We start from the raw sequence: 56,079 nt of genomic DNA, 5'->3' as shown, positions 1-56,079 counted from the left end.
TCCACCACCAGCACCGTCTCGCTGGCCCTGATGCACCTCGTCGTCGCCGCCGCCGTCGTTTTCGGACTGGCCGCCGTCGCGAAGTCCTCGAACTCGGTCACCACGCTGAATCACCGCAACTGACGCTCCGCACCGTGACCCCGCCGCGGAATCCACTGCGGCGGGGTCCAGCGGTTGACCCGGGAGGATCGGAAGCGGCACCAGACACCATGCGGACTCGATGTGTCGGGTCATCGGTCATTGCATTGGTGCGCCGGGCATCGCGCCGCTCCATGAAGCGCGTGGCGGTCCGCTCCGGCTTGGCGAGGATTGGCGAGAGTTCCTCGCGTGCGCGCTCGCCCTCCCCGATTCCGAGCACGTCGAGCGTTCGACCACTGGGTGAGGAGACGCCGAAGGCGATCAGCGAGTTTGAGGGTGCTGCACGACCTTGGGCTGGTCGACCAAGGTGCCGGCGTTGTGGTAGAACAGCCGATTCTCGACGATCTTGCCGTCCTTGACGGTGAACTGTTCGATGAATTGGGTCAGCTCTCCGGTCGCGACGTCCGTGATGCCGACGCACGCCGCGACGCGGTCGCCGTCGGCGATGGTGTAATGCACCGTGATCGAGGAGACGTCGAGGTAGTTCGGCAGGACCTGGGCGAGGCCGAGGAATTCGTCCTTGCCGTGGTAGGCCTTCCCGAAGGGCAGGAACACCGGCTCGATGACCGTGACGTCGTCGGACAGGTAGGAGAAGACTCCCTCGATGTCGCCGTTGTTCGCCGCTGCGAACATGGCTTCGACGATCGCGCGGTTCTGCTCGGTCAGTGATGTAGCTGCGGACATGGCGTTTCTCCTCTGAGGCGAAGGCCCTCGTGCGTCGAGAGTCCCGGTAGGGTCCGGTGTTCGGGCTGGTTGCGGCACACTCGTCGATGCTGGTTTCAGCGGTCGATCGTGGACTCGTTGAAGTCGTCGTGCCGGGCGCCGGTGGCCGGCGTGATGTTGTCGAGCCGCTGCAACTGGTCGGCGGTCAGGATGACGCCGTCGGCGGCGGTGTTCTCCTCGACGCGAGCGACTCGCCGGCTGCCGGGGATGGGGGCGATGTCCTCGCCCTGGGCCAGCAGCCAGGCCAGCGCGATCTGTGCCGGGGCGGCACCGGCCTCGGCCGCGATGTTGCGTACGTCCTCCACAAGCTGCAGGTTCTGATAGAAGGCCTCGCCGAGGAAGCGCGGATTGGTCTTGCGCCAGTCGCCGTCGGGGATCTCCTCCGGCGTGCGGATCTGGCCGGTCAGGAACCCGTGCCCAAGTGGCGCGTAGGGGACGAGGCCGATGCCCAGTTCGCGTAGCAGGGGCAACAGCTCGGTCTCGGGATCGCGGGTCCACAGGGAGTATTCGGTCTGCAACGCGGCAATCGGGTGCACGGCGTGGGCGCGGCGAATCGTGTCCGGCGAGGCCTCGGACAGGCCGATGTGCAGGACCTTGCCCTCGGCGACCAGCTCGGCCACGGTGCCGACGGTGTCCTCGATGGGGGTGTTCGGGTCGACCCGGTGCTGGTAGTAGAGATCGATCCGGTCGGTGCGCAGGCGCCGCAGGGAGCCCTCGACAGCGGTGCGGATGTTGGCCGGACTGCTGTCGAACAGGCCGGTTCCATCCTTGGCATGGGACAGAATGCCAAACTTCGTGGCGAGGACGACCTGGTCGCGCCGACCCTGCAGCGCCTGACCGACGATCTCCTCGCTGTGGTACGGGCCGTAGCTTTCAGCGGTGTCGATGTGGGTGACGCCGAGGTCGAGCGCGCTATGGATGGCGCGGATGGATTCGGCGTCGTCCAGGCCGCCGCCGGAGAGGAGGGTGCCGGCCATGGACATGGCACCCAGGCCGATCCGGGAAACCCGCAGGCTCCCCAGCATGGCGTGCTGCATCGGAGAACTCGTTTCTCGTCGAGAGTGTCGAAGGACGGTGCATCAGAGGTAAGTGGCGAAGGCCGGCGTCCACGGCATCCGGGCGTCGATCTCGATCTCGCCGACGTCCAGCCAACATCGGTTCACCACATCCCGACAGACCCTGCCAAAAGGGGTACTCACAGAGACCCCTTCCAGAATGTGGGCCGGGCGTACCCTCGATCCCATGGACGAGAAGGAGGCAGCGCGGGCGGCGGTCCGCGAGTTCCTCACCACCCGCCGCGCCCGGGTCACCCCAACCGACGCAGGCCTTCCTCCTCAGGGCACCCGCCGTCGGGTGAAAGGCCTGCGCAGGGAGGAGGTCGCGTTGCTCGCCGGGGTCAGCCCGGAGTACTACGTGCGGCTCGAACGCGGCCAGGCGACCGGGCCCTCCGCCGGAGTCGTCGACGCCGTCGCCGACGTCCTGCGTCTAGACGATGACGAACGCGCTCACCTCGACCGGCTGCTCGCCGCCCTGACCCCCGCAGCCCGCAAACGGAACCGCGGCGCGACGAAGGACCTGGTCACCCCCGGAGTCCGGGTGCTGCTCGACTCGATGGACCACCTACCCGCGATGGTCTTCAACGGCCGGTTCGACATCCTCGCGGTCAACGCACTGGGGCGCGCGCTCCTCGCACCGATGTACGACCTGCCCGGACCGCCGAACAGCGCCCGCTTCCTGTTTCTCGACGAGCCCAGGGCCCGAGACCTGTTCCCCGAGTGGGACCGGATCACAGCCGACGTCGTGGCGATGCTGCGCATCGAGGCCGGCCGCCACCCCGACGACCCCGACCTGACCGAACTGATCGGGCAACTCGCGACCCGCAGCACAGAATTCCGGACGCGCTGGGCGACCAACGACGTACGGATCCACCGAGCCGGCACGAAGACCTTCCGGCACCCAATCATCGGCGAGGTCGCACTTCCCTACGAGACCCTCCGCATCGACGCCGTCTCCAACCAGATACTCACCGTCTACGCCCCTCAACCCGGCACCCCCGAAGCCGACGCGATCCGCCTCCTGGCCAGCTGGAACGCCGGCAACCAACGGATCGACAATCCGACAGCAGGAACACGCGGCCAGAACCCCGGAGACTAACTTGATCTTTAACCTGCGGCCGGTCGGTATCGATCCCGGCTGACCATAGGGAATGTGCCCGGTTGACGGCCTTCTGCAGGACCGGCAGATTCGGCCGGTAGCGGTGGCGTTTGAACGGTGTCCGGCGTTGTCGTAGCCGTAGGTGTCGCTTCCGCCGGTGCGGGTGATGGCGGTGACCGCGTTGGGTCGCACCGCCGATGCCCCGCAAATCTTGTTGCACGGTCGGTCCCGGTCATTGGCGAGAGGCGGTTACGGGGGCGATCGCGGCCAGGGTGAGCTTCACCACGCCGTCGGCGTAGGCGTCGGTGAGTGGCCCGGTACGCAGCAGCCAGCGGTGGTAGATCGGCCCGAAGAGGAGCTCGATCACCTGGTCGAGGTCGACGTCGTCACGGACCTGACCGGCGCGCCGGCCTGCGCGCAGGCGGAGCCGTACCGCATCCAGCTGGGGCCGCAGTAGCCGGTCGCGTACCTGCTCGGCGAGCTCGTCGTCGGCCAAAGTCTCGATGGTGAGCGCCCGGGTGGTGGCGGACAACCGGGGGTCGGCGAATTCGGCGACCGTGCCCCGGATCACGGTACGCAGGTCGGCGCCGAGGTCACCGGTGTCGGGCAACACGACGTCGCCGGCGACCGCGGCGGCGTCCACGAGCGCGTCCAGAATCACCGCTCCTTTGCCGCGCCACCAGCGGTAGATCGTCTGTTTGCCGACGCCGGCGCGTGCGGCGATCGCCTCGATGGTCAGGTCGGAGTAGCCGGTTTCGGCCAGCAGGTCCAACGCGGCGGTGAGGACCGCCCGGCGGGAGCGTTCGTTGCGGCGGGAGGGGTCGGGGCCTGGCATGGGATCACCCTATCTCAACGAGACGATACGCCTCGTCTTGACAGGGAAGCCCATTGTGGGCAAGCTGGCGTGACGAGACGTTTCGTCTCGCCATTTTCCGTGAGGAGAACCGTGTCCCACATCGCCATGGTCAGCATCCCCGCCCACGGGCACGTCAACCCGAGCCTGGACATCGTGCGCGCCCTCGTCGCCCGGGGCCACCGGGTCACATACGCGAATGCCCTTTCGTTCGCAGACGTCATCGAACGCACCGGGGCCGAACTCAAGCCGTACGAATCGACCCTGCCGACCACCGACGAGACATGGACCGAGGACCCGATCGAGCAGCTGACACTCTTCCTCGACGATGCGATCGCCATGCTCCCGCAGCTGCGTGCCCTGTACGCCGACGATCGGCCCGACCTGTTCCTCTATGACATCGCCGGCGCACCGGCCCGGCTCCTCGGCGAGCAGTGGGAAATCCCCGCGATCCAGCTCTCACCCACCTTCGTGGCCTGGGACGGCTACGAAAAGGAGATGGCACAGGTCATCGAGGCCATGCGCGCCGAACCTCGAGGAGCGAATTACTACCGGCGGTTCGCGACGTGGCTCGCCGACAACGGGTCGTCCGTCACGGACAGCGCCGCCTTCCAGGGCAGACCGGAGCGCTGCCTGGCGCTCATCCCGCGCGCTCTGCAACCAAACGCCGACCGCGTGGACCCGGCCGTCTACAGCTTCGTCGGCCCCATCCTCGGCGACCGATCCGAGCAGGACTCCTGGACCCGCCCGGCGACCGCCGACAAGGTGTTGCTCGTATCCCTCGGATCGGCCTTCACCCGGCATCCCGAGTTCTACCGGAGCTGCGTCACCGCCTTCGGTACGCTGCCCGGCTGGCACACCGTCCTGCAGATCGGCCGACACGTCGATCCGGCAGAACTCGGCGTCCTCCCGGACAGCGTCGAAGTGCACTCCTGGGTCGCGCAGCCCGCGATCCTGGAGCAGGCGGACGCGTTCCTCACCCACGCAGGCATGGGCGGCAGCAGCGAGGGACTGTACTGCGGCACCCCGATGATCGCCGTACCGCAGGCGGCCGACCAGTTCGCCAACGCCGACCGGCTCGCTGCCCTCGGCGTGGCCCGCGTCGTCGATCTGGCCACCGTTACGCCCGAGGAACTGCGAGAAGCACTGCTGCACCTCACGTCCGACGCCGGCGTGTCAGCCCGTTGCGCCGACATCCGACGCCAGGTGCGTGAGGAAGGCGGCACAGCCCGGGCGGCCGACCTCATCGAAGCCGAGTTGCCCACTGCCGTCCCGCGTCGACGCGGCGGCGGGCTCATGACCGAATGACACTGCCTGAATTAGGCGCAAAACGGTGTTTTTCGATCGACGATGCTCGTATGCGGCCTGTCCGATCCCCGCATGAAATTCGAGATCGAGGTGTACGCACGACGGCCCGCAGAGCCAAGGCCCGTGCCCGCTGCCGACTGACCAACAGCAGGAGGGCGTCTCCTGCCGGCGATGAGTGGTCCCCGGCTCAGGCGCTGGTCTGTTTCCCTGGCCAGGATCGATACCCGCACCTGCGAGCCGGGGCAGGTGATGGCGTCGGAAGAAGCGTTTTCCGGCGCCGGGTTTCGCGGGGTGACGCCTCAGTGGTTGTTGTTCACCAGGTCGTAGGCGGCCTGGTCGAAGGCGCGGACACGGGCGGTGGCTCCGTCGGCGCGCCAGAGGAGGCCCCATTCCAGGGGCGGGGCGTCGCTGAAGGGGACGTAGGCGACATCGGGGCGGACGTAGTAGCGCCTGACCTGGGCGCCTACGGGGAAGACGCCTTGTCCGGTGCCGATGAGCGTGAGCATCTCCTGGAAGGTCTCGGCCGACGGGCCGGGCTCGATCGGCCGGCCGGCGGGTGTCCGCCGGGGAGTGCGGTCGTGGTGCAGGGATTCCGGCAGCGTGTCGGGTAGCTGCAGCATCGTGGTGCGGGCCAGGTCTTCGACGGAGACGGACGTCCGGCGCGCGAAGGGATGCCCGGACGGCACGGCGAGCATACGTGCCTCCCGCACCAGCACCGGCCCGGTGACGATGTCCGGTTCGTGCATGGGGAAGTTGGCCAGGACGAGTTCCACCTTGCCGTCGCGGAGCCACGGCAGGATCTCCCCGATCTGCGCCTCCCGGATCTGGACGTCGCAGCCGGGCTGCCGGTCTCGGAACAGCTCGGTCGCGCCGACCAGCAGCTGGCCCGCCGCCGCGCCGATGAAGGCGACCCGCAGCGTACCGGTGATGCCCCGGCCGGAGTCGATCGCCCGCTTGAGCGCGGTGCCGATCTGGGTCCACGCGGGCCGGATCTCCTCGTAGAGCTGCCGCCCCACCGGGGACAGCTCCACCCGGCGGCTGGTCCGGTTGAACAGGGGGACGCCGACGCGTCGCTCCAGTTTCCTGATCGTCTGGCTGATCCGGGCCGTGGACACGTGCAGGCGCTCGGCGGTGCGACCGAAGTGCAGCTCTTCGGCGAGGGTCACAAACGCCTCCAGCTCGTGCCGTTCCAGCATGCCTGCCTCTCCATCGTTAAGCGAGGGTTCACGATCCTTGCACAGACCCGCGTTGATCGCGAACTCGGTCATGACGAAGGTGGAGGAGCTCGCAAACACCACTTGACCTGAACGGGAGCACACCATGTACGTCACCCGTCACCACGCCGTGTCCGTCCCTGCCGCGGACGCCGGAACGATCGCCGGGGAACTGCGGGACCGCGCGGAAATCACCGACGCGCTGTACCGCTTCGGCCTCGGCCAAGACCTGAAGGACAAGGACCTGTTCGCCTCGTCCTTCGCCGAAGACGCCGAGCTGGACTTCCGCCCGGCGGCCGCCAAGTGGGGCTCGAAGCCGCCGCTGATGTCCGGCCGGGACACGATCGTCACCACCATCCTGGGCATGTTCGCCGGCCGGGTGGACACCACTCACCAGGTCACCAACCCGCGCATCGCCGTCGAAGGCGACACTGCCCGCCTCACCGCGCTGGTCGAGGCCCAGCACCTGCTCACCGCCGACCGAGGCAGGCACGCCCTGCTGAAGAACCTCTACGACGTCGACCTCGTCCGCGACGGCGACCGCTGGGTCATGCGCCGGATCCGCATCGACAACGTCTGGTTCACCGGCGACCCCACCACCATCTTCGGCGGCTGACTCGGCTTCACCCCCGCCCGCAGGGCGATCCCCTCCCCCGAAGTCTCTCAGGCCGTGGCCTGACATCTGGAAGAAGAGAGAATATGAACAACCTCAACGATCTGCGATCCGTCCTCCGCGGCCGCGTACTGGTGCCCGGAGATGACGGCTTCGACCAGGCCCGCCGACCGTGGAACCTGGCCGTCGAGCAGCCGGTGAGCGCGGTGGTCGACGCCGCCGACGCCGCCGACGTGGCGGCCCTGGTGCGGTATGCCCGCAACGCGGGGCTGACGGTGTCGGCCCAGCCCAGTGGCCACGGCGCCACGGGTGATGTGGCCGGAGTGATCCTCCTGCGCACCGCCGGGCTCAACGAACTGCGGGTGGACTCCCTCACCCGCGCTGCCCGCGTCGGCGCCGGAGTGCGCTGGGGGCAGGTACAGGCCGTGGCAGGGGCGCACGGCCTGACGGGGCTGCCTGGCAGCTCGCCGGTGGTCAGCGTGGTCGGCTACACCCTCGGCGGCGGGCTCAGCTGGTTCGGACGCAAGTACGGGTGGGCCGCCGACAGCGTCCGCGCCTTCGAGGTCGTCGACGCCGACGGCGCGCGGGCGCGGGTGACCGCCGACTCCGACGCGGAGCTCTTCTGGGCGCTCCGCGGAGGCGGCGGCGACTTCGCACTGGTCACCGCCATCGAGTTCGACCTGCACCCGGCGCCCGCCCTGTACGGCGGGCGCATGCTCTGGCCGGCGGACCGCGCGGCAGAGGTGCTGGAGGCATACCGGGCGATCACCACCACGGCCCCCGACGAGCTGACCGTCTGGTTCGATCTGCTGAAGTTCCCCGGAGCCGAGCCACTGGTCGCCGTGGACATCACCTACCTGGGCGACGCGGCCGAGGGCCGGTCGCTGCTGCGCCCCCTGCAACACATCGACCGACTGATCTCCGATAGCCGCGACACCATGCCGATCGCCGAACTCGGCTCCATCACCGCCGAACCGACCACTCCCGGCCCCGGACTGTCCCACGGTGAACTGCTGACCGGCCTGGACGACATCGTGGCCAAGACCCTACTCGCGGCACCCATCGAGCCCCTGCTCAGCGTGCAGGTCCGGCACCTGGCCGGAGCCCTGGCCCGGCCTTCCGACAGCCCGCACGGCCCGCTGACCGAGCCCTACGCCCTCTACCTGTTCGGAGTCCCGTCCGCTCCCCACACCGCAAGCGCCCTCCGAACCAGACAGCAGGAATTCGTCAGTGCCCTCGCCCCCAACCTCAACGGACGCAAGCCGTACACCTACCTGAGCCCAGGCGAAACCGTGGCGACCGCCTTCACCCCCGCGACCCTGACCCGCCTGCAAGACATCAAGCGCCGTCGCGATCCCCGGAACGTCCTGCGCAGCAACTTCCCCGTCCTTGCCTGATCCGGGGTCGAAGACCATGGATGGCAGCGCCCGCTCCATGCCAGGCGGGCGGCGGTCGATCCGTCCGGCGTGGACGACCCGAGGCGGGTGAACGGCCGCCCGCGTCGGAGCCGCCGCTCACCCGCCCGCACCACTGTGCCCAACCCCGCGTCAGCCCTTGACGAACTCGATCAGATCGCCGTTGAACTGGTCGATGTGGGTGGAGGAAGCAGGTCCAGATCGATCAGTGGTGAGCCGCCGCGTACGGCCGACCGGTGCGACCCGCGGAGAGCCCCGCGGGCCGCACCGGAGATCAGACCTGAGCGGGGACCTTGTCGAGGAAGCCGTGCACCCTGCTGATGCGGCCGTCTTCGGTGAGCACCGCGACGTCGAACCCGACCACGAGGCTCTCGCCGCCGGCCGGGCCGAGCTCCCAGGTGAAGCGGGCGATGTCGTGGTGGGCGTCCACCGGTCCGGCCAGCGCGAAGACGAAGCCGGGGAACTGGCCCTGCACGGCGGCGATCGTGGCGTCGATCGCCTCCAGGCCTTCGGCGACCGCGATCGGGTCGGTGTAGGAGCCGTCCTCGGCCCAGATCCGCTCGATCTCCGTACGGCGGGCGACCGGGTCGGTCTCGTTCCAGGTGGCGATGTACCGGGCGACGAGCTGGTCGATGTGATTCATGGAGAACTCCTTGGTGTCGTGTTCCTGCTGGTCACAAACGTACGGAGATCTTCCGGGCGGGGAATCTGTCACGGTTAGGCAATTCGGCCGGCCATGATCGAATGTGGATAGGTAGTCGAGCGGGTCCGGTGCTCTCGCGCCTGGCGGTCAGGATGACTGAACTTCGTCGAAGAGGGCGATGGCTTCGGTGGGATCCGGGCTCACGAGGCGTTCCAGCCCGGCCGTCGTGATCTCCGCCCACCTGCCGGCCCGTGCCCACATCTGTTCCTCGAAGGCGCGGACGGCCTCGTCCAGATCGCCGGGATCGGGAGCGGCGGCGACGGACTCGGCGAGTTCGGCGCCTTCCAGCATCGCGAGGTTCGCGCCCGCCCCCAACGGGGGCATCAGGTGGGCGGCGTCGCCCAGTAGCGTCACCCCGGGGACGTGGGCCCAGGTGTGGGACACGGGCAGGACGTAGAGGGGGCGGTGGACAAAAGCGGTGCCGTGGTGGAGGAGGTCGAGGACGGGAGCGGCCCAGCCGTCGAACAGAGCCAGCAGGCTTGATCGCACGGCCTCGCCGTCGGCCAGGTCCAGGCCCGCGCGACGGTTCAGGCCCATATGCCGGTCCAGGTTCGTGTGCCAGTCCAGCGGCGCGCGGAACTGGGCGTACACCTTGACGTGGCCGCCGCTGTTGCGCTGGGCGACGAGGGCACGGTTCACGCCGTACACCGCCATGGAACCGTCGCCGATCAGCCGGGCGAGGTCGGGGTGGCGGGTGTCGACGTCGTCCAGGAAGGTCTCGACCAAGGTGACGCCGGTGTAGTGCGGCGTCACGGACGAGATTGCCGGGCGGACCCGGGACCAGGCGCCGTCCGCGCCGATCACGAGGTCGAACGTCTCCTGTCGCCCGTCCGCGAAACGGACCAGCACGCCGTCCCGGGTCCCCGGCACCACCTCCGTCACGTCCCGCCCCCATTGAACGTCGAGGGGGCCGAGCAGCAGGTCACGGAGTTGCCCCCGGTCGATCTCGGGGTTGGCCCGGTCATCCGGACGGGGTTGCCAGTCGCGCAGGACGGTCCCGTCCGCGTCCAGGATGCGCATGGCCTGCCCCTCGGGACGCGACAGCGCCTGGAACTCCGCCAGCAGCCCCGCCTTGTCCAGCGCGAGCTGGCCCAGCTTTTCGTGCAGGTCCAGCGTGCCGCCCGGGGGGCGGGCGTCGCGGGCGGGATCGCGTTCGAGGACGGTGACGGGGTGACCGTGACGGTGCAGGACGCGGGCGAAGGTCAGGCCGGCGGGGCCGCCTCCGATTACGGCGATACGGTGTCTCATGCCGAGACACTGTATTTTGCCATTACCGGCCGGCGAGCCACATACCTGACGCAACGAAGCTTGTCGGGGCAATCGCATCAACAAACAGAGCTGAAGCCAGACCGCCCTCCCCCAGATAATTCATGATCTGCCCTCATTCTGTCCAAGCTCGCGGTCGGTTCGCGAGGTGAGGCGGCGGCGTTCTTCCACGCGGCGGTCTGAGTCCCAGACCGAACGCCTACGCCGATCACCATCGACATCTGCGTGCGCTGATCGCGCAAGCTCCCGGCGACACCGCGGCCGGGCTGCGAGACCGGTCATGGACGGAAGTGCGCCTGGTAGAGGTCGGTGAAGGTGGCCAGGAAATCGTTCCAGTCACCGTTCAGGTTGCTCACCAGGGTGTCGTTGCCCTCACGGTCGCCCATCGCGTACGTCACCGAGCCCTGGATGTAGCCGCCACCGCCCCACAGCGTGACCCCGCTCGGCAGCCGCTGGGAGTAGACGCCGAGCCCGTACGCGGTGTCCGGCACCCAGTCCGCGCCCTCCGTCGGCACGGTGGTGAACATCTCCCGCTGCTCGGCGGGCGCCAGGAGCAGGCCACGTAGCAGGGCACGCAGGAAACGGTGCAGGTCGGAGGTCGTGGAGACCATGCCACCCGCGGCTCCGGCCCAGCTCAGATCCGCGCCGGTCACGTCGTGGACCTCCACGGGCCCGCCGGCCTCGTCGGACTTCGAGTAGTGCCGGGCGTGCGGCTCGCGGATCGTGTTGTCGGTGCCCGGCAGATACGTCCCCGTCAGACCCAGCGGGCGGGCGATGCGGCGCTCGATCTCCTCGGCGAGGGTGGCGCCCGTCGCCCCCTCGACGATCATCCCCGCGAGGGTGTAGTTGACCTTGGAGTAGATGAAGCGCTTGCCGGGCTCCTCGGGAGACGGGGGCTCCTGACCGGGGAAGGCGTCGGGCAGCCCGCTGGTGTGGTTGAGCAACTGCTTGATCGTGATCCTGGTACCGTCGCCGCCGAGGTGCTCCTCCACAACGCCGGGCAGCCACTGCGCCACCGTGTCGGCCAGGGCGAGCCGGCCCTCGGCCGCCACGTGCAGGACGACCGTGCCGACGAACGCCTTGGTGAAGCTGCCGATGCGGAAGTGCTCACCCGGCAGGCGCGGCCGGCCGGTCGTCAGGTCGGCCACACCTGCCGTGCCGTACCACGCCTGGGTGCTCTCGGTCTGCAGTTCGGCGACGATGCCCGGGCCGCCGCCGTCGGCGACGGCCTGCTCCAGCACGTGCTGGAGCAGAGCCCGGTGGGGGTGGGACGCGGACATTCTTCCTCCTGAGGCGGGAAACAATAAGCAACCCTAGTTGACTAATTTGAGATTAGTCAACGTAGGTTGCTCAACTAGTGACCGTCCCGTTGTTCCTCGACCGCGCATTCCGCCGCGTGGGCGAGGACAAAACGACGGAAGTTCTCCACTGCCGGTGGGCGGGTGCGATCCGCGACCCATACCAGGCCGATCCTTCGTCGTGCGCCCGCGATCTCGCGTTCGACGACCCCCGCCACCGCGTCGCCCGGTGGGACCACCGCCACGCCCAGCCCGGCCGCGACCAGACCGCGCAATGTCCTTGTCTCTTCTCCCTCGAAGGCGATCTTCGGACGGATGCCTGCCTCGCGGAACAGGTTCTCGATGATCGAGCGCAGGCCGTACCTGTGCCTCAGGACGATGAACGGCTCGTCCGCCACCTCCGTCAGGCTCACTTCCCCCTGCTCCCCCGCGCCTCTGACCGCCAGGTGGTGACCGGCCGGAACGGCCAGTCTCAGCCGTTCCGTCGTCAGCAGATGCCACGCCAGGCCCTCCGGGCGGGGGCTGGTGATCGCCATGTCCGCGTGCCCCTGGACGACTTGCTCCTCGATGCGCTCGGCGCTGCCCTGCGTCAGCCGGAAGCCCACCCGGGGGTGCGTGGCCCGGTATGCGCGGAGCAGTTCCGGCACCAGCACGCTGCCCTGCGTGTGCAGGAAGGCCAGGCCAACCTCGCCGTGCTCGGGGTCGGCGGCCTGGGCGAGCGCTCGCCGGGCCGCGTCTTCGGTGGCGACCAGGTGCTCGGCGTGCTCACGGAAGATCGCGCCGTACGCGTTGAGCCGGAGCGTACGGCCCTCGCGGTCGAACAGGGGCGCGCGCAGGTCATGTTGGAGCCGGGCGATGGCGCGGGAAAGCCCCGGCTGGGAGATCCGCAGTTCCTCGGCCGCCCGCGTGACGTTGCCGGTCTCCGCGACGCGGAGGAACCAGCGCACTGTAACCAGATCCATGCGTAGCAAGCATAGTTCTTACAAATAACTCTCATTGGACGTATCAGTGCACCGTGTCGCACTGTGGGGAGGACATGGTTTCCTCACTGGTATCCACGCTCTCACCGGAAGAACGGCACCGTCGTGACTCCCCCGGGCTACGCCGGGTCAACCTGGCCCTGTTCATCGCCGGGCTGACCACCTTCATCTCCCTCTACAGCGCCCAGGCGTTGCTGCCCGCACTCTCCCGGGCCTTCCACGTCTCGCCGGCCGGCTCCAGCCTGCTCGTTTCCCTGGCCACCGGGACGCTCGCTCTCGCGGTGATCCCGGTCAGCGCGCTGTCGGAGCGTTTCGGCCGTACACGGGTCATGCTGGTCTCCTCGGCGATCGCGGTGCCACTCGGCCTGCTGGTCCCGCTCTGCCCGTCGTTCCCGGCGCTGGCGGCGGTGCGCGCCCTGCAGGGGATCGCCCTCGCCGGCGTTCCCGCGGTCGCGATGGCCTACCTCGCCGAGGAGGTCCACCCGGAGGCGTTCGGCGGCGCCATGGGCCGATACATCGCCGGCAACACGATCGGCGGGCTGGCCGGGCGGCTGCTGCCCGGCTTCGTCACCGACCTGGCAGGCTGGCGCTGGGGACTCGCCGTGACGGCGCTCGCCTCGGCGCTGCTCACCGTGGCGTTCTGGGCCCTGCTGCCGCGCTCGCGGTTCTTCACGCCCTCGCGGCCGGGCCTCGGCGGGCTGCTGCGCCATCTGCGCGACCCGGGCATGCGCCGCCTGTACGTGGTCGGCCTCGTCCTGATGGCCACCTTTGTCACCGTCTACAACTACCTCGGGTACCGCCTGATCGCGGCACCGTTCGGCCTGCCGCAGACAGTCGTGGCGCTGCTGTTCATCATGTACCTCGCCGGCACGTTCAGCTCTCCCATGGCAGGCTCCCTCGCCGACCGGATCGGCCGCCGGCCGGTGCTGCTGGGCGCCTGCCTGGTCACCGCGGGCGGTCTGCTGCTGACGCTGCCCGATTCGCTGCCGGCCGTGGCCGCCGGACTCCTGGTCATGACCACCGGCTTCTTCGCCGCGCACTCGGTCGCCAGCGGCTGGGTGGGGCGGCGCGCGGCCACCGCGAGGGCCCACGCGTCCGGGCTCTACCTGTTCTTCTACTACCTCGGCAGCAGCGTCGGCGGATCGGCGGGCGGCCTGGCCTACGAGCACGGACGCTGGCCGTCGACGGTCGCGTACGGTCTGGTCCTGCTCGCGGTCGCCTTCGCGGCGGCGCTCGGGGTGCGCGTCTCCGCGGGAGAGAAGCGCACCGCCCCCTCCCCGAGCCCCGGCAGTGAGTGACGGTGCAGAACCGCTCGCTTTGTCGCACGAGAACAACGGGGCCGGAATCCCCCCGCCCCCGGCCCACGAAGGGCCGGGGGCGAGGGTCGGCACTCGGGTCAGGGGTTCGACGGGCGCCACATGGGGAACATCGGCGGGCCGCCGGGCATGAAAATCGGGTCGCCGAGGTCCTGATAGCCGTGGCGCAGGTAGAGCCTGCGGCTTCGGGTGCTGCTGGCCTCCAGGTACGCGGGTATGCCCGCCTCGTCGAGCCCGCGGTGGTACGCCTCGAGCAGCCGGGTCCCCGTCTTCCGTCCCTGGTGCCCGGGGAGCACCGCGAGGAACGCCAGGTAGTGGTGCGGGTCGTGGGGGTGGCGCTTGTCCATCTCCTCCCCCATCTGCCCGATGCGCTCCGCGTGGGGACCGGCGAACGCCTCCACCCGGGCGTCCCGGTCGGGGATCTCGGGAAGCGGCTCGGCGCCCTTGCGGAACCACACGGCCACGGCGGACATGTCGGCCGTCGCGTGGACCTCGCCGTGGATGAGGGCGCTCTCGGTGACCATGGAGAAGAAGGGGGGCATCACCCGGCGGCGGTCGTCGTCCGGCGGGATCATCCAGGCCGAGATCTCCTGCTCGTGGAAGGAGGTGGCGATGATCGCGCCGATGGTCTCGGCGGCCCCGGGAGCGTTCTGAACGCGAATGATCTCTGTCATTCGGTCCCTCCCACGGCCGCCTGGGCGCCCCGCCCGATGTTCGCGTACACCTTCGGCCGGTTGGCCCGCAGGACGAGCCCCCACATGACGCCGAACCCCACGGCGACGAAGTAGACGGCGGGCATGATCCAGCGCAACGGGGAGTCGGGGGCCACGCCGAGAACAGTGTCGAAGTTGGCCATGACCAGCACGATGACCACGATCAGCAGGACCGAGGAGATGCCCGGGGCGATCCTGGTCCGCCAGGCGTTCTCCTCGCTGGGGTTCTTGGCGAAGAAGACCAGCACGGAGATCGAGGTGGCCGCCAGCATCATGAGCAGTCCCAGGCCACCGAACGATCCGACGGTGAAGAACAGCTGGACGACCGGATCCAGGCCGAAGACCGCGTATATGACGATCGTGACCAGCCCGATGACGCTCTGCGCCACCGAGCCGTTGACCGGGGCACCGGTCCGGGGGGAGGTACGACCGAAGGTCTCGGGCAGCACCCTCTCCCTGCCGAGGGCGAAGACGTAGCGGGAGATCGTGTTGTGGAAGGCGATCAGCGCGGCGAAGAGGCTCGTCACGAAGAGGAGAGAGCCGATGGTGGCGATGGTCGCCCCCAGGTGCTGCCCGGCCAGGTTGAACAGGAGGGCCGAACTCTGCTCGCGCGAGGTCTCGACGATCTTGTCCGAGCCGATCGGCACGGTCATCGCCCAGGACGACACGGCGTAGAGCCCGGAGATGACGGCGAGTGCGACGTAGGTCGCGATCGGCACCGTGCGCCGCGGGTCCTTGGTCTCCTCGGAGAACACCACCGACGACTCGAAGCCCGCGAACGACGCGATGCAGATCGCGACCACCGCACCGATCCCGGGGACGAAGAGGTTCGACGGGTCGAAGACGTCGAGGCTGTAGCCCGAGGCCGCCGGGTTGATCAGGTCCGCGATGTCGAACACGACGACGACGGCTATCTCCGTCAGCAGCAGGACCGAAAGGACCTTCCCGTTCACGTCGACCCGCATGAGGCCGAGCACCCCGGTCAGCGCCCAGGCGACCAGCCCGATGACCCACCAGGGCGGAGAGCTTCCGAACCAGTCGGCGATCAGCGGCTGGGCGGCCGCACCGATCATGCCGTAGAGACCCACCTGGAGTGCGTTGTAGGCCAGTAACGCGACCCACGCGGTCGCCACGCCCGCCGGTCTGCCGAGCCCCTTCGCGGTGTACGCGTAGAACGCCCCGGCATTGACGACGTAACGGGCCATCGTCACGTAGCCGACGGCGAACAGGCCCAGGATGGCTCCCAGCAGGATGAAGGCGAGCGGCACGCCGGTCACGCCGGTCGCGGCGTAGGCGGCGGTCACCGAGCCACCGATGACGGTCAGCGGCGCCGCCGCCGAGATGACGAAGAACACCACCGACGGCACACCGAGGCGGTCCTGGGCGAGCGCGGCGGAAACGGCGCTGGCCCTTCGTTCTGTCACGGACATTGGGATCCTTGAAATGAGGGGGGTGGGTTCACCGGCGGCTGATGACGGAGTCACCTACGGCCGCCTCGGTCTGGGCGATCAGTTCCTGGAGCGGCGGCGGGAGGGCGGTGATCGAATCGGAGAGGTATCTCGAGTTCTGCTCCCACAGGACGAGCTGGTTGCCGCCGGTCGCAACGAGCAGCCCCAGCAGGACGCCGTCCTGGACGCTGAGTGGCTTACGGCGTTGGATCGCCAGGTTGACGCGTCCGCCGGGCCACGCCGCGATGTTCACGTCGACCGGAACCTGCCTCCGCGAAGGGCGTCTGCCGGGCGGGCGCAGCAGCCCGTCGGCGGTCATCCGGGCCGCCACGTCGGCGAGTGCCGTACGGGCGAGGAACTGCAACCAGGTACCGAAGCGATGCGAGGGTTCGGCGACGATGTGGTCCAGGGCGGTCCTGGTGAGCGCGTCTCCGGGCGGCGTCGCGTCGAGAACGACGAGCCGTATCTGCCCCACCGTCAATTCCACGGTTATCCGCTCGGCGAGCATCAGTTCTCCCAGGATGGCGGCGGCCAGCCCGAGACCGGTCAGGCGGGCATGAAGCCTCATCCGGCCGGTCGCGTTGTCATGCATGACAAAGAACAGGTCGTTGGCCAGTCGGGTTCCTGAAAGATCAACTCCAACCACGAACGGCGATCGTATAGCTAAATCATTAAATTTGTCATTACGCGAACGAAATGTCCGAAACTGGACATAGATCAGCTAGACGAGAACTGAAAAACGGACAGATAGCCAACAATCTGGAGCTATGTCGAGAGATGTCTCGAAGACTTCGGCGAATCCAAGAATTTATATATTTTTGGCCAGCTGCGGGCGGGTGCCGGGAAACGGTCCGCCAAGGATCGCCGGAGCCGGAACCACCCCGGTCAGGCGGCTCCCGAAAGCACGGCCCCGAGAATCCCGATGAATCTCCATGGGATTTTAATACGGGGATTTTCGGCAGTTTGGGACTGGCGTAATACCGCGCAGACTTCCTCGTCCCCCGCCGCAGTGGTAGCGGGCGTCGTACGCGTCCGCGTGGAGTGCGGAACCGCGCTCGGGCACCTCGCCGTTTCAGATGTTGCGGTCCGTCCGTACCGTTTCAGACGGTACGGACGGACCGCACGCCTTCAAGAATCAGGTGGCGGGCTTGCCGAACCAGCGGGAGAGGTGGTCGTCCAGGTCCCGCTGATCGTCGCCGATCCAGGCGACGTGGCCGTCGGGGCGGAGCAGGACGCACGGAACATCCAGTACCGCGGTGGGATCCGCGAGGTAATCGACCCGGTCTGACCAGCCGCCGACGGTCAGGCGTTCGGTGCGGTCCAGCAACAGGCCGCGGCCGCGATGCAGCAGACCGTAGAGGTGGCCCTGTTTCACGTCGATGTCACGCAGGCGGCGGCCGAGCAGGTCGGGGCCTTCGCCGAAGTCGTAGCGGATGCCGATCGCGGTGATCTTCTCGATCAGGTGGCGGTTCACCTCGTCGAAGTCCATCAGTTCGGTGAGCAGCCTGCGTACGGCCTGCGGGCCAGGTTCGGTGGACGTTAGTTCCATCTGGGCGCGGGTGTTGTCCAGCACGTCCTCGGCGACCGGATGACGTTCGGCCTGGTAGGTGTCCAGCAGTGTTTCCGGGGCCCAGCCGCGGATCTGTGCGGCCAGTTTCCAGCCGAGGTTGAATGCGTCCTGAACGCCCAGGTTGAGGCCCTGCCCGCCGATGGGCGGATGGATGTGCGCCGCATCGCCGGCCAGCAGCACCCGCCCGACCCGATAACGTTCGGCCAGCCGGGTGGCATCCCCGAAGCGGGACAACCAGCGCGGGGAGTGCACGCCGAAATCGGTTCCGGCGATGGCGCGCAACCGTTGTTTGAAATCGTTGAGGGTGGGCGGTTCCGCGCGGTCGCTGACTCCCGCGGCGGGGACTACGACGCTGTAGACCCTTTCGCCGAAGGGCCTGAGCCAGAATCGCTGATGGGTCTTGCTGACTTCGGTCACCGTGGCGGCGATCTCCTCCTGTGGTACACCCGCTTTCATCTCGCCCATGAGCGTGTCGGTCCGTGAGGGCTCGCCGGGGAAGCCGACGCCGAGCAGTTTGCGCACCGTACTGCGCGCGCCGTCGCAGCCGACGAGGTAGCGCGAACGCAGCTGTTCCCCGTCGGACAGCTCGACGGTCACGCCCTCGTCGTCCTGCTCGAAACCGGCCACCGAACAACCGCGCCGGACCTGCGCGCCCAGTTCGATCGCATGTTCTTCCAGCAGGTGTTCGATGACCGGCTGCGGGATGCCCAGCAGATAGGCGTGCGCGGAATCCAGGCCCTTGGGCGCGGGTTTGGGGATGGCGGCGAAGAAACCGCCGGCCGGACGCCGTCTTCCATGCGGGAGAATGCGATCGAGCAGTCCGCGCATCGCCATCAGCTCGAGACTGCGAATGTGCAGACCGACTATGCGGACGAACGACTTGGGCTCGGTTTCCTTCTCCAGAACGAGTACCCGCACATCGTGCAGCCGCAGTTCGGCGGCCAGCATCGCGCCGGTCGGCCCGCACCCGGCGATGATCACGTCGAAGACGAGGGGCGCGTGATCCGCGCCGGAGGCCGGCGACCGGAGAACTCCGGGGACGTCGCCCACCGTGGAGTCACGCTCGACCCTGTCGTTCGACGGCGGCTCGGCGGTGACCTGCTGAGAGTGCATAGACGTTGCCTTTCGGGAGTGCCTGGTTGTCGAGGCGCTCCCGGCGACACCTACGTCAATCGCCCGGCCATGACGGAAAGGGGGAGCACCCACATCGATACAGCGTTCATGGGTCTCACCTCCTCGGGCGGTGTCACGGTCGACTGCAAGCTACAAGCCCGAGCATCATCCCGTCCAATCCTTTACCGGCCGCATGATCACGACTCCGAACGGGCCCGTGCGGCTGCAGGGCGAAGTCCGCTGCCACATCAACCCCGCTACCGCATGCTCATCGTCTCGGCCGCGCTCTTCGTCATGGTGAAGGACATCTGGTGGGGGCCGGCCATCCGGGTCGCCACGGACGAGATCGCGACGATGCGGCCACTGTCATGGAGCAGCGGCAGCGGCCGGCTGGATGTTCGGGGCGGATCGGGTGCGGTGGTCAGGGACGGCGGGCCGTGATGATCCAGGCACGCGAGTCGAAGTACACGCCGCTGCCGGTGTTGTGGGCGGCGAGGGTGGCGCGTAGCCGCGTGCGTGCCTGCTCGGCTGTCGCGGCGTCGAGGTTGGCGAGCAGGTCTCCGTATTCCCGTAGGCGGAGCACGTTATCGAAGGCGGCGGCGGGGTCCGGGCCGTAGAAGACGGGCTCGTGCACCTCGGTGAAGCTGACCTGGGTGAAGCCTGCCGCCGCCAGGATGCCTTGCGCGATGGTCGGATCGGCGAGTGAGAACGGGCCCGGACCGCCGGTGGGAGGGGCGGGTGCGGCGGTGAGGCTCCGGCGGATCGCGGAGGCCCATTCATTGCGGTCGCGATCTTGCCAGACCAGCAGCACGAGGCGCGCTGCGGGGCGCAGAGCGCGCCCGATATTGGTGAACGCGGCGACCGGGTCGGCGAAGAACATCGATCCGAACCTGCTGATGCAAAGGTCGAAATGCGCCGATGGGAAGCGGTGAACCTGAGCGTCCGCCCGCTGGTAGGTGATGTTGGGCAGTCCCTGGTCGTCACTGAGCCGGCGGGCCCGTTCGAGCATCGGTGCGGAGAGGTCGACGCCTACCACGCTTCCGGTGACGGCGGCGCGGGCGGCCTCGCGCGTGGATTGCCCCATACCACAGCCGATGTCGAGCACACGGTCGCGCGAGCCGACGCGGGCAGCGGCGCGGAAGAGTTCGTTGTGCAGACGCAACTCGGCGTCGTAGTCGAACAGGTCGGTCTGCCCGGTCGCGTGCTCACCCGCGGTCGGCTCGGAGTCGGGCCGCATCTGGGCCCCCTGCTGGTTGGACATCACCGTCACCGGATCCTCTCGACACCGATTCGACATGTTGGCCGGTCGTGTGGATGTCGATGCCTCAAGGCTCTACCGGGCCCTTCGCGGAGTACGCCTCGCATCTGGTCCGGCGACACTGTTTCCGGCGGGAGGTCCGCCGGCCACCAGGTGGCGCCCGCCTTGGCGGAGAGCGTCGGATCGGCGCTGGGCGAGAGGACGACGGCGATGTCATAGACGCCCGGCGGGCCGGCCGCCGCCGAGGAACGGTTCACTGCTCGATCCTCGTGGCAGACGCGGTAGCCGCGTAGCCCGCCAACATGTCCGCCACCTCTTTGGGGCGGCTGAGTGCGACGCAGTGGCCGCCCGCGATCTCGTCGGGGACGATACCCAGGCGCTCGGGCACCAGCCGGCGAAAGAAGCCGGGCGGGAAGAAGCGGTCCTCGCTGCAGAGCACGAACCTCGTCGGCACGTTCGGCCACGCGTCCAACGGCCACGGAGCGGCCGACGCGGCCCTGGACGGATGGTCGCGCTCCTTGCCCATCGCCTCCTCGGCCAGTTCCCGGGGTACGTCGTGGTAGAAGCTCACGAATGGATCCGCGCTGCCGGTCAGACCGCCATCGCGCTTGGCCTGCTCCTCCACCGCGCTCCGGTAGCCGGTGCCGGCCCACCACTCGTCCGGCGACTCACCCGGCGACGGGATCATGCCGGCCAGGAGGACCAGCACATCGACGGGCAGCCGATCGGCGACCAACGGGGCGGTGAACGCACCGAACGAGTGGCCCACGACGACCAGGTCCCGCTTGTCACCGACGGCCTCGACCACGGCGTCGGCGTAGTCCGCCAGGGTCTTCGACTCGTCGTCACCCGGAAGGTCGGGAGCCAGCACGTCGTGCCCACGCGCTCGTAGCTCGGCCTCCACCAGGTGCCAGGACCATTCGGCGTCTCCTCCGCCGTGGATCAACACGAATGTGCTCATGGACTCTCCCTTGGTTGGTGGAACCCAGATTTATCGATGGAACTCGGAGCGCACGACGACGGCGACCGCGAGCACCACGATCACGCCGCCGAAGCCCGTCGCCACGCACCGGCAGCGCCCTGCCCACCGGCAGGCCGGCCGTCGGGAATTTGGCGGTGCAGCGGTGGTTACTGCCATGCCAGCCACGCTAGAAGCCAGACGTCATCGTGAAAAGCGATTGTTTCCGATCAACTCGATCGCTAGGAGCGATGGCTGGGAGTACGCTTGGGACCCGTGACCGATCTCGAACTGAGGCACCTGGCCGCGATGGCCGCCGTCGCCGAGGAGGGTTCGTTCGGCCGGGCGGCGACCCGCCTCGGCTACACCCAGTCGACCGTGAGCCAGCAGATCGCCGCGTTGGAGAGGTCTGTCGGCGGCCCGGTGTTCGATCGGCCGGGTGGTCCCAGACCGGTACGGATCACACCGCTCGGCGCCGTCGTCCTCGAGCACGGACGCGAGCTGCTGGCGAAGGCGGCGGCCCTGGCCGAGGCCGTGGACCGCTTCCAGGCCGGCGACGGCCGGATCGACATCGGCACCCTCCAGAGCGTATCCACGATGATCTTGCCGATCGTCGTACGTCGGCTGCGCGACGAGCACCCAGGCTGCGACATCCGGCTGTCCGAGGAAGAGCCGGAGGCGCCTCAGATCGGCGATCTCGACCTGCTGTTCTACGACGGCCCCCTCAACGGCGACGTCGAGCATGCCAAGCTGCTCGACGATCCGTACCTGCTGGTGGCCAGGCGCGGCGCCTTCTCCGAGCATTCCGTCCCGCTGGACCAGCTCGACGGCGCACCGCTGGTGGCCTGGCCGTCGACCTGCGACCAGCCCAGGGTGGAGGAGGCGTTCACCCGCGCCGGCGCGAACCCGAAGATCGTCTTCCGTACGGCGGGCAACGAGACGCTGCTGTCGATGGTGCGAGCCGGGATGGGATCGGCAGTGCTGCCGTGGCTCGCCATCCACGCTGCCGGCGCCGAGTCCGACGACCGGCTCCGCGTCCACGAGCTGCGACCGGCCATTCCCCCACGCGAGGTCTGCCTGCACTGGCGGGCCGGCCGTACCCACTCTCCCCTGGCGGCCCGAGCGATCGAGATCGCCATCGAAGTCGCGTCCGACCTGGCCGACGAGCTGGCCCGGGAGCGCTCCGCTCCGACCACGTAAGCGGCCGGCCCCACATCGATCACGCGATCAGGGAAGCGTTCGGAGAACCGCTCCTCTCCTGCGGAGTAGTACCTCTGAGCCGCACCACAGGCCGAACCCGATGATCGACAAGATGACTCCGAAAGTGGTGACACCGATCCACCTATCGTGGTCGTACAGCAATCCCGATGCCGCCGATCCGATCGCGCCACCGAAAAAGATGCTGCCGATGAAGACCGTGTTGATCCGGGACCGGGCATCCGGTCTGAGCTGGTAGATCTCCTGCTGGCTGAGGACCAGGTGGCCCTGGACCGCAAGGTCGAGCAGGATGCCGACGACCGCAAGGACGACGAGGTTGTGCGAACCGAATCCGGCGACCGCCATCGCGACCGCGGCCAGCACAAAGACCACACCCGTCGACGGCCGGCCGAGACCGCGATCGCCGAGGCGCCCGGCGATCGGCGCGGCCGCGGCACCGGCGGCGCCGACCAGGGCGAAGATCGCGATTTGGGTTTGAGACAGGTGGTACTGCCTGATCAGTTCAAACGTGTTGCCGCAGATTCCCCCGCAACGTATGGTCTTGCGCTCGTGATCACAATGGTGGAGAGGGTCCTGCCCGCTCGGCTGGGGACAGGATTCCGATGGTTGCTGGCCTCGAGCTGGCTGACGAATCTCGGTGACGGGGTCGCGGCCGCCGCGGGCCCGCTGCTGATCGCGACGTTGACCCGCGATCCATTGATGATCTCGCTGTCGGCCCTGGTGGGCTGGGCGCCGCCGCTGCTGTTCAGCCTGTATGCGGGCGTGCTGTCGGATCGGTACAACCGGCGCAGGATCGTGCTCGTCGCGAACGCGATGCGGGCTTTGGTGCTGGCGGCGCTCGTCGTGCTCATGGTGACCGGTACGGTGAGCGTGGTGACGGCGCTGGTGGCGCTCACGCTCCGGTCCGTCGCCGAGGTGTTCGCCGACAGCGCGACGGCCACGCTGACGCCCCTGATGGTCAGCAAGGACGATCTCGTCATCGCCAACGCCCGCCTGGGCACGGGGTTCATCACGCTCAATCAGCTTGCCGGGCCACCGATCGGAGCGGCCCTGTTCGGCCTGGGCTTCACCTGGCCGTTCGCGGGCCAGTTGCTCCTGGTGGTGGCGGGGATGCTCCTGGTCTCCCGGCTCACGTTGCCACCGCACGGCCGACAAGGCGCCGATCCCAAGCCCAACACCGTACGGGAACTCATCGCCGGGTTCAGCTGGACCCTCCATCACGCGGCGGTCCGCACGCTGGCGCTCACAATCCTGATCTTCAACTTCACGTTCGGCGCGGCCTGGTCGGTTCTCGTCCTCTACACCCAGGAGCAGCTCGGCCTCGGCGCCATCGGCTTCGGCCTGATGACCACCCTCGGCGGGATCGGTGGCCTGATCGGCACCGGCCTGTACGGGGCCATCACCCGCAAGGTGAGCCTCGGCGCCCTGATGCGGATCGGGCTCATCATCGAAACGTTCACCCACCTGGGTCTGGCCCTGACCCATTCGCCGTGGGTTGCCGGGGGCATCTTCCTGGTCTTCGGCGCACACGCGTTCATCTGGGGCACGACCTCGGTCACCGTCCGCCAGCGCGCGGTCCCCCACGAGCTGCAGGGCCGGGTGGGCAGCGTCAACGCCATCTGCGTCTACGCCGGCCTGGTGGTCGGTTCGCTGATCGGCGGTGTTCTGGCCACCCACTTCGGTGTCGCGGCGCCCTTCTGGTTCGCCTTCGCCGGCTCCGCGGTGTTCGTGGTGCTGCTGTGGCGGCAGCTCATGCACATCGCCCACGACGACTGAGCGGCCACCTTTCCGGTGGCATCACCGGTCGTCGTCCCCCGTTCCGCCGCAGGTCTACGCGGGAACCTTGAGCACGTGGTTGGCGATGTCCGCCGACCAGACCCTTCACTCGGGTCGGCGCCACCAGGGTCAAAATACCTGTGAGTGATCGGATCCTGCTGTCGGGCAGGGGTTTCCATGCGGCATCGGGCCTGTTCATCATCTGATGCACGGGAGGCCTGCGAAGGTAGCCGTGTTTGGGGCAGGCAGAGGCCGGCGATCGGCGCGAAGATGGGCTGGTGACCACCACCGGAGCGAACGATCTCGGCGGGTTCCTGCGCAGCCGGCGCGAACGCTTGACGCCGGCCGCAGCGGGCATCGAGCCCGGCGCCACTCATCGGCGAGTCCCGGGACTGCGCAGGGAGGAATTGGCCGAACTCGCCGGGGTCAGCGTCGGCTACTACACGCGACTCGAGCAGGGCATCAGCGGTAGCGCTTCCGCCGCGGTCATCGACGCGCTGGCCGCGGCGTTGCAGCTCGATCCCGCCGAGCACGAACACCTGCGGATCCTCGCCGCCCCGAGACGACCGACTCGGCCTCGTACCTGGCGAACCACGCTGAGGCCGTCGGTGCGTGAGCTGCTCGCCGCGATGCCCGGCACACCGGCGATCGTTATCGATCATCGCGCTGACGTCCTCGCGTGGAACCCCCTCGGTCACGCTCTGCTGGCCGGCCACGTCGACTTCAACGCCCCGGACACGCGAGTTCGGCCGAACATCGCGCGATTGCTGTTCCTCGATCCGCACCACCGTGCGTTGTACCGCGACTGGAACGCCAAGGCGCAGGTCACCGTCGCAGCCCTGCATCAGGCGGTCGCACGGCACCCGGCGGACCGGGAGCTCGAACAACTCGTCGGCCGACTCGCAGTCGACAGCCCAGAGTTCGCGCGAATGTGGGCGCGACGCCCCGTCCGCACCTGCTCGTACTACCTGCGTGAGCTGGACCATCCTGTCGTCGGGCGAGTGACCCTGGCGAACGAGACGGTCACCCTGCCCGACGACGACCAGCAGCTCGGGCTGTTCTACGCGCGTCTCGGCACACCTGACGCCGACGCGCTCACATTGCTGGCACAGACCCTCGATCGGCGCCTTGCGCCGGGAACCCCGTTTCAGAAGGAGAACGCAGGATGAGGATCGTTGTCGTCGGCGGCGGGGGCACCATCGGACGACGATTGGTGCCCGCACTGCGATCCAACGGCCACGACGTCGTCGTGGCCGGGCGCACCTCGGGCGACGTCCACGTCGACCTGACCTCACACGCCACCATCGAGGCCATGTACCGCGAGGTCGGGGCGGTCGACGGTGTCGTGAGCATCGCAGCGCACGGCGCGCTCGACGAGTTCAAGACGCTGACATCAGACGCGCTGCACGAGAACATGCAAGCCAAGTTCTTCGGGCAGGTCGATCTGGTCCTTACCGGCCAGCACCACTGCGCCGACGGCGCGTCCTTCACCCTGACATCGGGGATCTTCGCCGACCAAGCATGGCCGCACGTCACCGGCGGCGGCGTCATCAGCGGCGCATTGCACAGCTTCGTCCTGTCGGCCGCCATCGAACTACCGCGGGGTATGCGGATCAACGTGGTCAGTCCCACAATGATCGGCGACTCCGTCGCCACCTTCGACGAGCACTTCCCCGGCATGCGTCCAGTGCCGATGAACGAACTCGTCGACCACTATCTGCGCTGCGTCGAAGGCGACGACACCGGCGACATCATCCGCGCGTATGGATGACCGGACGCCAGCGCGGCCAGCCCGGCGCCGACGGCGTTGAGTTTGCGCATCTGAGTTATTTTCTTTCATTCAGATACACAAAACTTTCGACACCAAGTGGCCGGTTTGCTAATCTTGGCGATGCACTCTGTTGCGCGGATCCCGGTCGTCTGGTCCTAGATCAGGGGATAGGCAGATACCCGGCCGCCCGTACGAAGGAAGGGAATCGGCCGTGTTACGTAAGCGCATCGCCACAGTCCTGCTCGCCGGGGCACTCGCCACCGCCGGCAGCATCCTTGTCACCAGCCAGGCCGGCGCCGCATCGTTGGCCACCTACAGTTGCCCGTCACAGGTCACGGCCTACGGCCAGACCTACGGGCTCTCCTCCACCGTGACCGGCATGGGCAAACTCGGGTGCTACTACGGTCCCTCCTTCTACTTCTGCGTCTACAACGCGTACAACGGCGACGGCATCTTCAACCAGCCCAACCCGGCGTACTGCCCGCCGCGCGCCACCCAGACCGGCTGACCACCGGTAGCCCACAGCCAACCTGGGGCGGTGGCGGTTCGCCGCCACCGCCCCTCCCCCGCTTTCCGCTCCTCGTGCTGCGCGCCGGCCAAGGTGACGTCCTTGGCCGGCGGCTCAAGCCTCTTCGGTCGGCGAAGGCACGGCGCACGGACGCAGGACCATGAGCGAGTCTTCCAAGGTCGCCACCATGGCGAAGGAGAACCGGTCGAGCTCAAGACAGAGTGCGACGTCATCAGGATGGACTCCTTGACGCACCCCCTCCGCCAGTTCGGCGGCGGCGCGCGACTCGCCGGCGCGGCGGAGGAACTCAGCCGCATCCGTCCCAGCCTCGGTGGCCCTCCGAGCGATGTACTGAGCGCACGCCAGATCTTCATCGGCGTGCCCATCCTCGCCGGTGACCACGAACGTGACACCGTCACCCTCACGTGTCCGCAAGAGCCGAGCCGTCGCCTCCGCCACCACGAAGCTCGCGCACAGCACCAGCGACGCTTCCTTGACCGCAAGAGCGCCAACCGTCCCCGCCGTGGTTTTCTGCACAACGGTCCGTCCGCCAAGGTCAATGGACCGCAGCAGGCCCGGCGAGTTGACGGCGTCGAACCCGGGCGCGGGCGGACCGTCTTTGAGCGCCACCCAGTCCGGGTGGCGAGCCTTGAGCGCCAGGGCTTCGTCCAGCGACTCAGCAAGAACGATCTTTTCCGCCCCCTGGGCGAAGGCCCAGGCCGCCACCGTGAAAGCACGCATGACGTCGACGACGACCGCCACGGACGGGGCTTCGACCAGATCGGCGATACCAAGGAAACGAGCGTCCATCCGGTCATGATCGCGCATGCCCGATCCGAAACACCCGGACAGTGGTGCGCATCACATCGACGGTCTCGGAATGCAACGCCTCCGGAGATGCTCGTCGGCCGCCCCGGCCGGTGCTGAGACGCCTGCGAGGTGTCCGGCCCACTCCGGTCTGCGCAGGAGCCGACCGACATGATCAGCCACGTACGGCGTCAGTGCCCAGCCCCCTCACACTGAATGATTCCACCGGGCGACCCGCCGGCGAAGGGTGCTGGGCCGGGATGACGCTATCGCTGCTTTGCGAGCCACTCGTCGAAGGTGGTCGGCGCGATGCGGGCGCCCTCGCCGGGCAGGAGTACGTCGCCGGCCATCTCCGGACCGGACAGCGATGACCACGTCGGCACGAGCTTGACCGCGTGTCCGCGCGCGTCGTTGGTGCGCCGGGCCATGTCCACCAGGTCCTGCGGCTCAGGGCCGGCGACATCGCGGTAATGCCCCTGCGGCGCGCCCATGGCGATCTCGGTGAGGATGTCGGCCACGTCCGCGGGCGCGATCGGCTGGACGAGCAGCGGTGGGACCGCGGCGACGCCGTCCTGCTCGGTCCAGCTCGCCACCATTGCGGCGAAGTCGTGGAACTGCGTGGCACGAACGATCGTCCACGGCACCGGGCCCTCGGCCACGAGGCGCTCCTGCTCACGCTTACCGGCGTAGTGCGCGTTCCCCTCAATACGATCGACGCCGACGATCGAGAGCAGCACGTGGTGACGGACACCGGCCCGTTCCTCGGCGGCGAGCAGGTTCCGGGTGGTGGCGCCGAGGTACGCCACCGTGTCGTCCCGGTCGGCTGCCGTGTAACTCGTGGCGTCGATGACGGCCTCGACACCGGCCAAGGCGGCGTCGAGGCCGTCGCCGGTGGTCAGGTCCACGCCGAGTGAGCGGCTGATGCGCACGACCTCGTGCCCGGCCTGTTCCAGGACGGCGACGGTGCGGGCCCCGATGTTCCCGGTGGCTCCGGCAACGGCGATTCGCATGGTCCTCATGGTGATCTCTCCTCTGTCTTGTGTGCTGCCGCATACGCTATCTCGGACTTAATAGATCCTCAATGTCTGAGATAGTATCGGGTCTATGAAGCTGCCCGTGAGTACGGAATGGCTGTTGCACTGCGCCGCGTCGCTGGCGCAGCTCGAGGCAGGGGCCACCGCGTCGGCGGCACAGCTCGCCCAGTACTTCGACCTGCCGGCGGCCTATCTCGCCAAGCAGCTACAGGCGCTGGTCAAGGCCGGCGCGCTGGCTGCGACGACAGGCCCGCGCGGCGGGTTCCGGCTGGCCCGGCCCGCTTCCGAGATCACGCTCCTCCAGATCGTCGAGGCCGTCGACGGTACGTCCTCGCCGTACGAGTGCCGCGAGATCCGCCAGCAGGGACGGGGAGCCCTGTCCGCCGAGGAGTGCCAGAACCCCTGCATCCTCGCCGAGAAGATGGCCGAAGCCCACGAAGCCTGGCGGAACAGCCTCGCCGCGACCTCGCTCGCCGAGATCATCGCCGCGCTGCCCCCATCAGCCCCACCCCGTACCCGCCTGCGCCTGACCGGAACGTCGTAGCGCATCCGCCGCCGCATGCAAACGCCCCGGACGTCACCCAGACAGGCGGCTGGTCAGGGTCGGCGCCGGGGGCGTGCGTCCCGGCGACAGGTGGTCCACGCGTGGCGGATCACGATACGCACGGTCATGATCGTGCCGGCGAGATCGGGGTCTGAGGAACATCGGAACCGGATCGTGCGCTAGGCCATCTCAGAGCAGGTCAGCGCTGTACAGCTTCTCACTGGACCCCTTGGGAGCGGGTAGCCGCAGATACTCCATCACCTCCACCCTGCCGGCCTACTCCGGGCACACCTCGGTCGCCTCACTGGCCCGCTACGCCCGAGTTTCCGGGGAAGCACTCGCACGCTGGCAATCGGGACGTGATCCCGCCGCTCGCAGGCGCTGAGGAAAACGATGGAGGCCAGAGAGCGTCCATCCCCCTCGTAATCCTCCTCGGACAACGATCGGCCTGCCGTCCGGTGAGCGCAGGCTTAGGCGCAGCCGCGCGGCTTCAGGGACTTGGACCAGGCCGGGAGTACGTCGGTGATCTGCGGACGGGTGATGGACCAGAGTTCACGCCCTTGCCCCGGCGCGAGTTCCTGGCCGCCCAGGAGGACGTAGGAGGTCTTGTCGAAGATGAGGGATTCGCGGGAGATGGCGCCCCCGGGGCCTTGGTTGTCCACCCGGGTCACGGCGATGCCCGATTTGCCGGTGGCGTCCTTGAGCTCTTCCGTCTCGATGCCCGGCAGGGTCGCGGCGATCTTGAAGATGGCTGCCTGCTGCTTGGGCGGGATCGGGCTGCCGAGGACGCTGACGACGGCGCGCCAGATCTGGGTCGCGGTGTCCTTTTTGAGGACCATCTCGTTACCGCGTTCGGCAAGTTTGTGCCGGAGCTGCTCCTGGCCGGTCGGCCACCCACGGAGGTCGGCGTAGGCGGGGCGCCCCGCGCCAGGTCCGCTGGGGCACCGGGTCAGGAGTTCCTTGTACTCGCGGTCCTGGGGGTGGGACTTCGACGGCTTGTGCCACCACAGTTCTGGGCGGGAGCCGTCGACGGACTCCCAGACCTCGCCCGTGATGTGGCGCGGACCGACGTTGGGAACCCCGTTCTCACTGCGTGTCTCCGCGATCCGCTCGTAGTGGAGGTACTGGTCGTCACGGGGTTCCGGCCACGGGGTGGCGCTCGCGGCCTCGGCCGCCAGCCTCAGGACCTCGGCGGCGCTCGCGGGCGCGGCGGGCTTGAACGTCTGGACGGCGATCACTCCTGCGGTCATCGCCGCGACCAGGCCGCCTGCCAGCATCAAACGCCGCGGGCCGACCACCCGGGCCCGGGGCCGGCGCTTCGTGCGGGCCTCGGCCAGAAGGGCGGCTCGTCGCCGAGCCGGCGGGCCACATAACGGTGGATGTGTCCTGCGTGCCTGTCGAACAGCAAGGCGAAATCCCCGGGATCCCGCCACGACCGTTCGATCAGGGCGGCGTCAGACAGGGTCGTACTGAGCGGCATGGGGATGGGCCTTTTCAAGGAAGTGGTGTCGCCTGTCTTTCACACAAGTCAGGAAACGAGTTCACGGGACGCTGCCGACCGCCCGGCAGGCTCGGGTGAAGGCGTCAGCCTCGCAACAAGGCCGGCACCGCGGTACGGGCGACCCACCGGCCCTCGGGATCGTCGTCGTGGTCGACACCGAGCGGCGGTTCAGCCTCAACCGCCGCATCGCCATGCACCTGCTGCGACAGCGCCTCGAACACGGGATCACCGACACATCCACCTGCGCCACCCCCAGCGCGGCGATCTCGGCCACCCGCTCCAGCGCCTTGTCCATCTGCGGTCCCGACGCCTTCACCACCGGACGCCGCAACCGCTCCAGCATGGAGATCCTCGCACCAGCGGGCACCTCCAGGAGTTCGGCCGGCACCCGGCGCCGCTCACCGTTGAGCAGCCCATGCAGGGTGTCCCACAGACGCGTGGTGGCCTTCTGGGGGGCGGCCGGAATACGCCAGAAAGGGGCCGCGGGCTTGCTGTAGTCGCAGCTCAGCGGGTTGGGCGCTAGACGCGACCATCCCCTGTAGGTGGGTGGTTGAGGGGTCAGCGGGCGCGGCGACGTTGGGCGGGGTCGGCTTCAGCGGTGATGCGCGCGGAGGTCTCTTCGCCGAGTCGCACGTAGCGGCCGAGGCTGGCCAGGTGCTGGTGGCGGCTTTTGGCCTGCAGTTCGGGCGCTGTTCGGCCGGCTTGGGCGAGATGCTGGAGCGCCGAACGGCGGAGCTGGTGCAAGGTCCACCCTTGCCGGTGCGGGTCGAGCTTTGCGGAGGCGGTTTTGAACAGGTACTCGGCGCGCGGGTATGACAGTCGGCCTCGCCCGGTGACGGGGCAGATGTCGGCGGCTGCGGGCGCGCGTCGGCCGGAAGTGGGGGCGCGCCGGTCGGCCAGGAACACTGGCCCGCGGGTGCGGCCGGTCAGCAGGCGGGGCAGGATCCGGGCCGTGGGGGTGGCCCAGTGCACGTACTCGATGGCGCCGCCCTTGGAGACGACGCGGGCACGGCGGAACTCCAGGTCGAGGTCTTCGACGTTGAGGGTGAGGATTTCCTCGGCGCGGGCGGCCGTGTCGTACAGCAGCCTCCAGAGGACTTTTTCCCGCAGGGCGTGCACGGGGTCGGTGAAGAGTGTCTCCAGCCGGGTGCGCGGGATGGAGCGGTCGCCTCGGTGTGCTGTCTTGCGGCGTTCCAGCCGCCGGGCCGGGTTGGTGGCCAGCAGTTCCTGGCGCTGGGCCCAGACGGTGAACGAGGTCAGCGCGGATAGGTGCCGGTTCCAGGTCGCGGCGGCCGCGGCGTTCCAGTGGTCCATCACCGCGGCGTAGTGCTCAGGCTGTAGGGCGGCGACCGGATGGTGCGGGCCGGTGGCCGCGGTCAGCCGGGTGAGGGTATCGGCGTAGCCGGAGCGGGTGGTGGCCGCAGCGAGGGAGTCGAGGAAACGCTCGACCGCGGCCGTGACCGTCATGCTGGCGGTCGCAGGGTCGGGCTGGCTGGGGAACGCCACGATGGACACGAAGCCGCCTCCCGAAAGGCGATGTGACACATAATGTAGCCGAGTCGCCTGCGCGGCGGCGGGCGCCGAGCAGGGGCGGAGGTGGCGCATCGGCCGCCGGTGTGACAGATAATTCACATTCTGTGTCACATGCATCACTCCGCTGTTCCTCCTGCGGGGGATGCGTCCTCGGATCCCGCGAAAACCACGACGAGCTCCAGCCCGCCACCCGGATTGGGGTTCGCTCGCACGTCGGCCCCGTGAGCCTTCGCGATCGCCGCAACGATCGACAATCCGAGCCCGGTGCCTTGTCCAGGGGTCGTATGCAGCCGACGGAAGGGCTCGAAGAGATCGCCGAAACGTTCCTGGGAAACGTGCGGGCCGGTGTTACGGACCGTCAACACTCCACGGGAGAGCGTTACATCAACGGTTCCGCCGGGATGGTTGTAGCGGACCGCGTTGTCGAGGAGGTTGATGACGAGCCGGTTCAGCAGGACAGGGTCCCCATCGACGACGAACGGCTCTGCCCGCCCTGTCACGGTGACGCCGTCCGAACCTGTTTCCGCCAGGACGAGCCGTACCGCCTGGTCCAGGGCCACCGGGCTCCTGTTGTCCAGACCGTTTTCCGCCTGGGCCAGGACCAGCAGGGCGTCGATGAGGTTCTCCGCCCGGCGGTTGTGGCGCAGGAGCGTGCCGCGGATCTCGCCGCCGTCCTCGGGGAGCCCGATTTCGATCGCCGCCCGCTGGACGGCCAGCGGGGTCCGCAACTCGTGGGAGGCGTTGGCGATGAACCGCCGTTGCCCCTCGACGGAGCGTTCGAGCCGATCGAGCATCGCGTCGAAGGTGTCGGCCAGTTCCTTCAGCTCGTCCTTCGGCCCGGTGAGCGCGATCCGCTCGTGCAGGGTCGATAGGGAAAGTCGCTGCGCGGTGGCGGTGATCCGGTGGATGGGCCGCAGGATCCGCCCGGCGACCAGCCATCCGACGGCCAACGAGACCAGCGTCAAGATCCCCACCGTGAAGGTGGTCATCTCCCATTGGTAGTTGATCACGTCGTTCACCAGCTCGGGCAGGTGTGGCACCTGCGGCTGCGGCGCCACCGCCCCCCCGGGTAGCCGGGCGACCCGCGTCTTCAGCGCCTGGCGCAGTAGGAGGTTGACCGTGACCAGCAACACGACCGAGGTCAGCAGGAACAGCCCGGAGTAGATCAGGGTGAGCCGAACCCGGATCGTCGTCACAGCAGGTATCCCGCACCGGGAACGGTCTGAATGCACGGCGGGTCGCCCAGCTTGGCCCGTAAGCGGCTGATCAAGACCCGCACCACCGTCGTAAACGGATCGGCGTTCTCGTCCCATGCCTCTTCAAGCAGCCGTTCGGAGCTCACGACCGCGCCGTCCGCCCTCATCAGCACCTCAAGGACGGCGAACTCCTTGAGGGACAGGTGCAGGTGCCGCCCGTCCCGCGAGGCTTGCAGCCGGTGCCTGTCGAGCACGATCCCGTGCCGCGTCAGCACCGGCGGCACCGCCGACTGGCTACGCCGCCCCAGCGCCTGCACCCGCGCAACCAACTCGGCATAGTCGAACGGTTTGGGCAGGTAGTCATCGGCCCCCATCCCGAGACCCGCCACTCGCTCCGGCACCGACGCCGCCGCCGTCATCATCAAGATCCGCGTACGGCTCCCGCGCGCCACCAGCTCACGACACACGAGGTCGCCGTGCATCTCGGGCAGGTCCCGATCCAGCACGAGAACGTCGTAGTCGTGCACCGCCAACTGCTCCACCGCGGCGGCCCCGTCATACACCACGTCGACGGCCATAGCATGACGGCGCAATCCCACCGCCACGAGATCGGCCAGGTCGCGTTCGTCTTCGGCCACCAGAATCCGCACCCGACATTCATATCCGAACCGGGGTTTCAATGGCGTTAACGGATCCGTTCACGACCGTGCAACCCGCTTCAGGCCACGCTAGCGGCCATGATCAGAGCCCTCTGCGCCGCCGTCCTGGTGGCGGCCTGCTCCATGTCCGCACCCGCGTCAGCATCGGTCACGACGTCCCAGCTGGCGTCCCCATCGGCCACTCCAGGCGGGGGCTGCACCACCAGCACGGCGTCACCGCCGGAATCGGCACCGCCGACATCGGTGAACACGCTCCGGCAGGCGTACTTCTGCGTGCTGGACAACTACTACAGCGGCCCGGTCATGGATCCGAAGGAATTGCTGAAGAGCGCCTTCGCCGCCTATACCCAGAACCTGATGCGGCGCGGCGCCGACCGGGCCGACCTTAGGTTGCCCGCCCTGACCGGGAACCGCGAAACCGACTGGTCCGCCTTCGCGAAAGTCCTCGGCGTCGGCGACCCCGCCGCCCTGCGCGCCGCGATCACCGGCATGGTCGCCGGACTGCACGACAACCACGCCCGCTGGGTCAGGCCGACCCCGTCGCAAGAGGGCGGGCCAACCGGAACGGGCATCGTGGGCGCGTCGGCTCAGCAGGGAGGATCGCAGCTCGATCCTGCGGCCCGGCCGCCGATGTTCATCACCCGCGTCCTGCCCGGCAGCCCCGCCGCCAAGGCCGACATCAGAGCCGGTGACATCATCGTCAAGGCCAACGGCGTGCCGGCGTTCATCGGAGACACCGTGAATCAGAGCATCCTCGACGCCTTCGCCTCCGGCACGGTACGGCTCACGCTCAAGCGGCCCACAACGGGACGGACCCGCATCATCGAGCTCAAAGAGGGACATATCACGCGGCAGCCTCCGGCGGTGACGTCAAAGAAGCTCGCCGACGGCGTCACCTACGTCCAACTGCCCGGATTCTACGAAGGCTCCGCCGACCAGGTCATCGCCAAGCTGCGAGACAAACCGAAGGTCGTGGTCCTCGATCTGCGCGGCAACGGCGGAGGGTCACCTCGCGAGGTGACACGGCTGCTCGGCGCATTCGCACACGGCAAGGTCACCAGCTACTTCTGCCCGCTCAAGGGAGACTGCGTGCCCAACCGGACCGACGACAGCGTCTCGCTGCTCGGCTCGCGCCTGATCGTCCTCACCGATCGCGGATGCGCCTCGGCCTGTGAGGACTTCAGCGCGGCGGTCAAGGAAACGGTATGGGCACCCTCGTCGGGACCCGCACCGCCGGGGCCGTCTCCGGCCCCAGCGAGGCATACCTCCTCCACGACGGCAGCCTCCTGCTCCTGCCCAGGGTCCGGCATCTCGGGCCCGCCCGCGAAATCATCGACACGATCGGCGTGCCGGTCGACCGCTACGCCCCCATGACCGCCCTCGACCTGGCTACCGGGCGCGACCCGGGTGTGGCCAAGGCGCTGGCGCTTCTTTGACGCGCTTGCCGCAGCGGCCGGGCTGGCCACCCCTCACCATCGCCGACACCCAGCGCCCCGCCATGGCCGAGCCGGACCCGCTCGACCGCAGCGCTGTTGGCGGAGCGCATCGTGCTCCCGCTTGAGGCGGGCCTGCGCCGGCTCAAGACCCGTAAGCAGAACTGGATCTATCGAAGGAGTGGATCGTGAGCAATGCCGCCGACACGCCCGTACTGAGCGCCCGCGGGCTGCGGAAGGAGCACGGCAAAGGGGAAGGATTGGTGCGCGCCGTCGACGGCGTCGATCTCGACGTCAGCGCGGGAGAGACGGTGGCGATCATGGGACCGAGCGGCTGCGGAAAGTCGACGCTGCTGCATCTGCTCGGCGGGCTGGATCGGCCCTCGGCTGGAGAGGTGTCGCTGAACAGCCGGCGCATCGACAACATCAGCGAGAAGGCCCTGGCCCGGATGCGGCGGACCGACGTCAGCTACGTCTTCCAGTCCTTCCACCTGATGGAGGAGCTCTCCGCCATGGAGAACGTCGAGCTGGCGGCGCTGCTCGCCGGACGCTCGCCGCGGGTCGCACGGCGGCGCGCGGAGGAGCTGCTGGATCAGCTCGGGCTCGCCGGCCGGGCGCGGTTCCTGCCCTCCGCGCTCTCCGGCGGCCAGCGGCAGCGGGTCGCGGTCGCCCGGGCGCTGAGCAACGAGCCGCTGGTCGTCCTCGCTGACGAACCGACCGGAAACCTGGACAGCGACGCCACCCTGGACGTCCTCCAGCTCTTCAAGGACCTGCACGAGTCCGGGCAGACGCTGGTCATCGTTACCCACGACGCGCGGATCGCGGCCACCGCGGACCGGAAGTTCTCGATGCGCGACGGCGTGCTCGTGGACGAGACCCTGCTGACCGGCGGCACCACCGGGCAGCTCGGCGCGCTCGTCGGGCTGGAGGACTGACCGCAATGGGTCGCATCCTTCTCGTGATCCGCCTCGCCCTGCGAGACCTCCGGCGGCGCCGCACCGAGGCCGCGCTTCTGCTGCTCGCCATCCTGGCCGCCACCACGACGCTGACGCTCGGGCTCGTCCTGCGCGACGCGGCCGGCGCCCCATACCAGAGCACCCGGGCGGCGACCAGGGGGCCTGACGTGGTCGCCAACGTCGGCCGGGCCGCCGACCTCGCGGAGCTCGGGAAACTGGCCACCGCCTCCGGCGTCACTGAGCACAGCGGACCGTACCCCGTCCTCGCGGGGAAGCTCGAGGCGTCCGGCCGGACGTCGGACGTGCAGGTCGAAGGGCGCGACGCCACTATCGCGGCGGTCGATCAGCCCCAGGTGAGGCAGGGCAGCTGGGTCAGCGACGGCGGCGTGGCGCTCGAGGCCACCTTCGCCGACTCGCTCGAGGTGGGAGTCGGTGACTCGGTCACCCTGGGCGGCAGGTCGTTCAAGGTCGTCGGCGTCGCGGTCACCGCCGCCATGCCGCCCTATCCCGGAGCGTCCTGCATCGTCGCCGCCGGCTGCATCAACGGCGCCATTCCCGACGACCGGAATCTGCCGGCGGGGTTGCTGCACAATCCCGGGCTGGTCTGGCTCACCCAGGCGGACGTGCTGAGCCTCGCCTCGGACCGAAGCTCCCTGTCCTACGTGATGAACCTGAAGCTGGCCGCCCCGGACGAAGCCCAGGCATTCGTCGACCGGAACGGCGGCGACCACGGCGGCGCCATACCCATGCAGACCTGGGAGAGCATTCTCGCTGACGCCACCGACCTGGCCCGGGACTCCCAGATCCTGCTGCTGATCGGCGCCTGGCTGCTCGGCCTGCTCGCTGTGGCCAGTCTTTCGGTGCTGGTCGGCGGGCGGATGGCCGATCAGACCAAGCGTATCGGGTTGCTGAAAGCAGTCGGCGGCACACCGGGTCTGGTCGCTGCCGTGCTACTCGCGGAGTACCTCCTGGTGGCCGTCGTCGCGGCCGCGGCCGGGCTGATGATCGGAGCGCTGACCGCTCCGTTACTCACCGAGTCGAGCGCGGGCCTCGTCGGCGGCGCGGGGACGGCGTCGTTGACCTGGTCCACGATCGGTCTGGTGACTGCCGTGGCACTCGGCGTCGCGGTGGTGGCGACCACTGTTCCGGCCGTGCGCGCGGCCCAGTCCAGCACCGTCAGCGCGCTGGCCGACGCGGCACGCCCACCTCGCCGCACCGGTTGGCTGATCACTCTCTCGGCGCGACTGCCCGTCCCGCTGCTGCTCGCTCTGCGGGTCACCGCCCGCCGGCCGCGACGGGTGGTGCTGGGCGTGGTCAGCATCGCGGTCACGGTCAGCGGCATCTACGTCCTGGTGGTGCTCAACGCCTTCCTCGGCGACCAGCCAGGCACCGGCGCATACACCGAAGCTCAGGTGGCGGTGCTGCGGCACGTGCTCCTCGTCTGGACGGTCATCCTGCTCTCCTTGGCGGCGGTCAACGCCATCGTCATCACCTGGGCGACGGTGCTCGACAACCGGCATGCGTCGGCGCTGGCACGCGCCCTCGGCGCAACCCCCCAGGAAGTGACCGTCGCCCTGGCGACCGCGCAGGTGCTGCCCGCGCTCCTCGGCGCCGTCATGGGTGTCTTCCCGGGAGGCTTCCTGCTGTTCGCCGCCATCAACGTGATCACCGGCGGCGACAGCGACAAGGCCACGCTTCCCGCACCCTGGCAGCTGATCGCCCTGGTGATGGCAACCGTGCTCGTGGTGGCGGCGCTCACCTCTGTTCCCGCCCACCTTGGCGGCCGCCGTCCCGTGACCGCGACTCTCTAAGTCGACCACCACGGCAAGCCTGGTGATGCCGCATAGATCCGTTCCTTGAGCCGCTCACCTCGGCGTACTGACCACGGACGTTGGGGCGCAAGGACGGGATTCGCGGCCTGCCGTCGAGGATCCGAAAGGGGTGAGGGTCCAGTTCCCGAACCGGCGGACGGTGTGGGTGATGTAGGGGGAAACGGTCGCCAGGTCGTCCAGGTCGACAGGGTGTCCCTCGGCGGCGATGTCGTTGGCGGCGTCGGTGATGTCCAGGGCGGTGGAGTACCTGACGCAGTTGGCGAGCAACTCGTTGAACTTGATGACCTTCTCCTGGTAGTCGGGGTCGTTGTGGCCAATGAGCTTGCCGCCGAACATCAGCCAGTCGGCGAAACCGTGGAAGGCCTCGTTCCGGTTGGTGACCTGGGTGATCTGCTCCCGGAGCTGCGGCTCCGACAGATAGCGCAGCAGCGCAATGGTGCGGATCGCCCGGCCGAGCTCCCTGAACGCCCGGTATAGGCGGTTCTTGCGGGAGCGGTTGCCCAGCCGGCGCAGCAGCGTGACCGACGACATCCTGTTCTCCCTGATCGAGATCGCGGTGCGCAGCAGGTCCGTCCAATGCGCCTCGATCAGGTCCCAGTCGACCACCTCATCCCCGAACAGGGAATCGATGTGCTGATAGTGCGTGTTGAGGGCGGGCCGGTAGAAGATCAGGTCATGCCAGTTGCGGATGCGGGGAAGCAGGTCGAATCCCAGGAGCGCGGCCAGGCCGAAGACCGGCAGCGACTGGCCTTGGGTGTCCGCGTGGATGGTATCGGGCTGGACGTCGGAGGTGTTCTTCAGCAGCCCTCGATGATGTAGACCGCCTCCCACACCCCGCACGGGATGAAGTGGCTGAACAGTGCGACGTAGGTGTTGGAGACATGCCGGTAGGCGATGCCCCCATGGCCCCCGTACCGGATCGACGTCTCCGCCAGCAGGTTGTTCTCCCACGTGTCGATCTGGGAGCCGTCCGCGGCGACGGTCTTCCCGTCGCCCCACACGCCGGCCACGTCCAGCTTGTTGAACGCGTTGACGACCGTCGCCGACGCTTTCTCAATCTTGCCGGCGGTGGCGTGCTTGTTGCCTGCCAGCGAGAGCTCGTGCACGCTGACCTTGCCGCGCATGTGTGCCGCGACCTGGGACGGGCCGAGTAGCGTGCCATGCGCGAACACCGTCAGCACGTAGCGCGGGCCAAGGCCTCTTTGATCTTCGGATCCGAGCCGGGGGCCGGGCCGAAGTGATGGTGCCAGCCCAGCAGATAGGCAGTGCGAGTGAGGACGTCCAGCAGCGCCCGCTGCGGCAGCCGGTCATGGAGCGCAACCTCCAACCCCAGCGCCTCCGGCCGACGCTCGACGCCCTTGCGACGCTTGAGCACCGGACGGCCACCTTCCAGTACCAGGTCGGTGTTGGAGGGATACCCGGCATCGACGCTCCGAGCGAGAGCGGCAAGCTTGTCCCGGAAGAAGGCGCCCACCCGCTCGACCGTCAGCCGCTCCGGCACGAACACAGCCTTCGCGCCACGCAGCGCTCGCAGGAACTCCACCGTCTCCACCACGCTGCGGTCCGCGCTGGTCGACTCCAGCGTGATCGCGTTCACCAGCGTGAACAGCGCCGCACAGTGGGACCCGTAGTACTGCTCCAGCAGTGGCAGGTAATTGTTGCCGTGATGGGCCGACACAGCCTCATGGGCCGCAGCCAGCACCTCCACCCCGCCTGCCTTCTCCAGCGTCTTCAGCACCAACCGGCCGGCCCGCTCCGCCACCTCACGCGTGTCCGGCGTTGGTTGGCCCTCGACCGAGGCCTCACCGTTGCTCTCGGCCGAGGCCTCCTCCTCAGGGGCGCCTGGATCCCCTTACGCAAGATCTGGCTCGGCTGGTCCCCGCCGGCCGCCCATCCGTGCGACCTCTTCATTTTTAGATCGCCCACAGGACTATGAACTTCTCAAATAGATCGATGAGGGAAAGATCCCTACTTTTATTGACGAGACGACATTCGGCGTTAACAATGATCACCAATCGGAACGAACGGCGGTGACATGCCAGAGGTCCTTCACCGCCGAGGGTCGACATCGGTGGTGCGCTGAAGATGCCGAGTCTAATTTTTGTTGTGACACCGGTCAGCGCACGCATCCTTTACTCGAAGGGATACGCGGGTGAATTTTTTCCATGCACAAGATGACGACCAGGTCGAGGGCGGTGCCCTCGGGCGCAAGCTGGGCCTGACCCGTCGGGGGCTGTTCGCGGCAACCACCGGTATGGTCGCGGCAGCGGCCGTCACCGCCTTACCGGGCAGGGCCTGGGCCGCCTCTCCAATCGCCCCTCCCGCCGCACCTCTGGCCACTCCCCTGATCCGTGACAGCAAGCGCGGCATCATCCTCTACACCGTCCGCGACGCCATCTCCCGCGACCCCAACAGCACACCCCTGCCGTCGGGGTTCAAGGCGGTGTTCAAGGCGCTCAGCGACATCGGCTACGAGCGCATCGAGTTCGCCGGCTACACCCAGCACGCCAACGCCGAGGGCGGGCCGAACCTGGAGACCATCGCCGGGGCGACGCTGCTGCGCAAGTGGCTGGACGACAACGGGCTGAGGGCCGAGGGCAACCACGGGTTCATCCCGGGCTCCTGGCCACTGACCCAGGCCGACCTCGACCGGTTCAAGACCACCCTGGAGATCTCCAACATCCTGGGTATGGACCACATGGGCACCGGCAACGACCCGACCAACAGCAACTACAAGGCCGACTGGGACATCGCCGCCGCTAAGTGGAACACCCTCGGCGAGATCGCCCGCAACTCCGGCTACGTCAAGCTGTACACCCACAACCACGACGTCGCCTACAACTTCCTGCTCGACAGCGGACCGCTGGACGCCCAGGGGCGTCCGACGCGATCGTCGGGGATCCGGAGGCTGGAGTACTTCCTGGGCATCACCGATCCCAAGTTCGTGAACCTGGAGATGGACATCTACTGGGCGCACGTCGCCCAGTACAGGTACAAGACCTACACCGCTCCCGACGGCTCCATCCAGACCAACGTCTTCAACCCCCTCGCCCTCGTCCAAGCGCAGGAGGGCCGGTACCCGCTGTTCCACGCCAAGGACGGAAAGATCAACACCGCGACCACCAACGGCTACGACATGGTGCCTTTCGGTACGGGCAACATCGACTACACGACGTTCTTCCGGGGTCTGACCAGCCAGCACCACTACCCGATGTATGAGCAGGACACCGCTCCGGGCAATGCGGCGAACCCGAACCAGTCGCTGCAGTTCGCCGAGATCAGCTACAACAACATGGCCGCCCTCACCACGGCGTAGCCAGCCGCCAAGCCCAGAACTCGGAATCCGCCCGGCCGGCATGCGGACCGTCATGACACCGGCGAGCGTGGTAGCCGACGTCGACGAAGAAGCGACCGTCCGCGCCGCACTCATCAAAGACGCTCAAGCCCTGATCTAGCCGGTCACCGCTGAAGGGCTGAAGGGGGGAAGGCCCAGCGCCTTCCCCCCTTTTTCGCCACCCCAGGTCAGACATCCCACGCCTGTCGGGACCGCAAGGCATCACTGCGCCGCTCCCTCCCCCACCGCCGCACGAGGAGGAGCCGCCGCCGGACGCGCTCCTGGCCTACGCCCGGATCCTGGGAGAGTTCGGCCGCCCGGAGGAATGCGTCGACACCTATGGCGAGGTCCTGGTGGCGGGAGCTGAGGAGCTCACCGCTTTAAAAGAGCCGCATCTGGGCGCCGACCGCCCTGGGCCGGTTCGAGGAGGCGCCGGCCGGCCTCGATCGGGCCCCGCAGATCGCCCTCAGGCCCTCATGCCGACCGATTCAGCCGGGCCCTCGCTTATAGAAGCGGGTCTTCAGTCCATTACAAATGATCTTGAAATCCACCGGGCTCCTTTACAATGTAGATCAATAAATTGACTGGGTCCAACCGCGCTCAGATGAAACCCGATGGCGCTCTTCCGTCGGCAAGGACCGAGATCGCAGACGCTGCCAATTCGACTGCGCAGATCCTCACTGAAGGTTCCACCGTCGCCAGCCCACCCGCACTCCCCCTGCCCTTTCGGCTGCGCAGATCCTCGCCGAAGGCCCCACCGTCGCCAGACCGCCTCCGCCCCCCGCCCTGGTTCATCAGGCGTGCCTGCAGGACGAGCAGAAACACCCGACCCGGCCCCATGGGCCGCGGCCCAGCAAGGAGCCCAAACGAAGCGCCATCTTAAGAAAATTAAGATCAACATCTTGAAAATTGAAGTTTCTCCGGATATAACTTTAAATATGACAGATCAGGCGATGGACTGGCAGGAACTCACGAACCTGACCCGGGGCCAGCCGTTCGTCGTCGAGCGGGTGCGCCTGGCAGGCAGCGGCGTCGCGATCGAGGGCGAGTTCGAGCTACCGCAACTGGCTCAGCTCAACGTCGAGGATCAGGTCTTCGTCACGGCGTTCATGCGGTGCCACGGCTCCATCAAGGAGATGGAACGGATCTTCGGGGTGAGCTACCCGACGATCAAATCACGACTGAAGCGAATCACGCAGATGCTCGACTTCGTCGAGACCGACCCGGCGCCGTCGCCGACCGACGTCATCGATCGGTTACGCCGGGGCGAGATCACCGCGCAGCAGGCACTGTCCGAATTGGAGCACCGGACGTGATGCCCCAGTTGCTGACCGTACGGGTCAAACGCCCGGACGGTCGTCCCATCCGGATCTGGGTCCCGGTACTCCCCGTAGCGCTCGTGTTCTCACCGGTCATGCTCCTGGCCGCACTGGCGGCGGCCGTGGCCTGTCTCATATACCGCGTCGATGTGATGCGGGCACTCGGCACCGGCTGGCGCATCGTCTCCGCGTTGCCCGGCACCCGGCTCGACATCGAGTACGACCGTACGGCCGTGCTCGTCACCATCCGATAGGAGAGGTTCCGATGAACGAACAGCGCAAGGACATCCTCGACATGCTGGCCGAGGGCAAGATCACCGCGGAGGAGGCTGAGCAGCTCATCGCCGCGCTCGAACGAGACCAGCCGCCGGCGGCGGCCGGTCTGGACGCCCGGCCGAAAGGCAAGGTGAAATACCTGCGGGTGATGGTGGACACCCTTGAGGACGGCGAGCCGGGGCGGGTCGACCTGCGGATACCGCTGCAGCTACTGCGGGCCGGCGTACAGCTGGCGGCCCTGATCCCGCCGCAGGCACTGGGTCAGGCCAACGCCGCACTGACCAAGTCGGGTGTTCCGTTCGACCTGACACAGCTCAAGCCCGAACTGCTCGAGCCGCTCGTGGAGCACCTCGACGAGATGACCGTGGAGGTCGACCAGCCCGACGCCAAGGTGCGTATCTTCTGCGAGTAGGCGCCGCCGGAGTTGGACGGACCCCCGAGAGGGTGCTGGACCACCCTCCCAAGGCCGCGCCCGCCACGGCGGAGCGCGGCGGACGGACCCCCGATCCGCGAAGTCGCCGGGGAGGGCCCCGCATGCTCGATGCGCTCGCCCACCGCGCCAAGCAGCGCTGGACCGCCAGGCCCGGCAGCTAAAGCCGGCGCCCTGGTCACGTCCGACAGATGATGCACGCGCATCGGCATGACAGACAGACCGCCTGCGGCAGGACACCGACCAGGTGATGCGGCCGAATGGCCCCGCCCATGGCGACGTCTCGGTCACCCGCTCGACCGGGCACGCCGAGATCACTACGACCAGCGGCGACACCCGCACCGACGGCACGGCGGTGGTCAAGGCCTCACACGGCGCGATTCGCCTGCGCGAGGTAACCGGCGAGCCACGCCCGAACCCTGCCCACGGCGACAGCATCGTCGATCACGCCCTGACCGGCATCGCCGCCAAGACCGCCTACGGCGGCGTCCGGCGGCGATGTCGTCATCCATCGTTCCTGACAACCAGAGGAGACCGCCATGTCAGACGCAATAGTGGCCGAGGGGCTGGTCAAGAAGTACGGCGACGTGGTCGCCCTCGACGGGATGGATCTGTCGGTCCCCGAGGGAACGGTGTTCGGCCTGCTCGGGCCGAACGGCGCCGGCAAGACGACGACGGTGCGGATCCTGACCACGCTGCTGAAGCCGGATGCCGGCCATGCCACGGTCGCGGGATTCGACGTCGTCCGCGACGCGCGCCGGCTGCGATCCCACATCGGGGCGTCCGGGCAGTACGCCGCCGTCGACGACCACCTCACCGGCGCCGAGAACCTGGAGACGGTCGGCCGCCTCTACCACCTCGGCGTCAAGCGTGCCAGGCAGCGGGCCCGCGAGCTGCTGGAGCGCTTCGACCTGACGGAGGCGGGTGACCGCCCGGTGCAGGGCTACTCCGGCGGCATGCGGCGCCGGCTCGACCTGGCCGGGGCACTGGTCGTCAGCCCGCCGGTGCTGTTCCTCGACGAGCCCACGACCGGCCTCGACCCACGGGCCCGGGCAAGCCTGTGGGAGGTCATCTCCGAACTCGTCGCGACGGGCACGACCGTGCTGCTCACCACCCAGTACATGGAGGAGGCCGACCGGCTCGCCGACCGCATCGGGGTGGTCGACCACGGCCACGTGATCGCGCTCGGCACCGCCGACGAGCTCAAGGACCAGGTGGGCGGCGACCGGATCGAGCTGTCGGTGACGAGCGCGGCGGATCTGGAGGCCGTCAGGCGAACGCTGGCGCCGCTGGCCGTCGGGGAGCTGCAGATCGACGTCACCGCCCTGCAGGTCACGATCCCGGTCACCGGCGGCGCCGCCGCACTGACCACGGCCCTCGGTCACCTGACCGCCGAACGGATCACCGTACGCGATGCCGGACTGCGCCGGCCGACCCTGGACGACGTGTTCCTGACCTTCACGGGACACGAGACCGACGAGAAGATCAGGGAGACCGTGCGATGAACACCCTGCGGATGGCGCTCGCCGACAGCATGACGATCACCAAGCGCAACGCGTTGAAGATCAAGCGAGCACCCGACATGCTCGGCGGCGTGGTCCTGCTGCCGATCGTGTTGGTGCTGCTGTTCGCCTACGTCTTCGGCAGTATGATCGAACTGCCCGGCATGTCGTACACGGAATACCTGCTCCCCGGCATCTTCGTCATGACGATCACCACCAGCGCGCAGATCACCGGGTACGCCCTCACGCTGGACCTGCAGAAAGGCATCTTCGACCGGTTCCGCACCCTGCCGATGTCGCCCTCGGCGGTACTGACCGGCCAGACCTTCAGCGACCTGATCACGAATGTGACCAGCATCGTGACCATGGCGCTCGTCGGGCTGCTCGTCGGATGGCGTATCCACACCTCGCCGCTCGAAGCGGCCCTGGGATTCCTGGGGCTGCTGCTGTTCGCGTACGCCTTCTCCTGGGTGACGGCGACGGTCGCACTGGCCCTGCGCACGCCCGAGGTGTTCAACGGCGTGGCCACCATCGTGTCGCTTCCGCTGATCTTCCTGTCCAACGCCTTCGTCGACAGTGCGCCTGCCCGGGCCACTGAAGGTGATCGCCGAATGGAGCCCGATCTCCACGCTCCTCCAGGCCACGCGCGAGCTGTTCGGCAACACCAGCCCGGCCATGCCCGTGCCCGGCGTCTGGCCGCTGCAGCACGCGGTGCCAGCGTCGATACTGTGGTCGCTCGTGCTCCTGGTCGTGTTCGTGCCGCTGGCCACGCGGCTGTACAGGAGAGCCGTCAGTCAGTGAACCCGCGCGAAGCGGGCGAGTGAGTGTCAGCCGACGTGGACGTGCGGGCGGCGGGTGACGTCGGGCTCGGCCTGGCGCAGCACCTCTCGGGTGAGCGGTGGCACGTCACCGCCGCCGAACAGCAGATAGCGGAGCATGGCGGTGACGGGGTTGCCCTCGGTCCAGTGGAAGTAGATGTGTGGCGCCTGCCCGCTGCGCCGGCGCAGCTCCAGCAGGAGCGCGGCCAGGGAGTTGGGTACGGTGGGGCTCTCGAAGCGCAGGATGCGGTGACCGTGGCGTTCCTCGCCGCGTACGTACAGCTCGGTCTCGAAGTCGGAGGCGTCCACGACGGTCACCTCGACGAACATGATCGGCTCTTCGCTGCGCAGCCGGTGGTTGAGCCACTGCTCACGCCGTTTGTCGGTGTACTCGGCCTGGTCGCGCTGGTGCGGCTCGTTGGCGATCAGGTGGATCTCGGCGCAGGCATCGTTGATGAACTGCTCGGCGAGCGGGTCGAAGTGGACCTCGCTGACGCGTAGCTCCGTGGAGCGCGTCGCCCGGGAGACGAGCGAGGTGACGATGATCGCGATGATGAAGAACGAGGCGATCTTGACACCGTCGGGTCTTTCGATGACGTTGTCGACCAGCGTGTAGGCCAGCACCGCGGAGATGAGGCCGAACCCGGCCGTCGCGGCCCGTTGGTCCTTGCGGATGGCCGACAGGGTGACCGCGACCGCCGCCGACAGCATGAGCACCAGGACTCCGGTGGCGTACGCGCCGCCCTGGGCCTCGACATCGGCGTCAAAGATAATCGTGATGGTGAAGGCGATGACGGCGAAGACCAGTACGAGCGGCCGTACGGCACGCGTCCAGTCGGGCGCCATGCCATAGCGGGGCAAGTAACGCGGGACCAGGTTGATCAGGCCTGCCATGGCGGAGGCGCCGGCGAACCACAGGATCGCGATCGTGCTGACGTCGTAGAGCGTGCCGAACCAGTCGCCGAGGAAGTCATGGGCCAGGTATGCCAGGGCCCGGCCGCTGGCCTTGCCGCCTTCCTCGAACTCCTGGTGAGGGATGAGGACGGTCGTGGCGAAACTGCTGAAGATCAGGAAGACACTCATGATCAGGGCGGCGACGGTAAGCAGTCGCTGAGTGCCCTTGATCCGCTGCGGCTGATCGCCCTTGACGATGGGCATCACCGCGACGCCGGTCTCGAATCCGGACATGCCGAGCGCGAGCTTGGGCATCACCAGCAGCGACAGGCCGATCATGGCGAATGGGCTGCTGTAGTCGACGCGGAGCGCCTGAGTCCAGTCCACGACCAGGTTGGGCGTCTGTGCCACGTGCACGAGCGCGGTGGCCACCACGACCGCGTTGAGCGACAGGTAGACGAAGACGAGCACCACCGCGATGCCGATGGCTTCGCTGAATCCCAGGAGGAACACCCCGGCGAGCAGGGCCAGGAGGAAGAGCGTGACCAGCACCCGCTGACCGTCGAGGAAGTCGGGGACGAAGGGGTTCTCCAGGATGTGCGCCGTCGCGTCGGCGGCCGACAGCGTCATCGTGATGACGAAGTCGGTGGCCGCGAACCCCAGCAGTGCGAGCACGAAGAGTTTGCCCCACCATTGCGGGGCGAGCTTCTCCAGCATCGCGATCGATCCCTGCCCGTTAGGGCTTTCCTGCGCCACCCGCCGGTAGACCGGCAACGCGCCGAACAGGGTGAGGAGCACCAGCAGAAGGGTCGCCACGGGTGAGAGGACACCGGCGGCAAGAGCGGCGATGCCCGGCTGGTAGCCAAGCGTGGAGAAATAGTCGACGCCCGTGAGGCACATGACGCGCCACCATGAGTGCTTCGTGTGCGGGCCGTGCTCGATCTGCTTGCGGTCGGTCTGCAACCCCTTCAGCAACCAGGTCCGCAGTGACCCGTCCTCGCCGGCCAATCCAACTACCCCCGTCAAAGATGCGTAAAGACGAAAAGCACCTTACTGAGGCCAGGAGGGCATAAATGAGGTCAGAGCGTCAAGAAAACGTCAATATCGGGAGACGCAGTTCGCGATCTTCCGTCGCGCGATCGCCCGCGGTCGCGGCATCGGGCAGGGCGTCCCCACGACGCCGCCGCTGCCGCGCGCCGTACTGGGTCCCCGGAGACGGACGGATCCGGCCGCCGGAGCGGCCGGACGGCACCGAGACGGCGAGATTTTCGCGGCCACGCGGTCGGCGCCGGCATCCCGCCGGTCCCCGGCGTTGCGCGCCTCTCCCCCACGAAGGGATGTTTCTTCCCCGTCCTCGATGCGGAGTTTTGCACCTATTTGCCACCTTCTGTCTATTTTGACAGGAGGGCTTAGCTGCAGAAACAGGACCATGCGGAGATCAACTCATACACCACTCCACTGGACGTGACCGCGCCACAGAACGGTCGTTCTAGCGGTCTTCCGGCGAGCGAGCAATGGAAGGGCCTGACATGTCCAACCATTTCACCGGCCTCAGCCTTGGGCCACCACTCGGCGACCAGCGCCTCGACCTGTGCGACCTCTACGCCTTCGGGGCACCCGGCGATCCGAGCAGGACCGTTCTCATCCTCAACGCCAATCCCAACGCGGATGCCCTGCACCCCGACGCCGTATATCGCCTGAACATCGACAACGACGGCGATTACCTGACCGACGTCGCCTTCAGCTGGGTCTTCAGCCCGCCGGCATCCGACGGCTCCCAGACCTACAGCGTCTTCATGGCAACCGGTGCGGAGTCCCGCAGGCCCGAGGCGATCGGCACCAAGATCGTGTCGGACGCCGCCGTCTCCTTCGGCCCCCAGGCCAACGTGGTCAGCGGCGGCGACTACAAGGTGGCCGCCGGTAGCCGCAGTGACGCCTTTTTCTTCGACTTCGACGGAATCAAGGATCTGTTCGACACCGGCGGCAACCGGAATTTCACCGCACCGCATCTGGGCGGGAAGTCCCCGTGGACCGGCGTCGACTCCAACAGCACGGCCAATGTCTTCTCCATGGCCATCGAACTGCCGACCGCGGAGCTTGCGCCCAAGCCCGAGCTGCACGTCTGGGGCCGGTGCAGCGTCCTGCGCGACGGCGAACTCGTCCACGCGGACCGGGCCGGACACCCGTCGATGAGCAGCTTCTTCAACACCGACGACACGAAGGAGGAGTACAACGCCAGCGAGCCGGTCAACGATCGGGCCAGATGGACGGACCAGTTCGTCCATCTGTTGGGCCACACCGGCGGCTACTCGCGTGAGGAGGCGATCACCGCTCTCGACGAGCACGGCCTCCTGCCGGACGTGCTGCACTTCGATCCGTCCAAGCCGGCCGCGTACCCCAATGGCCGGACATTCACGGAAGACGTCATCGACATCCGCGTCGCGTTCCTCACCAAGAACGAGGCGCCGCCCACCGGTCTGACGCCGCACACCGATACCCTGGACCGGTTCCCGTACCTCGGCGACCCGCACTCGGCGGCCACCTCCTGACGGATCCCGGTCGCACGCTCATCCGCGGCCATGTCCGGTTCGCCGATCTTTAATCGCGCGGTGCGATTCTTGAGTCTCAACGTCCGTGCCAGATGTGTCAGGCGGTCAGGCCGGCGCTGATCAGCCAGATGTGTTCGCAGGTCGAAGATGCCTTCCGCAACTTCTCGCGGGACTCTTGCGAGGCGTGGTAGAAAGTCCGCTCGATCATCCAGCACAGGGCGCGTGCCATCGCCGGCGCCTGGTCCGGTTCGGTGCCGGCCTGAACGCCGGCTCGTTCCAAGACGGCGGTGATGGCCGTGATGAACAGGTCAGCCGTATGGCTCCACAGCTCGCCGATCTCCGGCACGGTCAACGACAGGTCGATCGCCGTGCGCATGACCAGGCCGTGCTCGTTCCACAGCTCGACCGTGCGCCGCATGGCCGCTGCGATGGCCTGGCGCGGCTCGTCGGTCTCCGCGGTGGCCCGGGACCGCTCCCACAGGTGCTCAACGGTCCGGGCCACGAGTGCCGTGACCACTTCTTGCTTGGAGCCGAAGTAGAAGTACAGGGCGCCGCGGGTGATGCCGGCGCCCTGGGCGATGTCGCCGACGGTCATGGCGTCGTAGCCCTTCTGCGCCAGCAGAGCTTCGCAGGTGTCCAGAATGGCCCGCTCCCGGACGTCACCCTTGCGTTCGGTGGTGCGTCGGCTCCGCGCGGGGTGGTGGCCGGGCATCAGAGCTGAGCGCCCTCGGCGAAGTCGGTCGTACGGGAGAGCGTCTCCCATGCGCGGATGTCCTCGTCCACGGCCATGCGCGCGGCGGTGACCAGTCGCAGCGCGTCCGAGCCCAGGACGAGATGGGCCGGCGGCTGGTCGACCGACGCGATGTGCACGACGGCGTCTCCGGCCTTGGCCGGATTGCCCAGCTGGTTCCCGCTTGCCTTCTGCCGCGCTTCACGGATGGGGGTGAACAGCTCGTCGTAGTCGTCGATGGACTGCGCGGCGCGTGTCATGGACCGTCCGGCCCAGTCGGTGCGGAAGGAGCCGGGCTCGATCGCCGTCACGTGGATCCCGAACGGCGCGACCTCCTTGCCCAGTGCCTCGAGGATGCCTTCCAGGGCGAACTTGCTGCCGCAGTAGGCGGACATGCCGGGCACGGCCATGAGCCCGCCCATGGAGGTGACGGCCATCAGGTGTCCGCGGCGGCGCCGGCGCATGTGGGGCAGTGCCGCCCGCAGGGTGGCCACTGCCCCGAATACGTTGACCTCGAACTGCCGCCGCACCTCGGCCAGCGGGGTTTCCTCGAAGGTGCCCTCCAGTCCGTAACCGGCGTTGGCGACGACGACATCCAGCGGGCCGACGCTCTGCTCCACCTCCGCCACCACACTCGCGACGGCGTCGCCGTCGGTCACATCCAGGATGCGGCCGTGAGCGTACCCGGGTTTGAGCCCTTCGAAGGCCCGCAGGTCCTCCTCGGAGCGGATCGTTCCAACGACGGTGTGCCCGGCGGCCAAGGCGGCTTGGGCGAAGGCACGCCCAAGGCCCGTACTGACACCGGTGATGAGCCACTTCTGCTTCCGCATTGCTCCTCCAGAGAGGACTCGAAAGGGGCTGAACCGCTCCCTCACCCCAAACTCTACACCCCGTCGATTTTTATCATCATCGTGTAGGTTCCGGCGATGCCTTGCGGCTCCGCCGATCACTCCATGACGATCTTTCCCGAGCGAGAGCAGAGGCGTACGCAGCCGGCGGCACGCGGCGAAGAGGGTCTTCGCGTATCCGGTGGATGAACATCAGGCCGTCGAGATGTCGCACCAGATGATTCGCGCCCGTGTCGTTCGCCGCCGGGGCGAGATCCGGGCATGCCGACCGAGCCCACAACCATGACGAATACCGCAGACGACTACGCTGCCTCACCGTCTTGCCGGTCATCGCCCGACGGGGTCGGTGACCTACTCGGTGGGGTGATTCGCGGCTCTAAGCCGGCGGACCGCACGGCGGGCGAGGCCCGGCTGGTGCATCGGCGTACGGGACGGTTTATACTCGTTTTCTTAGCGCTATCGCACGGAAAAGCGTAAACGCCCCCAGCCAAAAGGAGCGTATCAAGGAAATGTCGAGCCGTCAAGTGTCAAGCCCTCAGATCGAAGCCGAGCAGTCCCACATCACCATGCTGTACTGCCACCTCGACGAGGCGCGTGAGCGGGCCGAGACCTCTCTGAAGGAGGCGCACCGCAGTCCCGGTGTCGGCACCGCTCGGGGCATGGTCGAGCGGGAGATGTTCTCCGGCGAGTACGCCAGGCGCCTCGCCAGGCTCAACGGGGTGGAGCACGGCCTGTGCTTCGGCCGGGTCGACGACTCCGACGGCGAGACCCTCTACATCGGCAGAATCGGGTTGCGCGACGGTGACGGCGAGCCGGTCCTGATCGACTGGCGGGCCCCTGCCGCCCGCCCGTTCTACACCGCCACGCCCGGCAACCCGGGTTCGCTGGTGCGGCGCCGCCACCTGCACACCCGCAACCGGACCGTGATCGGCGTCGACGACGAGGTGTTCGACCTCGATCGGATGAGCGACGCCGACCGCCGGTCGCTGGTCGGGGAGGCGGCACTCCTGGCGACGCTGCGCCGGGCGAGGACCGGCAAGATGAGCGAGGTGGTGGCCACCATCCAGATCGAGCAGGACCGCGTGATCCGCTCGGGCCTGCACGGGACCCTCGTGGTCCAGGGCGGTCCCGGCACCGGTAAGACGGTTGCCGCGCTGCACCGCGCCGCCTACCTGCTCTACACGCACAGGGACGTCCTGGAGCGCAGGGGCGTTCTGATCATCGGGCCCAACGACCTTTTCTCCCGCTACATCGAGCAGGTGCTGCCCTCCCTCGGCGAGAGCGACGTGGTGATGACCACGCTCGGGCGGCTCTATCCGGGCATCGCGGCGACGGCGGAGGACAGCCCGTCCCAGGCCGTGATCAAGGGTGCCCTGCGGATGGCCGAGGTGATGGCGGGAGCCGTACAAGATCGGCAGCGGGTCCCCCGAGGGGACCTCGAGGTCAAGATCCCCGCTCGGACGTCGGTGCGCGGCGGCAAGGAAGTCGTGGTCGACTGGACGACGCTCCGCGTGGACCACGGCACCTGCGTCATCGCCCGCGACCGAGCCCGTGCGCTGCGCAGCCCGCACAACGAGTCCCGGCACGTGTTCGTGCTCGACATGCTGCGAGCGCTGGCCACCGCCGAGGCCGAGCAGTACGAGCGGCTGATGGATGAGGAGGAGCTGGGGGTGGTGCTGCCCGACGACGGCGACTCGTGGCTGGAGCTGCCGCCGGACGAGGAGGAGATGCGGGTCGAGGAGGAGGAGACGCTGCGGGAGGCGTGCCGGGTGCTGTGGGAACAGCCGACGGTACGGCAGGCGATGGACGAGCTGTGGCCGATCCTCACTCCGGAGCAACTGGTCGGCGAGCTGCTGGCCGACTGGGAGGCGATGCTCTCGGCGGGCCTGGACGCCGGCGAGGCCGGGGAGCTGCTGCGTCCGCCGGGTGCGCCGTGGACGGTGGGTGACGTGCCGCTGCTCGACGAGGCCGCCGAACTGCTCGGCTCCGACCTGACCGGCGATCGGGAACGGGATCGGGCCAACGCCGCCGAACGGCGCGACGAACAGGCCTACGCCCGGGACGTGCTGACCTACAACGAGGACTTCGAGATCCTGGACGAGGCCGGGGCGAGGCTCGGCGACCTGCTGGACGTCGGCACCCTGGCCGAACGCCACCACGACCGCGGCCCAGCGCTGACCACCGCCCAGCGCGCGGCCGCCGACCGGACGTGGGTCTACGGTCACGTGATCCTCGACGAGGCCCAGGAGCTGTCGGCGATGGCCTGGCGTTCGGTCATGCGGCGCATCCCGACCCGCTCGCTGACCGTGGTCGGCGACATCGCCCAGACGGGATCGGCGGCGGGCGCCCGCACCTGGGAAGAGGTGCTGGCTCCCTATGCCGAGGAACGCTGGCGCGAGGAGCGACTGATGATCAATTATCGGACCCCGGCCGAGATCATGGACGTGGCCGCAGACGTCCTGCGCGCCGTGGCTCCTGACCAGGTCCCCCCGCAGTCGGTCCGCACCGGCGAGGCTCCGCCCCGCGCCATCCGTCAGACGTCACTCGACTTCGCGGAGGTGGTGAAATCCGAGCTCGCCGCGATCGGTGAGGGACGGCTGGCCGTCATCGTTCCCAACGCGCGTCATACCGGGTTCGCCGAGGTCGATCTCGAGGCACCGGTGGTGGTGCTCACCGTGACCCAGTCCAAGGGGTTGGAGTTCGACGCCGTCGTGGTCGTGGCTCCTGACGAGATCCTCGCCCAGTCACCCAAGGGGGGTCACGATCTCTACGTGGCGATCACCCGAGCCACCAAACGCCTTGCCGTGGTGCACGAAGCGGAGCTACCCGACATGCTCGCCAAACTCGCCCGGTGACGGCTCTGGCAATGGGGCTGGGCGAAAGGTCCTGTATCGATCGAGCTGCGGTGGAAAATCGTTCGCCCGGGGCGGGGCCTGCGCCGCACCACAGCCAGGTCGGGTGTCGGTGAGACAGCCGCACCGGCGGCCGGCGCGGGGCGATCAATGGATGCCACGGATGGTCCCGCCGTCGACCCGCAGCGTGGTGCCGGTCACATAGGCGGCGAGGGGGCCGCTGAGGTACAGAACGGCGGCGGCGATCTCTTCGGCCCTCCCCAGGCGGCCGACGTCGTTGGGCACCAGTTCTTCGATCGCGTTGCGTTCGATCTCCTCCCAGGTCTCGCCCCAGCCGCGGTCCGGGGCGAGATCGGTGATGTACTGCCGGGCGTTGCCGGTCAGAATGGCGCCGGGGGCGACGGCGTTGGAGGTGATCCCGCTGCCCTTCAGGCGGCGGGCCAGCGAGACCGTGTAGTTGTGGCGGGCGGCCAGGGTGGCGTTGTAGTGCGGCAGGTCAGCGGTCGGCTGCAGACCGAGTCCGCCGCCGATCTGGATGACGCGGCCCCAGCCGCGCTCGTGCATCCGGGGCACCACACGCCGGATCATGCGAATGCCGGAGATGACATTGAGCTCGTAGATCTGGCTCCAGTCCGTCGCGGTGGCCGTTTCCCAGTCGCGGTGGGGGGCGGCGCCGACGTTGTTGACCAGGATGTCGATCGGCCCACCGGCCAACGCGGTTTCGGCCACGGCGTCGGCGTCGTCGTCGGTGGTCAGGTCTCCGAGGGAGACGACGGCGCTGCCACCGGCCGCCCCTATGGCGTCGGCGACGGCCTCGGTACGAGCTCGGTCGCGGCCGTGCACGACCACCTGGGCCCCTTCGGTGGCCAGAGCTTTGGCGATCGCCTCGCCGAGGCCGGAGCTGGAGCCGGTGACCAGCGCGCGCTTACCCGTCAACTGAAGATCCATGGATGTCCTCACAAACAATGTTCAGGTGCCGGAAGCATCGGTCACCTCATATCTACACTCGTAGACTTACATCTCACTATACACTTGTAGACATGGTTGACAACACCGCGTCCAGCACCGGCCGAGCACAGCCGGAGCACAGCCCATCGGCCAAGCGCCGACGCGACGCCACCGCCACCCGGCAGGCCATCCTGGACGCGGCGATCACCGCCTTCACCCGGCACGGCTACGACGGAGTGGGAGTACGCGACATCGCCCACAGCGCGGGCGTGACCGCGATGCTCATCAACCGCTATTTCGGCTCCAAGGAACAGCTGTTCGCCGAAGCGGTCGACGTGGCCAGCGCCCCGCGTACGGTGATCGCCGGTACGGGCCCGGAACTGGCCGACGAGAGCGCACGGGCACTTGTGGCCAGGACGGCGCCGGAGGCGGAGGAACTCGGGCCGTTTCTGATCATGCTGAAATCGGCGCCCAACCCCAGAGCGGCGCAAATCATATGCGAGGCGATCGAGCGGCATCCCGGACGGCACCTTCGTGAGGAATTGTCCGGCTCCGGCGCCGAAGTCCGCGCGGAACTGATGCTCGCCGTTCAGGCCGGGGTGTGGCTTATGCGCAACGTTCTACGCACGACGGCACTCGCGGAGGCAGAGCCGGAGCAGCTCGCCCGGCAGATCGAATCACTTTTCCAGACACTCGTGTCCAGCACCCCCGAGTCCCCCGAAACGGCACCCCCTCGGAGTGCTCAGCACTGAGGTGCGGCCGAGCCGGGTGGGTTCCCGGCTTCGATGGCCGCCGCGGCTGTGCCGGAACCCCGGCCCGGTCGTTGCCGGGCCGGGTTCCGTCGTCCTCCGTGCCGGTGCGATCAGCCGCGGTAGAGCGGGTTGGCCACCTCGACCTCGTTGATCTGCTCACCGGTGAGTACGTCGAACGCGCGCACCACCGTCCGGTCCGGGTAGACGGCCATGGTCAGCACGCTCGGCGACTCGGGCCGGTCGGTCATCGAGTCCTCGTCCCACGGGTTGTCCGGGCTCGGCCCGAACTCCATCGCCAGCCCCCCGGTGTTGATCGCGGTGAAGCCGTCCGTGTCGCCACCGGTGCTGCGCACCCCTGCCCCGGCCCGCGCAGCGGGAGATCGTGGCGCTGTCACAGGGATCAGATCCGGTGCCGGTCGATGACCTCGGCCGGCACCGGCTTTCGACCACGACGAGCCGGTCCTGGTGGAGTTGTCGATGCACCTCGACGAGCTGGCCCCAGAGACCGGGACATCCACCGGCCCACATCCCCGACGCACAGGTTGAAGATGGGCTAGAAGCCCATGTCGCCGCCACCGGGCATTGCGGGGGCAGCTCCAGCCTTCTCGGGCTTCTCGGCGATGACGGCCTCGGTGGTGAGGAACAGCGCCGCGATGGACGCCGCGTTCTGCAGAGCGGAACGCGTCACCTTGGCCGGGTCGATGATGCCCGACTCGAACATGTTGACGTACTCGCCGGTGGCGGCGTTCAGACCCTCACCGGGGGTGAGGTTGCGCACCTTCTCCACCACGACGCCGCCTTCGAGACCGGCGTTGATCGCGATCTGCTTCAGCGGCTCCTCGAGCGCCTTGCGCACGATCGCGGCACCGGTGGCCTCGTCGCCGAAGAGCTCGAGCTTGTCGAACGCCTTGGCGCCGGCCTGCAGCAGGGCCACGCCACCGCCGGGGACGATGCCCTCCTCGACGGCCGCCTTCGCGTTGCGAACGGCGTCCTCGATGCGGTGCTTGCGCTCCTTGAG

General features: G+C 68.2%; 57 protein-coding genes and 1 pseudogene (1 of these 58 only partly in view). 27 read left to right on the top strand and 31 right to left on the bottom strand.

The window, feature by feature from the left end:
* Positions 1-123 carry the 3' end of a DUF6069 family protein gene (locus tag CHC08_RS28510; protein WP_179282259.1) on the top strand. It extends 348 nt beyond the left edge of the window, so the window shows 123 of its 471 coding nt (coding positions 349-471); its start codon lies off the left edge, out of view; it ends in the stop codon at positions 121-123.
* A gap of 276 nt (positions 124-399) precedes the next feature.
* On the opposite strand, the gene CHC08_RS28505 is transcribed toward CHC08_RS28510, so the two are convergent.
* Positions 400-822 (bottom strand): nuclear transport factor 2 family protein, encoded by a 423-nt coding sequence (locus CHC08_RS28505; RefSeq protein ID WP_089210453.1) that lies wholly within the window; start codon positions 820-822, stop codon positions 400-402.
* 95 nt (positions 823-917) lie between these two features.
* The gene (locus tag CHC08_RS28500; protein WP_089210452.1) at positions 918-1,898 is read right to left on the bottom strand and encodes an aldo/keto reductase; all 981 of its coding nucleotides are present in this window, start codon (positions 1,896-1,898) and stop codon (positions 918-920) included.
* 205 nt (positions 1,899-2,103) lie between these two features.
* On the opposite strand from CHC08_RS28500, the gene CHC08_RS28495 reads away from it, so the two are divergent.
* Positions 2,104-3,015, top strand: a complete 912-nt coding sequence (locus tag CHC08_RS28495) for a helix-turn-helix transcriptional regulator (RefSeq protein WP_089210508.1) — start codon at positions 2,104-2,106, stop codon at positions 3,013-3,015.
* Between the two features lie 232 nt (positions 3,016-3,247).
* Here the strand turns inward: CHC08_RS28495 and CHC08_RS28490 are convergent, their stop codons facing one another.
* On the bottom strand, positions 3,248-3,850 hold the full coding sequence (locus CHC08_RS28490) for a TetR/AcrR family transcriptional regulator (RefSeq protein WP_089210451.1): 603 nt from the start codon (positions 3,848-3,850) through the stop codon (positions 3,248-3,250).
* 126 nt (positions 3,851-3,976) lie between these two features.
* Here CHC08_RS28490 and CHC08_RS28485 point away from each other — a divergent pair, with 126 nt between their 5' ends.
* On the top strand, positions 3,977-5,176 hold the full coding sequence (locus CHC08_RS28485; RefSeq protein ID WP_218825535.1) for a macrolide family glycosyltransferase: 1,200 nt from the start codon (positions 3,977-3,979) through the stop codon (positions 5,174-5,176).
* A 299-nt stretch (positions 5,177-5,475) separates the two neighbouring features.
* Here the strand turns inward: CHC08_RS28485 and CHC08_RS28475 are convergent, their stop codons facing one another.
* The gene (locus tag CHC08_RS28475; protein WP_089210507.1) at positions 5,476-6,372 is read right to left on the bottom strand and encodes a LysR family transcriptional regulator; all 897 of its coding nucleotides are present in this window, start codon (positions 6,370-6,372) and stop codon (positions 5,476-5,478) included.
* Positions 6,373-6,496: 124 nt separating this feature from the next.
* On the opposite strand from CHC08_RS28475, the gene CHC08_RS28470 reads away from it, so the two are divergent.
* Positions 6,497-7,006: a nuclear transport factor 2 family protein gene (locus tag CHC08_RS28470; protein WP_089210449.1), complete on the top strand. Its 510-nt coding sequence runs from the start codon at positions 6,497-6,499 to the stop codon at positions 7,004-7,006.
* Between the two features lie 83 nt (positions 7,007-7,089).
* Positions 7,090-8,400 carry an FAD-binding oxidoreductase gene (locus CHC08_RS28465; RefSeq protein ID WP_089210448.1) on the top strand — a complete coding sequence of 437 codons (1,311 nt, stop codon included), beginning with the start codon at positions 7,090-7,092 and terminating at the stop codon, positions 8,398-8,400.
* Positions 8,401-8,692: 292 nt separating this feature from the next.
* Here the strand turns inward: CHC08_RS28465 and CHC08_RS28460 are convergent, their stop codons facing one another.
* From CHC08_RS28460 to CHC08_RS28445, 4 genes are all read right to left on the bottom strand, one after another.
* Positions 8,693-9,061, bottom strand: coding sequence for a nuclear transport factor 2 family protein (locus CHC08_RS28460; protein ID WP_089210447.1), 369 nt, complete (start codon positions 9,059-9,061; stop codon positions 8,693-8,695).
* 147 nt (positions 9,062-9,208) lie between these two features.
* On the bottom strand, positions 9,209-10,369 hold the full coding sequence (locus CHC08_RS28455) for an FAD-dependent oxidoreductase (RefSeq protein WP_089210446.1): 1,161 nt from the start codon (positions 10,367-10,369) through the stop codon (positions 9,209-9,211).
* 296 nt (positions 10,370-10,665) lie between these two features.
* The gene (locus tag CHC08_RS28450; protein ID WP_089210445.1) at positions 10,666-11,667 is read right to left on the bottom strand and encodes a serine hydrolase domain-containing protein; all 1,002 of its coding nucleotides are present in this window, start codon (positions 11,665-11,667) and stop codon (positions 10,666-10,668) included.
* A gap of 74 nt (positions 11,668-11,741) precedes the next feature.
* Entirely contained in the window at positions 11,742-12,647 is a 906-nt protein-coding gene (locus CHC08_RS28445) for a LysR family transcriptional regulator (RefSeq protein ID WP_089210444.1), read from the bottom strand.
* 74 nt (positions 12,648-12,721) lie between these two features.
* Between CHC08_RS28445 and CHC08_RS28440 the strand changes: the two genes are divergently transcribed.
* Positions 12,722-13,963 carry an MFS transporter gene (locus tag CHC08_RS28440; RefSeq protein WP_089210443.1) on the top strand — a complete coding sequence of 414 codons (1,242 nt, stop codon included), beginning with the start codon at positions 12,722-12,724 and terminating at the stop codon, positions 13,961-13,963.
* A 98-nt stretch (positions 13,964-14,061) separates the two neighbouring features.
* On the opposite strand, the gene CHC08_RS28435 is transcribed toward CHC08_RS28440, so the two are convergent.
* The 4 genes from CHC08_RS28435 to rox all read right to left on the bottom strand — a co-directional run bounded on the left by CHC08_RS28435 (position 14,062) and on the right by rox (position 18,825).
* Entirely contained in the window at positions 14,062-14,655 is a 594-nt protein-coding gene (locus tag CHC08_RS28435) for a GNAT family N-acetyltransferase (protein WP_089210442.1), read from the bottom strand.
* The gene (locus tag CHC08_RS28430; RefSeq protein ID WP_089210441.1) at positions 14,652-16,124 is read right to left on the bottom strand and encodes an APC family permease; all 1,473 of its coding nucleotides are present in this window, start codon (positions 16,122-16,124) and stop codon (positions 14,652-14,654) included. Before CHC08_RS28430 ends, CHC08_RS28435 begins: the two co-directional genes overlap by 4 nt.
* Positions 16,125-16,152: 28 nt before the next feature.
* A complete protein-coding gene (locus tag CHC08_RS28425) occupies positions 16,153-16,788 on the bottom strand; it encodes a GOLPH3/VPS74 family protein (RefSeq protein WP_143653375.1) in 636 nt (211 codons plus the stop codon).
* Between the two features lie 489 nt (positions 16,789-17,277).
* The gene (gene rox, locus CHC08_RS28420) at positions 17,278-18,825 is read right to left on the bottom strand and encodes a rifampin monooxygenase (protein ID WP_089210439.1); all 1,548 of its coding nucleotides are present in this window, start codon (positions 18,823-18,825) and stop codon (positions 17,278-17,280) included.
* Between the two features lie 264 nt (positions 18,826-19,089).
* Between rox and CHC08_RS49785 the strand changes: the two genes are divergently transcribed.
* Positions 19,090-19,266 carry a hypothetical protein gene (locus tag CHC08_RS49785; protein WP_179282258.1) on the top strand — a complete coding sequence of 59 codons (177 nt, stop codon included), beginning with the start codon at positions 19,090-19,092 and terminating at the stop codon, positions 19,264-19,266.
* On the opposite strand, the gene CHC08_RS28410 is transcribed toward CHC08_RS49785, so the two are convergent.
* Positions 19,247-20,086 (bottom strand): class I SAM-dependent methyltransferase, encoded by an 840-nt coding sequence (locus CHC08_RS28410; RefSeq protein WP_245878618.1) that lies wholly within the window; start codon positions 20,084-20,086, stop codon positions 19,247-19,249. The two genes, CHC08_RS49785 and CHC08_RS28410, sit on opposite strands and share 20 nt — an antisense overlap.
* A gap of 250 nt (positions 20,087-20,336) precedes the next feature.
* Positions 20,337-21,044: an alpha/beta hydrolase gene (locus CHC08_RS28405; RefSeq protein ID WP_089210438.1), complete on the bottom strand. Its 708-nt coding sequence runs from the start codon at positions 21,042-21,044 to the stop codon at positions 20,337-20,339.
* Between the two features lie 273 nt (positions 21,045-21,317).
* Here CHC08_RS28405 and CHC08_RS28400 point away from each other — a divergent pair, with 273 nt between their 5' ends.
* Positions 21,318-22,241, top strand: coding sequence for a LysR family transcriptional regulator (locus CHC08_RS28400; RefSeq protein WP_089210437.1), 924 nt, complete (start codon positions 21,318-21,320; stop codon positions 22,239-22,241).
* A gap of 27 nt (positions 22,242-22,268) precedes the next feature.
* Here the strand turns inward: CHC08_RS28400 and CHC08_RS51745 are convergent, their stop codons facing one another.
* Positions 22,269-22,757, bottom strand: a complete 489-nt coding sequence (locus CHC08_RS51745; protein WP_275937216.1) for an MFS transporter — start codon at positions 22,755-22,757, stop codon at positions 22,269-22,271.
* Between the two features lie 108 nt (positions 22,758-22,865).
* Here CHC08_RS51745 and CHC08_RS28390 point away from each other — a divergent pair, with 108 nt between their 5' ends.
* The 4 genes from CHC08_RS28390 (at position 22,866) to CHC08_RS28375 (ending at position 26,314) form a co-directional block, all read left to right on the top strand.
* Positions 22,866-24,035, top strand: a complete 1,170-nt coding sequence (locus CHC08_RS28390; RefSeq protein WP_218825527.1) for an MFS transporter — start codon at positions 22,866-22,868, stop codon at positions 24,033-24,035.
* Between the two features lie 278 nt (positions 24,036-24,313).
* Positions 24,314-25,204: a helix-turn-helix transcriptional regulator gene (locus tag CHC08_RS28385; RefSeq protein WP_089210436.1), complete on the top strand. Its 891-nt coding sequence runs from the start codon at positions 24,314-24,316 to the stop codon at positions 25,202-25,204.
* Positions 25,201-25,806 (top strand): short chain dehydrogenase, encoded by a 606-nt coding sequence (locus tag CHC08_RS28380; RefSeq protein WP_089210435.1) that lies wholly within the window; start codon positions 25,201-25,203, stop codon positions 25,804-25,806. The genes CHC08_RS28385 and CHC08_RS28380 overlap by 4 nt, the downstream gene beginning before the upstream one ends.
* 211 nt (positions 25,807-26,017) lie before the next feature.
* A complete protein-coding gene (locus tag CHC08_RS28375) occupies positions 26,018-26,314 on the top strand; it encodes a hypothetical protein (protein ID WP_089210434.1) in 297 nt (98 codons plus the stop codon).
* Positions 26,315-26,428: 114 nt separating this feature from the next.
* Here the strand turns inward: CHC08_RS28375 and CHC08_RS28370 are convergent, their stop codons facing one another.
* Entirely contained in the window at positions 26,429-27,142 is a 714-nt protein-coding gene (locus CHC08_RS28370; RefSeq protein ID WP_218825526.1) for a 2-phosphosulfolactate phosphatase, read from the bottom strand.
* 245 nt (positions 27,143-27,387) lie between these two features.
* Entirely contained in the window at positions 27,388-28,131 is a 744-nt protein-coding gene (locus CHC08_RS28365) for an SDR family oxidoreductase (RefSeq protein WP_089210502.1), read from the bottom strand.
* A 94-nt stretch (positions 28,132-28,225) separates the two neighbouring features.
* On the opposite strand from CHC08_RS28365, the gene CHC08_RS28360 reads away from it, so the two are divergent.
* Positions 28,226-28,699 carry an RrF2 family transcriptional regulator gene (locus CHC08_RS28360; RefSeq protein WP_089210433.1) on the top strand — a complete coding sequence of 158 codons (474 nt, stop codon included), beginning with the start codon at positions 28,226-28,228 and terminating at the stop codon, positions 28,697-28,699.
* Positions 28,700-29,169: 470 nt separating this feature from the next.
* On the opposite strand, the gene CHC08_RS28350 is transcribed toward CHC08_RS28360, so the two are convergent.
* Entirely contained in the window at positions 29,170-30,132 is a 963-nt protein-coding gene (locus CHC08_RS28350; protein WP_179282257.1) for a CU044_5270 family protein, read from the bottom strand.
* A gap of 214 nt (positions 30,133-30,346) precedes the next feature.
* On the opposite strand from CHC08_RS28350, the gene CHC08_RS51735 reads away from it, so the two are divergent.
* A complete protein-coding gene (locus tag CHC08_RS51735; RefSeq protein WP_245878617.1) occupies positions 30,347-30,697 on the top strand; it encodes a hypothetical protein in 351 nt (116 codons plus the stop codon).
* Between the two features lie 61 nt (positions 30,698-30,758).
* Here CHC08_RS51735 and CHC08_RS28335 read toward each other — a convergent pair whose 3' ends face one another.
* From CHC08_RS28335 to CHC08_RS49780, 4 genes are all read right to left on the bottom strand, one after another.
* Positions 30,759-31,715 carry a tyrosine-type recombinase/integrase gene (locus tag CHC08_RS28335; protein ID WP_245878616.1) on the bottom strand — a complete coding sequence of 319 codons (957 nt, stop codon included), beginning with the start codon at positions 31,713-31,715 and terminating at the stop codon, positions 30,759-30,761.
* 134 nt (positions 31,716-31,849) lie between these two features.
* Positions 31,850-32,929, bottom strand: coding sequence for a HAMP domain-containing sensor histidine kinase (locus CHC08_RS28330; RefSeq protein WP_089210431.1), 1,080 nt, complete (start codon positions 32,927-32,929; stop codon positions 31,850-31,852).
* Positions 32,926-33,579: a response regulator transcription factor gene (locus CHC08_RS28325; protein WP_089210430.1), complete on the bottom strand. Its 654-nt coding sequence runs from the start codon at positions 33,577-33,579 to the stop codon at positions 32,926-32,928. Before CHC08_RS28325 ends, CHC08_RS28330 begins: the two co-directional genes overlap by 4 nt.
* A gap of 68 nt (positions 33,580-33,647) precedes the next feature.
* Positions 33,648-33,839, bottom strand: a complete 192-nt coding sequence (locus CHC08_RS49780) for a hypothetical protein (RefSeq protein ID WP_179282256.1) — start codon at positions 33,837-33,839, stop codon at positions 33,648-33,650.
* On the opposite strand from CHC08_RS49780, the gene CHC08_RS28320 reads away from it, so the two are divergent.
* The 3 genes from CHC08_RS28320 to CHC08_RS28310 all read left to right on the top strand — a co-directional run bounded on the left by CHC08_RS28320 (position 33,832) and on the right by CHC08_RS28310 (position 37,788).
* Positions 33,832-34,962 (top strand): S41 family peptidase, encoded by a 1,131-nt coding sequence (locus tag CHC08_RS28320; RefSeq protein ID WP_179282255.1) that lies wholly within the window; start codon positions 33,832-33,834, stop codon positions 34,960-34,962. The two genes, CHC08_RS49780 and CHC08_RS28320, sit on opposite strands and share 8 nt — an antisense overlap.
* 247 nt (positions 34,963-35,209) lie before the next feature.
* The gene (locus tag CHC08_RS28315) at positions 35,210-35,956 is read left to right on the top strand and encodes an ABC transporter ATP-binding protein (RefSeq protein ID WP_179282254.1); all 747 of its coding nucleotides are present in this window, start codon (positions 35,210-35,212) and stop codon (positions 35,954-35,956) included.
* A gap of 5 nt (positions 35,957-35,961) precedes the next feature.
* Entirely contained in the window at positions 35,962-37,788 is a 1,827-nt protein-coding gene (locus CHC08_RS28310; protein WP_089210427.1) for an FtsX-like permease family protein, read from the top strand.
* 54 nt (positions 37,789-37,842) lie between these two features.
* Here CHC08_RS28310 and CHC08_RS50830 read toward each other — a convergent pair.
* Together CHC08_RS50830 and CHC08_RS50820 are read right to left on the bottom strand one after the other, a co-directional pair.
* Positions 37,843-38,981, bottom strand: a pseudogene (locus CHC08_RS50830) (transposase).
* A gap of 2 nt (positions 38,982-38,983) precedes the next feature.
* Positions 38,984-39,550 carry a hypothetical protein gene (locus CHC08_RS50820; RefSeq protein WP_218825523.1) on the bottom strand — a complete coding sequence of 189 codons (567 nt, stop codon included), beginning with the start codon at positions 39,548-39,550 and terminating at the stop codon, positions 38,984-38,986.
* 411 nt (positions 39,551-39,961) lie between these two features.
* On the opposite strand from CHC08_RS50820, the gene CHC08_RS28300 reads away from it, so the two are divergent.
* The 5 genes from CHC08_RS28300 (at position 39,962) to CHC08_RS49775 (ending at position 43,332) form a co-directional block, all read left to right on the top strand.
* Positions 39,962-41,125, top strand: a complete 1,164-nt coding sequence (locus CHC08_RS28300) for a sugar phosphate isomerase/epimerase family protein (protein WP_218825522.1) — start codon at positions 39,962-39,964, stop codon at positions 41,123-41,125.
* A gap of 920 nt (positions 41,126-42,045) precedes the next feature.
* Positions 42,046-42,459 carry a DUF2089 domain-containing protein gene (locus tag CHC08_RS28295; RefSeq protein WP_218825521.1) on the top strand — a complete coding sequence of 138 codons (414 nt, stop codon included), beginning with the start codon at positions 42,046-42,048 and terminating at the stop codon, positions 42,457-42,459.
* Positions 42,456-42,716 carry a hypothetical protein gene (locus CHC08_RS28290; protein ID WP_089210426.1) on the top strand — a complete coding sequence of 87 codons (261 nt, stop codon included), beginning with the start codon at positions 42,456-42,458 and terminating at the stop codon, positions 42,714-42,716. The genes CHC08_RS28295 and CHC08_RS28290 overlap by 4 nt, the downstream gene beginning before the upstream one ends.
* Positions 42,717-42,727: 11 nt before the next feature.
* The gene (locus tag CHC08_RS28285) at positions 42,728-43,150 is read left to right on the top strand and encodes an SHOCT-like domain-containing protein (RefSeq protein WP_089210425.1); all 423 of its coding nucleotides are present in this window, start codon (positions 42,728-42,730) and stop codon (positions 43,148-43,150) included.
* Between the two features lie 32 nt (positions 43,151-43,182).
* A complete protein-coding gene (locus CHC08_RS49775) occupies positions 43,183-43,332 on the top strand; it encodes a hypothetical protein (RefSeq protein ID WP_179282253.1) in 150 nt (49 codons plus the stop codon).
* A gap of 203 nt (positions 43,333-43,535) precedes the next feature.
* On the opposite strand, the gene CHC08_RS49770 is transcribed toward CHC08_RS49775, so the two are convergent.
* Entirely contained in the window at positions 43,536-43,676 is a 141-nt protein-coding gene (locus CHC08_RS49770; RefSeq protein ID WP_179282252.1) for a hypothetical protein, read from the bottom strand.
* Between the two features lie 31 nt (positions 43,677-43,707).
* On the opposite strand from CHC08_RS49770, the gene CHC08_RS28280 reads away from it, so the two are divergent.
* Both CHC08_RS28280 and CHC08_RS28275 read left to right on the top strand, forming a co-directional pair.
* Complete coding sequence (locus tag CHC08_RS28280; protein WP_089210424.1) at positions 43,708-44,673, top strand: ATP-binding cassette domain-containing protein; 966 nt, start codon at positions 43,708-43,710, stop codon at positions 44,671-44,673.
* A complete protein-coding gene (locus CHC08_RS28275) occupies positions 44,670-45,494 on the top strand; it encodes an ABC transporter permease (RefSeq protein ID WP_245878615.1) in 825 nt (274 codons plus the stop codon). The genes CHC08_RS28280 and CHC08_RS28275 overlap by 4 nt, the downstream gene beginning before the upstream one ends.
* Positions 45,495-45,497: 3 nt before the next feature.
* Here the strand turns inward: CHC08_RS28275 and CHC08_RS28270 are convergent, their stop codons facing one another.
* Entirely contained in the window at positions 45,498-47,390 is a 1,893-nt protein-coding gene (locus CHC08_RS28270; protein WP_218825520.1) for an APC family permease, read from the bottom strand.
* A gap of 521 nt (positions 47,391-47,911) precedes the next feature.
* On the opposite strand from CHC08_RS28270, the gene CHC08_RS28265 reads away from it, so the two are divergent.
* Positions 47,912-48,931, top strand: coding sequence for a DUF4331 family protein (locus tag CHC08_RS28265; protein WP_089210422.1), 1,020 nt, complete (start codon positions 47,912-47,914; stop codon positions 48,929-48,931).
* A gap of 97 nt (positions 48,932-49,028) precedes the next feature.
* On the opposite strand, the gene CHC08_RS28260 is transcribed toward CHC08_RS28265, so the two are convergent.
* Both CHC08_RS28260 and CHC08_RS28255 read right to left on the bottom strand, forming a co-directional pair.
* Entirely contained in the window at positions 49,029-49,643 is a 615-nt protein-coding gene (locus CHC08_RS28260) for a TetR/AcrR family transcriptional regulator (protein WP_089210421.1), read from the bottom strand.
* The gene (locus CHC08_RS28255; RefSeq protein WP_089210420.1) at positions 49,643-50,491 is read right to left on the bottom strand and encodes an oxidoreductase; all 849 of its coding nucleotides are present in this window, start codon (positions 50,489-50,491) and stop codon (positions 49,643-49,645) included. Before CHC08_RS28255 ends, CHC08_RS28260 begins: the two co-directional genes overlap by 1 nt.
* Positions 50,492-51,018: 527 nt before the next feature.
* Here CHC08_RS28255 and CHC08_RS28250 point away from each other — a divergent pair.
* Positions 51,019-53,364, top strand: a complete 2,346-nt coding sequence (locus tag CHC08_RS28250; protein WP_089210419.1) for a HelD family protein — start codon at positions 51,019-51,021, stop codon at positions 53,362-53,364.
* 144 nt (positions 53,365-53,508) lie between these two features.
* Here the strand turns inward: CHC08_RS28250 and CHC08_RS28245 are convergent, their stop codons facing one another.
* Complete coding sequence (locus tag CHC08_RS28245) at positions 53,509-54,309, bottom strand: SDR family NAD(P)-dependent oxidoreductase (protein ID WP_089210418.1); 801 nt, start codon at positions 54,307-54,309, stop codon at positions 53,509-53,511.
* Between the two features lie 92 nt (positions 54,310-54,401).
* Between CHC08_RS28245 and CHC08_RS28240 the strand changes: the two genes are divergently transcribed.
* A complete protein-coding gene (locus CHC08_RS28240) occupies positions 54,402-55,061 on the top strand; it encodes a TetR/AcrR family transcriptional regulator (RefSeq protein ID WP_179282251.1) in 660 nt (219 codons plus the stop codon).
* Positions 55,062-55,171: 110 nt separating this feature from the next.
* Here CHC08_RS28240 and CHC08_RS28235 read toward each other — a convergent pair whose 3' ends face one another.
* Together CHC08_RS28235 and CHC08_RS28230 are read right to left on the bottom strand one after the other, a co-directional pair.
* Positions 55,172-55,414, bottom strand: a complete 243-nt coding sequence (locus CHC08_RS28235) for a hypothetical protein (protein WP_089210417.1) — start codon at positions 55,412-55,414, stop codon at positions 55,172-55,174.
* A 200-nt stretch (positions 55,415-55,614) separates the two neighbouring features.
* Positions 55,615-56,079: TCP-1/cpn60 chaperonin family protein (locus CHC08_RS28230; RefSeq protein WP_275937215.1), on the bottom strand; the 465-nt coding region annotated here is incomplete at its 5' end.

The sequence above is a fragment of the Streptosporangium subroseum genome, from assembly GCF_900188345.1.
GTDB classification, from domain to species: domain Bacteria; phylum Actinomycetota; class Actinomycetes; order Streptosporangiales; family Streptosporangiaceae; genus Streptosporangium; species Streptosporangium subroseum.
Note: the sequence above shows the minus strand (reverse complement) of the source record. Positions and strands in the feature narration are given on the sequence as shown.

Coding starts and splice junctions, on each gene's coding strand:
- CHC08_RS28505 (WP_089210453.1), bottom strand. CDS start 822: ATGTCCGCAGCTACATCACTGACCGAGCAGAACCGCGCGATCGTCGAA.
- CHC08_RS28500 (WP_089210452.1), bottom strand. CDS start 1,898: ATGCAGCACGCCATGCTGGGGAGCCTGCGGGTTTCCCGGATCGGCCTG.
- CHC08_RS28495 (WP_089210508.1), top strand. CDS start 2,104: ATGGACGAGAAGGAGGCAGCGCGGGCGGCGGTCCGCGAGTTCCTCACC.
- CHC08_RS28490 (WP_089210451.1), bottom strand. CDS start 3,850: ATGCCAGGCCCCGACCCCTCCCGCCGCAACGAACGCTCCCGCCGGGCG.
- CHC08_RS28485 (WP_218825535.1), top strand. CDS start 3,977: ATGGTCAGCATCCCCGCCCACGGGCACGTCAACCCGAGCCTGGACATC.
- CHC08_RS28475 (WP_089210507.1), bottom strand. CDS start 6,372: ATGCTGGAACGGCACGAGCTGGAGGCGTTTGTGACCCTCGCCGAAGAG.
- CHC08_RS28470 (WP_089210449.1), top strand. CDS start 6,497: ATGTACGTCACCCGTCACCACGCCGTGTCCGTCCCTGCCGCGGACGCC.
- CHC08_RS28465 (WP_089210448.1), top strand. CDS start 7,090: ATGAACAACCTCAACGATCTGCGATCCGTCCTCCGCGGCCGCGTACTG.
- CHC08_RS28460 (WP_089210447.1), bottom strand. CDS start 9,061: ATGAATCACATCGACCAGCTCGTCGCCCGGTACATCGCCACCTGGAAC.
- CHC08_RS28455 (WP_089210446.1), bottom strand. CDS start 10,369: ATGAGACACCGTATCGCCGTAATCGGAGGCGGCCCCGCCGGCCTGACC.
- CHC08_RS28450 (WP_089210445.1), bottom strand. CDS start 11,667: ATGTCCGCGTCCCACCCCCACCGGGCTCTGCTCCAGCACGTGCTGGAG.
- CHC08_RS28445 (WP_089210444.1), bottom strand. CDS start 12,647: ATGGATCTGGTTACAGTGCGCTGGTTCCTCCGCGTCGCGGAGACCGGC.
- CHC08_RS28440 (WP_089210443.1), top strand. CDS start 12,722: ATGGTTTCCTCACTGGTATCCACGCTCTCACCGGAAGAACGGCACCGT.
- CHC08_RS28435 (WP_089210442.1), bottom strand. CDS start 14,655: ATGACAGAGATCATTCGCGTTCAGAACGCTCCCGGGGCCGCCGAGACC.
- CHC08_RS28430 (WP_089210441.1), bottom strand. CDS start 16,124: ATGTCCGTGACAGAACGAAGGGCCAGCGCCGTTTCCGCCGCGCTCGCC.
- rox (WP_089210439.1), bottom strand. CDS start 18,825: ATGCACTCTCAGCAGGTCACCGCCGAGCCGCCGTCGAACGACAGGGTC.
- CHC08_RS49785 (WP_179282258.1), top strand. CDS start 19,090: ATGCTCATCGTCTCGGCCGCGCTCTTCGTCATGGTGAAGGACATCTGG.
- CHC08_RS28410 (WP_245878618.1), bottom strand. CDS start 20,086: ATGTCCAACCAGCAGGGGGCCCAGATGCGGCCCGACTCCGAGCCGACC.
- CHC08_RS28405 (WP_089210438.1), bottom strand. CDS start 21,044: ATGAGCACATTCGTGTTGATCCACGGCGGAGGAGACGCCGAATGGTCC.
- CHC08_RS28380 (WP_089210435.1), top strand. CDS start 25,201: ATGAGGATCGTTGTCGTCGGCGGCGGGGGCACCATCGGACGACGATTG.
- CHC08_RS28370 (WP_218825526.1), bottom strand. CDS start 27,142: ATGCGCGATCATGACCGGATGGACGCTCGTTTCCTTGGTATCGCCGAT.
- CHC08_RS28365 (WP_089210502.1), bottom strand. CDS start 28,131: ATGCGAATCGCCGTTGCCGGAGCCACCGGGAACATCGGGGCCCGCACC.
- CHC08_RS28360 (WP_089210433.1), top strand. CDS start 28,226: ATGAAGCTGCCCGTGAGTACGGAATGGCTGTTGCACTGCGCCGCGTCG.
- CHC08_RS28310 (WP_089210427.1), top strand. CDS start 35,962: ATGGGTCGCATCCTTCTCGTGATCCGCCTCGCCCTGCGAGACCTCCGG.
- CHC08_RS28285 (WP_089210425.1), top strand. CDS start 42,728: ATGAACGAACAGCGCAAGGACATCCTCGACATGCTGGCCGAGGGCAAG.
- CHC08_RS49770 (WP_179282252.1), bottom strand. CDS start 43,676: ATGACGACATCGCCGCCGGACGCCGCCGTAGGCGGTCTTGGCGGCGAT.
- CHC08_RS28280 (WP_089210424.1), top strand. CDS start 43,708: ATGTCAGACGCAATAGTGGCCGAGGGGCTGGTCAAGAAGTACGGCGAC.
- CHC08_RS28275 (WP_245878615.1), top strand. CDS start 44,670: ATGAACACCCTGCGGATGGCGCTCGCCGACAGCATGACGATCACCAAG.
- CHC08_RS28265 (WP_089210422.1), top strand. CDS start 47,912: ATGTCCAACCATTTCACCGGCCTCAGCCTTGGGCCACCACTCGGCGAC.
- CHC08_RS28260 (WP_089210421.1), bottom strand. CDS start 49,643: ATGCCCGGCCACCACCCCGCGCGGAGCCGACGCACCACCGAACGCAAG.
- CHC08_RS28255 (WP_089210420.1), bottom strand. CDS start 50,491: ATGCGGAAGCAGAAGTGGCTCATCACCGGTGTCAGTACGGGCCTTGGG.
- CHC08_RS28250 (WP_089210419.1), top strand. CDS start 51,019: ATGTCGAGCCGTCAAGTGTCAAGCCCTCAGATCGAAGCCGAGCAGTCC.
- CHC08_RS28245 (WP_089210418.1), bottom strand. CDS start 54,309: ATGGATCTTCAGTTGACGGGTAAGCGCGCGCTGGTCACCGGCTCCAGC.
- CHC08_RS28240 (WP_179282251.1), top strand. CDS start 54,402: ATGGTTGACAACACCGCGTCCAGCACCGGCCGAGCACAGCCGGAGCAC.